56 protein-coding genes (1 of these 56 running past the window's edge) are annotated in these 57,671 nt (G+C 59.8%); 29 read left to right on the top strand and 27 right to left on the bottom strand.

Translation table 11 applies throughout. The features are described 5' to 3' along the window. Nucleotides 1-974, bottom strand: the 5' end (the start) of a protein-coding gene (locus HDE80_RS21620) for a TonB-dependent receptor (protein WP_184674339.1). It extends 1,597 nt beyond the left edge of the window; the window shows 974 of its 2,571 coding nt (coding positions 1-974); the start codon lies at nt 972-974; the stop codon falls past the left edge of the window. A gap of 182 nt (nt 975-1,156) precedes the next feature. On the opposite strand from HDE80_RS21620, the gene HDE80_RS21615 reads away from it, so the two are divergent. Then, a complete protein-coding gene (locus HDE80_RS21615) occupies nt 1,157-2,308 on the top strand; it encodes an ROK family transcriptional regulator (RefSeq protein WP_184674338.1) in 1,152 nt (383 codons plus the stop codon). Nucleotides 2,309-2,355: 47 nt separating this feature from the next. Here the strand turns inward: HDE80_RS21615 and HDE80_RS21610 are convergent, their stop codons facing one another. Together HDE80_RS21610 and HDE80_RS21605 are read right to left on the bottom strand one after the other, a co-directional pair. Beyond that, the gene (locus tag HDE80_RS21610) at nt 2,356-3,348 is read right to left on the bottom strand and encodes a glycoside hydrolase family 68 protein (RefSeq protein ID WP_184674336.1); all 993 of its coding nucleotides are present in this window, start codon (nt 3,346-3,348) and stop codon (nt 2,356-2,358) included. A 127-nt stretch (nt 3,349-3,475) separates the two neighbouring features. Then, a complete protein-coding gene (locus tag HDE80_RS21605) occupies nt 3,476-3,772 on the bottom strand; it encodes a hypothetical protein (RefSeq protein WP_184674358.1) in 297 nt (98 codons plus the stop codon). On the opposite strand from HDE80_RS21605, the gene HDE80_RS21600 reads away from it, so the two are divergent. The 9 genes from HDE80_RS21600 (at nt 3,716) to HDE80_RS21560 (ending at nt 16,186) form a co-directional block, all read left to right on the top strand. After that, nucleotides 3,716-4,426 carry a DUF1868 domain-containing protein gene (locus HDE80_RS21600; RefSeq protein ID WP_184674334.1) on the top strand — a complete coding sequence of 237 codons (711 nt, stop codon included), beginning with the start codon at nt 3,716-3,718 and terminating at the stop codon, nt 4,424-4,426. The two genes, HDE80_RS21605 and HDE80_RS21600, sit on opposite strands and share 57 nt — an antisense overlap. After that, nucleotides 4,423-5,760 carry an extracellular solute-binding protein gene (locus HDE80_RS21595; RefSeq protein ID WP_184674332.1) on the top strand — a complete coding sequence of 446 codons (1,338 nt, stop codon included), beginning with the start codon at nt 4,423-4,425 and terminating at the stop codon, nt 5,758-5,760. The genes HDE80_RS21600 and HDE80_RS21595 overlap by 4 nt, the downstream gene beginning before the upstream one ends. After that, a complete protein-coding gene (locus tag HDE80_RS21590) occupies nt 5,757-6,644 on the top strand; it encodes a sugar ABC transporter permease (protein WP_184674330.1) in 888 nt (295 codons plus the stop codon). The genes HDE80_RS21595 and HDE80_RS21590 overlap by 4 nt, the downstream gene beginning before the upstream one ends. Before the next feature lie 2 nt (nt 6,645-6,646). Continuing rightward, a complete protein-coding gene (locus HDE80_RS21585; protein WP_184674328.1) occupies nt 6,647-7,537 on the top strand; it encodes an ABC transporter permease subunit in 891 nt (296 codons plus the stop codon). Next, the gene (ugpC, locus tag HDE80_RS21580; RefSeq protein ID WP_184674326.1) at nt 7,534-8,640 is read left to right on the top strand and encodes a sn-glycerol-3-phosphate ABC transporter ATP-binding protein UgpC; all 1,107 of its coding nucleotides are present in this window, start codon (nt 7,534-7,536) and stop codon (nt 8,638-8,640) included. The genes HDE80_RS21585 and ugpC overlap by 4 nt, the downstream gene beginning before the upstream one ends. Further along, nucleotides 8,637-9,458, top strand: a complete 822-nt coding sequence (locus HDE80_RS21575) for an inositol monophosphatase family protein (RefSeq protein WP_221437770.1) — start codon at nt 8,637-8,639, stop codon at nt 9,456-9,458. Before ugpC ends, HDE80_RS21575 begins: the two co-directional genes overlap by 4 nt. 44 nt (nt 9,459-9,502) lie before the next feature. After that, nucleotides 9,503-10,621 carry an ROK family transcriptional regulator gene (locus HDE80_RS21570; protein WP_221437769.1) on the top strand — a complete coding sequence of 373 codons (1,119 nt, stop codon included), beginning with the start codon at nt 9,503-9,505 and terminating at the stop codon, nt 10,619-10,621. A 214-nt stretch (nt 10,622-10,835) separates the two neighbouring features. Further along, nucleotides 10,836-13,880, top strand: coding sequence for a pectinesterase family protein (locus tag HDE80_RS21565; RefSeq protein WP_184674320.1), 3,045 nt, complete (start codon nt 10,836-10,838; stop codon nt 13,878-13,880). A 203-nt stretch (nt 13,881-14,083) separates the two neighbouring features. After that, nucleotides 14,084-16,186, top strand: a complete 2,103-nt coding sequence (locus tag HDE80_RS21560; RefSeq protein WP_221437768.1) for a LamG-like jellyroll fold domain-containing protein — start codon at nt 14,084-14,086, stop codon at nt 16,184-16,186. Between the two features lie 905 nt (nt 16,187-17,091). Here the strand turns inward: HDE80_RS21560 and HDE80_RS21555 are convergent. Then, a complete protein-coding gene (locus HDE80_RS21555) occupies nt 17,092-17,427 on the bottom strand; it encodes an MGMT family protein (RefSeq protein WP_184674356.1) in 336 nt (111 codons plus the stop codon). 139 nt (nt 17,428-17,566) lie between these two features. Between HDE80_RS21555 and HDE80_RS21550 the strand changes: the two genes are divergently transcribed. Continuing rightward, nucleotides 17,567-17,971, top strand: coding sequence for a hypothetical protein (locus tag HDE80_RS21550; RefSeq protein WP_184600848.1), 405 nt, complete (start codon nt 17,567-17,569; stop codon nt 17,969-17,971). A gap of 21 nt (nt 17,972-17,992) precedes the next feature. Here the strand turns inward: HDE80_RS21550 and HDE80_RS21545 are convergent, their stop codons facing one another. Both HDE80_RS21545 and HDE80_RS21540 read right to left on the bottom strand, forming a co-directional pair. Beyond that, entirely contained in the window at nt 17,993-19,111 is a 1,119-nt protein-coding gene (locus HDE80_RS21545) for an inorganic phosphate transporter (protein WP_184674316.1), read from the bottom strand. A gap of 96 nt (nt 19,112-19,207) precedes the next feature. Then, nucleotides 19,208-19,837: a pit accessory protein gene (locus tag HDE80_RS21540; RefSeq protein ID WP_184600846.1), complete on the bottom strand. Its 630-nt coding sequence runs from the start codon at nt 19,835-19,837 to the stop codon at nt 19,208-19,210. 134 nt (nt 19,838-19,971) lie between these two features. Here HDE80_RS21540 and HDE80_RS21535 point away from each other — a divergent pair, with 134 nt between their 5' ends. After that, the gene (locus HDE80_RS21535) at nt 19,972-21,297 is read left to right on the top strand and encodes a hemolysin family protein (RefSeq protein ID WP_184674354.1); all 1,326 of its coding nucleotides are present in this window, start codon (nt 19,972-19,974) and stop codon (nt 21,295-21,297) included. A 66-nt stretch (nt 21,298-21,363) separates the two neighbouring features. Here the strand turns inward: HDE80_RS21535 and HDE80_RS21530 are convergent, their stop codons facing one another. Then, the gene (locus HDE80_RS21530) at nt 21,364-22,161 is read right to left on the bottom strand and encodes an RNA methyltransferase (protein WP_184674314.1); all 798 of its coding nucleotides are present in this window, start codon (nt 22,159-22,161) and stop codon (nt 21,364-21,366) included. Between the two features lie 147 nt (nt 22,162-22,308). Here HDE80_RS21530 and HDE80_RS21525 point away from each other — a divergent pair, with 147 nt between their 5' ends. Continuing rightward, the gene (locus HDE80_RS21525; protein ID WP_184600844.1) at nt 22,309-23,112 is read left to right on the top strand and encodes an inositol monophosphatase family protein; all 804 of its coding nucleotides are present in this window, start codon (nt 22,309-22,311) and stop codon (nt 23,110-23,112) included. Nucleotides 23,113-23,254: 142 nt separating this feature from the next. Here the strand turns inward: HDE80_RS21525 and HDE80_RS21520 are convergent, their stop codons facing one another. The 16 genes from HDE80_RS21520 to HDE80_RS21445 all read right to left on the bottom strand — a co-directional run bounded on the left by HDE80_RS21520 (nt 23,255) and on the right by HDE80_RS21445 (nt 39,642). Further along, complete coding sequence (locus HDE80_RS21520; protein ID WP_184674312.1) at nt 23,255-23,992, bottom strand: DUF2968 domain-containing protein; 738 nt, start codon at nt 23,990-23,992, stop codon at nt 23,255-23,257. Between the two features lie 139 nt (nt 23,993-24,131). Next, complete coding sequence (locus HDE80_RS21515) at nt 24,132-25,907, bottom strand: TadG family pilus assembly protein (RefSeq protein ID WP_184674310.1); 1,776 nt, start codon at nt 25,905-25,907, stop codon at nt 24,132-24,134. A gap of 12 nt (nt 25,908-25,919) precedes the next feature. Then, a complete protein-coding gene (locus HDE80_RS21510; RefSeq protein ID WP_184674308.1) occupies nt 25,920-26,429 on the bottom strand; it encodes a DUF3613 domain-containing protein in 510 nt (169 codons plus the stop codon). Then, a complete protein-coding gene (locus HDE80_RS21505) occupies nt 26,426-27,259 on the bottom strand; it encodes a Flp pilus assembly protein TadD (protein ID WP_184674306.1) in 834 nt (277 codons plus the stop codon). Before HDE80_RS21505 ends, HDE80_RS21510 begins: the two co-directional genes overlap by 4 nt. An 86-nt stretch (nt 27,260-27,345) precedes the next feature. Further along, on the bottom strand, nt 27,346-28,305 hold the full coding sequence (locus HDE80_RS21500) for a type II secretion system F family protein (RefSeq protein ID WP_345776490.1): 960 nt from the start codon (nt 28,303-28,305) through the stop codon (nt 27,346-27,348). A gap of 49 nt (nt 28,306-28,354) precedes the next feature. Continuing rightward, complete coding sequence (locus HDE80_RS21495; RefSeq protein WP_184674304.1) at nt 28,355-29,284, bottom strand: type II secretion system F family protein; 930 nt, start codon at nt 29,282-29,284, stop codon at nt 28,355-28,357. Next, nucleotides 29,281-30,576: a CpaF family protein gene (locus HDE80_RS21490; RefSeq protein WP_255484070.1), complete on the bottom strand. Its 1,296-nt coding sequence runs from the start codon at nt 30,574-30,576 to the stop codon at nt 29,281-29,283. The genes HDE80_RS21495 and HDE80_RS21490 overlap by 4 nt, the downstream gene beginning before the upstream one ends. After that, nucleotides 30,576-31,862 carry a fimbrial protein gene (locus tag HDE80_RS21485; protein ID WP_184674302.1) on the bottom strand — a complete coding sequence of 429 codons (1,287 nt, stop codon included), beginning with the start codon at nt 31,860-31,862 and terminating at the stop codon, nt 30,576-30,578. Before HDE80_RS21485 ends, HDE80_RS21490 begins: the two co-directional genes overlap by 1 nt. An 18-nt stretch (nt 31,863-31,880) precedes the next feature. Further along, nucleotides 31,881-33,203, bottom strand: a complete 1,323-nt coding sequence (locus HDE80_RS21480; protein WP_184674350.1) for a type II and III secretion system protein family protein — start codon at nt 33,201-33,203, stop codon at nt 31,881-31,883. 22 nt (nt 33,204-33,225) lie between these two features. Beyond that, nucleotides 33,226-34,290 (bottom strand): Flp pilus assembly protein CpaB, encoded by a 1,065-nt coding sequence (gene cpaB, locus HDE80_RS21475; protein ID WP_184674300.1) that lies wholly within the window; start codon nt 34,288-34,290, stop codon nt 33,226-33,228. A gap of 30 nt (nt 34,291-34,320) precedes the next feature. Further along, nucleotides 34,321-34,833, bottom strand: a complete 513-nt coding sequence (locus tag HDE80_RS21470) for a TadE/TadG family type IV pilus assembly protein (RefSeq protein WP_345776489.1) — start codon at nt 34,831-34,833, stop codon at nt 34,321-34,323. Between the two features lie 5 nt (nt 34,834-34,838). After that, entirely contained in the window at nt 34,839-35,372 is a 534-nt protein-coding gene (locus tag HDE80_RS21465) for a prepilin peptidase (protein WP_184674298.1), read from the bottom strand. 139 nt (nt 35,373-35,511) lie between these two features. Next, a complete protein-coding gene (locus HDE80_RS21460) occupies nt 35,512-35,691 on the bottom strand; it encodes a Flp family type IVb pilin (RefSeq protein WP_184674297.1) in 180 nt (59 codons plus the stop codon). A gap of 850 nt (nt 35,692-36,541) precedes the next feature. After that, nucleotides 36,542-37,249 (bottom strand): DnaA regulatory inactivator Hda, encoded by a 708-nt coding sequence (hda, locus tag HDE80_RS21455; protein ID WP_184674295.1) that lies wholly within the window; start codon nt 37,247-37,249, stop codon nt 36,542-36,544. Continuing rightward, nucleotides 37,246-38,433 carry an AI-2E family transporter gene (locus HDE80_RS21450; RefSeq protein WP_255484076.1) on the bottom strand — a complete coding sequence of 396 codons (1,188 nt, stop codon included), beginning with the start codon at nt 38,431-38,433 and terminating at the stop codon, nt 37,246-37,248. The genes hda and HDE80_RS21450 overlap by 4 nt, the downstream gene beginning before the upstream one ends. Nucleotides 38,434-38,571: 138 nt before the next feature. Next, nucleotides 38,572-39,642 (bottom strand): DUF2066 domain-containing protein, encoded by a 1,071-nt coding sequence (locus HDE80_RS21445; protein WP_255484069.1) that lies wholly within the window; start codon nt 39,640-39,642, stop codon nt 38,572-38,574. Between the two features lie 61 nt (nt 39,643-39,703). Here HDE80_RS21445 and purM point away from each other — a divergent pair, with 61 nt between their 5' ends. Genes purM through HDE80_RS21430 form a run of 3 tightly spaced genes read left to right on the top strand, consistent with a single transcriptional unit; the run spans nt 39,704 to nt 42,194 of the window. Then, entirely contained in the window at nt 39,704-40,747 is a 1,044-nt protein-coding gene (gene purM, locus HDE80_RS21440) for a phosphoribosylformylglycinamidine cyclo-ligase (RefSeq protein WP_184674293.1), read from the top strand. A gap of 22 nt (nt 40,748-40,769) precedes the next feature. Further along, nucleotides 40,770-41,438, top strand: coding sequence for a phosphoribosylglycinamide formyltransferase (purN, locus tag HDE80_RS21435; protein ID WP_184674291.1), 669 nt, complete (start codon nt 40,770-40,772; stop codon nt 41,436-41,438). Nucleotides 41,439-41,480: 42 nt separating this feature from the next. Next, complete coding sequence (locus HDE80_RS21430) at nt 41,481-42,194, top strand: DUF3108 domain-containing protein (RefSeq protein WP_184674290.1); 714 nt, start codon at nt 41,481-41,483, stop codon at nt 42,192-42,194. A gap of 112 nt (nt 42,195-42,306) precedes the next feature. Here HDE80_RS21430 and murA read toward each other — a convergent pair whose 3' ends face one another. Further along, nucleotides 42,307-43,566 carry a UDP-N-acetylglucosamine 1-carboxyvinyltransferase gene (gene murA, locus HDE80_RS21425; RefSeq protein ID WP_184600829.1) on the bottom strand — a complete coding sequence of 420 codons (1,260 nt, stop codon included), beginning with the start codon at nt 43,564-43,566 and terminating at the stop codon, nt 42,307-42,309. 88 nt (nt 43,567-43,654) lie between these two features. After that, nucleotides 43,655-43,909, bottom strand: a complete 255-nt coding sequence (locus tag HDE80_RS21420; RefSeq protein ID WP_184674288.1) for a BolA/IbaG family iron-sulfur metabolism protein — start codon at nt 43,907-43,909, stop codon at nt 43,655-43,657. Nucleotides 43,910-44,151: 242 nt separating this feature from the next. Here HDE80_RS21420 and HDE80_RS21415 point away from each other — a divergent pair, with 242 nt between their 5' ends. The 12 genes from HDE80_RS21415 (at nt 44,152) to ptsP (ending at nt 54,498) form a co-directional block, all read left to right on the top strand. After that, the gene (locus tag HDE80_RS21415; RefSeq protein ID WP_184674286.1) at nt 44,152-45,162 is read left to right on the top strand and encodes a KpsF/GutQ family sugar-phosphate isomerase; all 1,011 of its coding nucleotides are present in this window, start codon (nt 44,152-44,154) and stop codon (nt 45,160-45,162) included. Between the two features lie 109 nt (nt 45,163-45,271). Beyond that, nucleotides 45,272-45,817 (top strand): HAD hydrolase family protein, encoded by a 546-nt coding sequence (locus tag HDE80_RS21410; protein WP_184674284.1) that lies wholly within the window; start codon nt 45,272-45,274, stop codon nt 45,815-45,817. Continuing rightward, nucleotides 45,814-46,431 carry an LPS export ABC transporter periplasmic protein LptC gene (gene lptC, locus HDE80_RS21405; protein WP_184674282.1) on the top strand — a complete coding sequence of 206 codons (618 nt, stop codon included), beginning with the start codon at nt 45,814-45,816 and terminating at the stop codon, nt 46,429-46,431. The genes HDE80_RS21410 and lptC overlap by 4 nt, the downstream gene beginning before the upstream one ends. Before the next feature lie 22 nt (nt 46,432-46,453). Then, complete coding sequence (lptA, locus tag HDE80_RS21400) at nt 46,454-47,107, top strand: lipopolysaccharide transport periplasmic protein LptA (RefSeq protein WP_255484068.1); 654 nt, start codon at nt 46,454-46,456, stop codon at nt 47,105-47,107. A 3-nt stretch (nt 47,108-47,110) separates the two neighbouring features. After that, nucleotides 47,111-47,830 carry an LPS export ABC transporter ATP-binding protein gene (gene lptB / locus HDE80_RS21395; protein ID WP_184600823.1) on the top strand — a complete coding sequence of 240 codons (720 nt, stop codon included), beginning with the start codon at nt 47,111-47,113 and terminating at the stop codon, nt 47,828-47,830. A gap of 100 nt (nt 47,831-47,930) precedes the next feature. Beyond that, nucleotides 47,931-49,403: an RNA polymerase factor sigma-54 gene (locus HDE80_RS21390; RefSeq protein ID WP_184600822.1), complete on the top strand. Its 1,473-nt coding sequence runs from the start codon at nt 47,931-47,933 to the stop codon at nt 49,401-49,403. 150 nt (nt 49,404-49,553) lie between these two features. Beyond that, nucleotides 49,554-49,877, top strand: coding sequence for a ribosome-associated translation inhibitor RaiA (gene raiA, locus HDE80_RS21385; RefSeq protein WP_184600821.1), 324 nt, complete (start codon nt 49,554-49,556; stop codon nt 49,875-49,877). Between the two features lie 185 nt (nt 49,878-50,062). Continuing rightward, nucleotides 50,063-51,013, top strand: a complete 951-nt coding sequence (gene hprK, locus HDE80_RS21380; RefSeq protein ID WP_184600820.1) for an HPr(Ser) kinase/phosphatase — start codon at nt 50,063-50,065, stop codon at nt 51,011-51,013. A 4-nt stretch (nt 51,014-51,017) separates the two neighbouring features. After that, the gene (gene rapZ / locus HDE80_RS21375; RefSeq protein WP_184674278.1) at nt 51,018-51,923 is read left to right on the top strand and encodes an RNase adapter RapZ; all 906 of its coding nucleotides are present in this window, start codon (nt 51,018-51,020) and stop codon (nt 51,921-51,923) included. Nucleotides 51,924-51,960: 37 nt separating this feature from the next. Next, nucleotides 51,961-52,353 (top strand): PTS fructose IIA subunit family protein, encoded by a 393-nt coding sequence (locus HDE80_RS21370; protein ID WP_184600818.1) that lies wholly within the window; start codon nt 51,961-51,963, stop codon nt 52,351-52,353. 8 nt (nt 52,354-52,361) lie between these two features. Beyond that, nucleotides 52,362-52,631: an HPr family phosphocarrier protein gene (locus HDE80_RS21365; protein ID WP_184600817.1), complete on the top strand. Its 270-nt coding sequence runs from the start codon at nt 52,362-52,364 to the stop codon at nt 52,629-52,631. 121 nt (nt 52,632-52,752) lie between these two features. Continuing rightward, nucleotides 52,753-54,498, top strand: coding sequence for a phosphoenolpyruvate--protein phosphotransferase (gene ptsP, locus HDE80_RS21360; RefSeq protein ID WP_184600816.1), 1,746 nt, complete (start codon nt 52,753-52,755; stop codon nt 54,496-54,498). Nucleotides 54,499-54,582: 84 nt separating this feature from the next. Here the strand turns inward: ptsP and HDE80_RS21355 are convergent, their stop codons facing one another. Then, a complete protein-coding gene (locus tag HDE80_RS21355; RefSeq protein ID WP_184600815.1) occupies nt 54,583-55,464 on the bottom strand; it encodes a LysR family transcriptional regulator in 882 nt (293 codons plus the stop codon). 86 nt (nt 55,465-55,550) lie between these two features. On the opposite strand from HDE80_RS21355, the gene HDE80_RS21350 reads away from it, so the two are divergent. Then, the gene (locus HDE80_RS21350) at nt 55,551-56,588 is read left to right on the top strand and encodes a YeiH family protein (protein WP_184674276.1); all 1,038 of its coding nucleotides are present in this window, start codon (nt 55,551-55,553) and stop codon (nt 56,586-56,588) included. A gap of 267 nt (nt 56,589-56,855) precedes the next feature. Here the strand turns inward: HDE80_RS21350 and HDE80_RS21345 are convergent, their stop codons facing one another. Next, a complete protein-coding gene (locus tag HDE80_RS21345) occupies nt 56,856-57,359 on the bottom strand; it encodes a hypothetical protein (RefSeq protein WP_184674274.1) in 504 nt (167 codons plus the stop codon). Nucleotides 57,360-57,671 lie beyond the last annotated feature (312 nt).

Genomic DNA, 57,671 nt, shown 5'->3' with positions numbered 1-57,671 from the left:
GGCGTGGTCTGCAGAAATTCATATTGATCTGCCCTGCTACCCATCGTGCCCGTTAGCGGACTAAACCCCGGGTAGGCGTCGAACTGACCGCGACTCGGATTGAGAATCGGCGTATCGGTGACGAACTGGTTTTTGTCGTTGAGATAGCGAGCAAAGAACATCAATGAGCCGTTATCCCAGTCACGCGTCAGTGTGGCCGTCAACTGACCACCTTTGTCAGCGGTGAATTGCGGATCACGCACGCCATCGGATTGCCGGAAGAATCCACCGGCGCTGCCATACCAATCACTGTCCTTGGCGAGCGGAAATCCCACAAAGCCATCGATGCGTTCCATCCCTTCCGAACCCACGGTGAGACCAACATCGCCACGCGGTACATCGGTGCCTTGCTTCAGGATGAAATTGGCAAACAGGCCCGGCTGGGCGCTGCCGTACAACACGGCCGGGCCGCCTTGGACAAGCTCTGCGCGCTCAACGGTGTCATCCAGGCGAAGCAGCGAGCCTTGCTCCAGATCGCCCAGTCCGGACATGGGGTAGAACGGTACACCCTGAAGCCCGATGGTGACGTATGGCGAACCACCGCTGCCCGGAAAACCGGCCACCTCGATATTGGCACCAGTCTGGCCACCCGATGATTCCACGTGCACGCCAGGCGAAGCTTTGAGCAGATCGTTGGCACTGGTCACATTGGCCTGACTGATCTGGTCTGCGGTGAGTGTCGTGATCGAGTAACTGGCATCGAGTTTCTTGACGCCACTCAGCGCCGCGTTGCCGGTAACGACGACCTGTTCCAGACTCTTGGCATTGCTCTGGTTTGCTGTCGAAGTCGACGGGTTCTTATCCTTCGCCGTATTGCTCGGTGAGTTGGTGTTTTCAGGAGCTGCCTCTTGCGCCCAAGCGGGGCTAAGAGCGCTCAAGATGGCCGCTGCAAACAGGGTTCGTCGAAGCAGCGTACGGGTAGCAAGCCTGGTCATGGTTATCCCCAAAAGTCAGAAGCCAAAGCAACGGTGTGCTATTTAGTTACTTTAACTAGCTTATCTTCGTAATTTTTCGACTTGATGACAGTCATTTCGTGCCAAAATCTTGTCATCTCAGCGCTTCCATGGCAAAAGTAGGAAGATTTAAATACATTATGTAGATAAATATCAGGATGACGATGGACAGTAACCTGGGTTACAACGAACGGCGGATCCTGGACCTGTTGCGCAGCAACGGGCCGATGTCACGTGCGGGCCTGGCACGTATGACCGCCTTGACCACGCCAAGCCTGACCCGCTTGACTCAGGTGCTCTCGGACAATCAGCTGTTGCTGGAGCTGCACAAGGTGCGCGATGGCCAACGTGGCAAACCGGCACAGCTGATCAAGCTCAATCCGGATGGCGCCTTCGCTGTCGGCATCGCGGTGCAATCGGAATACCTGTCGGCCTGCATCACCGATTTCGAAGGCAATCTGCGTGCGAGCGCTGCGCACAATCTCGCAGAAGCCGACCCGACCGTTGTGGCGAATCTTTCGGCAACCATGCTCGATCGGTTGCTTATCGAGGCCAATGTTCCACGCGATCGTGTGCTTGGTGCCGGTATCTGCATGCCAGGCACCACCATGGGTGAATACGGTACGGGCTTGAAGCTTACGGGCATGCATTCCTTTCCGGAGGAGTACAGCGCATGGAAGCAACTCGATATTCCCACCCACTTCCAACAGGCGCTGGGGTTTCCTTGCTGGCTGGAAAACAGTTCCAAAGCCGCCGCTTTGGCCGATATGTATTTTGGTGCAGGCCAGCGGCTGCGCAATTTCGCGGCTATCCACATCGCCTACGGTATCGGTGGCGGACTGATCCTGGAGCGCCGTCCTTATCGAGGTACGTTAGGACGTGCTGCCGAATTTGGCGGGCTATATCCGTATGGAGAACCAAGACCCTCTGGCCGCGACTTATTGCTTTTCCTCGCCGACCGGATGACAAAACCACCACAACTCATGCGTGATCTTGCCCAGTCGCATATCCCCGATGGTTTGATCATGGAATGGATTGAGCGAGTGGGACCTTATCTGCTCGACCTTTCGCGCCAATTGAGCGTCATCCTCGATATCGAGGCGATCGTATTGAATGGCCTGCTGCCAATCTCTGTCTTCACACATATCGCGCGTATGTTGCGTGAGCAGTTGCCGCGTGCGATCCCTGAAGGCTTGAGTGTGCCGGAGATTATCGTGTCGCAAAATGCCAAGTCGGGCCTTGAGCTTGGCGCATCAAGTCTTCCCTTGCACTTCATGACTTCCATTACGTCGTACTCGGAGCCCCAAAAGGGATGATCAAAACGATCATCTGCATCGCGCATTGAAATCAACACGCATACAGATCATTTTTTCACGATGCCATAAGCGCTGGCGTCAACCTGCAAGAATCCATCGCCATCCACGACGACGGGCATGGGATCGGTGAGATCGCCAACGAAACGGCCATCCTGATCGTTTTTGAGAAACGCCATGAATTGCAGCGAGCCGTCTTGAGCACACATCACGCGGCCGGCATACAGCCGTCCCAGCGCATCGCCCACCAAAAAATCGCCCGCTGCGAGACGCCATTCACCGAGCGGATGATCGGCGATCAGGTAATGCGTGCCGATCACGGGCGTCGATGCCGAGTCAGGTGTTTGCGTATCGGCACTTGCGGTTGTTCCTGTGCAGAACAGGCAATACCAGCGCCCTTCCAGCTCGAAGATTTGCGGTACTTCCATATGTCCGAATAGGCCGGATCGAAACAACGGCGGACGCAGCGACCAGTGCTGCAAATCCTTCGATACGGCATGAGCGATAACACCGCGGCCGCTGCCCGGCCCAACGGCTTCGCGAGCGGTGAACACCATATGCCAGCCATCACCGTCCGGATCTTCGAAGACCCAGGGATCGCGGCAAGCCTCCTCATACCAAAGTTCACGGTCCAACGTTTCGTAAAGCGTGCCATCGGCTTCGAGCACGGGATTGTCGTGCAAGCGTTCCCATTGATGCAGATCATCCGAAGCCGCCACACCAATCCGTTGAATCACCCCCTCTTCCGCACGACTGGTACCGGTATAGAACATCAGCCACTTGCCCTGCGGCGAGCGCACGACCGAACCGGTCCACGTGGTGTAGTCATCCCAGGCCGACATCAGCGCGGGACGTAGCGCCGTGCCGACCTCGGTCCAATGCAGCAAATCCTCCGCCACGGCATGACCGATCGACACATGCCAATGGCGTTGATTGGGATCGTCTAGCGACTTGGGCGCCTGCAGGAAAAAAAGGTGTGTCCGTGCGCCCTCCTGGACCATCCAGAAATCCCAAACCCAACGGTCCTCCAGACGGAAAGCCATGTCGTTCGCTCGCAAGAAGTCAGCGCCGGTTGCGCCGAAAAATACTACTCATAAAGTTAGTTAATTGCACGCAAACTGACTTATTTAGATCTCGATAACATGCCTTCGCACGCGGACGATTCCTTACCTACGGCAAATTTTCCCATTTATACAGGTCTTTTTGGAGACAGAACGACGTCAAATTGAGACTATTAGCTTGAGCGAGAGATTGTAAAAAATATGACACACAATGAGTGATAATCTCTGCGGCATCGATTTCTACACCGGCGGCCGCGCGAAACAGCTCGCGCATGATCGGCCGAAGGACGCCTTCTCCATCGGCCGCATTTTGACGTACGCGCCGCATTCGCTTTGAGGTTTTCTGAGAATGCTTGACAAGCTCCATCAGCCGCTTAGCCACCTCAATCTCAAGTTCGATGCGCATGGCAACGTGCTGCGCCATCCAGGCAATACGCTTATTTGCCACGTCCCGTTGTTCACACCGTTATCGGATGGCTTGGTCGAGGTGCGCGATCGGATCAAGGCCGGCCCGTTCGCCGATTGTGTGACCATGCTGCCGCCGGAGAGCTATCACATGACGGTGTTCGAAGGCGTGGTGGATCAGCCTCGATCGAGGGAGCAATGGCCAATCGAGTTGCCGCTGAATACCACTCTGGCCGAATGTACGCGCTTCATGGCGAGGCGATTGCGCGCCTTTGACCTTGGCGGCGAGCCATTTTTTCGCATGCGGATCGCCGAGGCTGCCGAGCAGAGAGGTATCGGCATGGTGACGCTGGTCCCAACTGATGCCGAGGAGGTACGCAAGATTCGTGACTTACGCGATCGCCTGTCGAAGTGCTTGGGTATCCACAGTCCTAACCATGATCATTATGTGTTTCATATAACGCTTTCCTATCTCATCAAACCGATGAGCCTGGAGGCGGTGAAGCAGGCTCTGGATTTCAACAGCACGCTTTATAGCGAGCTAGCAGAACACGTCGGCACCATCACGCTGGGCGCGCCGGAGTTCTGTACGTTCAACGATATGCACTGCTTCGACAATCAGTTTTTGCTGCTGCGTCAGGAGCACCCCGCATGAAGTCCAGCGCTGGCGCACGCATCCTCGCTTGGGTGCTGTCGGCTTTAGTAGCCGCAGCCCCGGCGGCGACGTGTGCTGCAGCGGATTTTGACTTCTGGTATGCGCACGGCGGGATTTACGCGCAAGCCATCGAATCGATGTGCGCGAACTTCAATGCGGCATCACTGCAGGATCATGTTCACTGTTTCCCGCAAGGCACCTACGAACAGACCTTGCGCAAGACGGTGGCTGCCTATCGGGCCGGTCGCCAGCCAGCGCTCGTTGAAATCTACGATATCGGTAGCGCCGACATGCTGCTGAGTGGCGCCGTTTATCCGGTCGACACGCTGATGCAAGCCATGGGTCACCCCATTGATGCATCGGATTACCTCAAGGGTATTCGGCGGTTTTATGCAACAGAGAATGGACGTCTGCTCTCGCAGCCGTTCAGTGCATCGACGCTAGTGCTTTATGCCAATCGGCAAAAATTGACGGCAGTCGGTGTGGACCACCTCCCGCAAACTTGGGAAGCTTTCGAAGCGGCGATGGAAGCACTACACGCGCACGGAAAAAGTTGTCCTGCTGTGTCCGACTACACGCCATGGAAGATGCTTGAACAAATCAATGCCGTGCAGGGAGCGCCCATCGCAAGCGCCAATAACGGTCATGAAGGGCTTCAAGCACGTTATGAGTTTGCCGACGGCGTGCATCGGCGTTTCATGAATGACGTAGCCCGCTGGTACTCACGAGGGCTGCTCGTACCCGCGATCATGACGCGCGCCAACGACCAGACCTTGGCGTTTGCCGACGGCGAATGTGCGATGTCGGTCGATGCGACGGGTGCCTATGCCATCGTGAAAAAAGCGGGACTAGTCGATGCCGAAGTTGGCCTGCTTCCTGTCTACGCAGGTACCAAGCGTTACGGCACCACGATCGGCGGCTCATCGCTGTGGGTACTCAAAGGACAGAGTGCTTCTGTCTATCCGGCTGTAGCCAGGTTCCTCGCTTATTTACATGACCCTCGACAGCAACTCATGTTCGCACGGCGCACGGGTTATCTGCCGCTGACCCACGAAGCAGAAGAAATCCTTACCACCGCACCGGACGCAGAGCCCGATGCGATCCGCGAGGGACTCGCTTCCTTGGAACTACCGAACAACGATTATAACGCCGGCACGCGATTGGGTTTCACGCCCTTGTTCCGACTGATCTGGCAGGACGAAGTGCAGCGTGCACTAGGCGGCAAAGAAACCATGGATACTGCGCTGGAGCATGCCCAGGTACGCGGCAATCGTCTGCTTGAGCGTTTCCAGACGACCTACATAGACGCGCCGCGCGCAGAGGACGGGCCATGAAGTCCAGTGCACGCTTCCATGGCCATTGGATCCCCTTGGCACTGGGTTTACCACAACTCGTGCTGATCGCCCTGTTCTTCTATTGGCCAACGCTCAAAGCGTTCTGGTGGTCTTTGCACCTCGTGTGCCCATTCGGCAACTGCTCGACGTTCGTCGGCCTGGGCAACTACACCCGCGAACTCACGGACAGCAGTTTCTATGCGGCACTACGTACCACAGCCCTCTTCGCCGCGTTTGGCGTCAGCCTGTCCATAGCCGTTGCACTGTTCTTGGCCGCCATGGTGGAGTTACACCGTCGCACCGGCGGATTGTTCCGCTACCTACTTATCTGGCCCTATGCAGTAGCTGGCTCTGTACTAGGCGTCATTCTGAAAGTCGCCGCCAGTCCCAGCATCGGACCACTGGGCTATCTCAATACGTTATGGCCTGGCTTCTGGCAGCCCTATCTCAACGGAACGCAGTCCATGCTGATGGTCGTGTTCGCTTTTGCCTGGACGCAGATACCGTTCAACTTCATCGTTTTCGTGGCGGCGCTGCGAGCAATTCCTGCGGAGTATCTGGCTGCCGCCGCGATCGATGGCGCGGATCCTGTACGCCGCTTTATCGATATCCAATTGCCGATGCTCAAGCCACAACTGTTCTTTGTGGCCACCATCAACCTGATCGAATCCTTCACCAACAGTTTCGCGATCGTCGACACGATGACGCAAGGCGGTCCCGGGCGCGCGACGAACATCTTGGCCTATAAGATTTATACGGATGGCTTCATTGGCCTCGATCTCTCGGGCTCTTCCGCCTTGTCGATGATGCTTATGCTGCTGGTGTTCGCGGCATGCTTCGTCCAGTTCTTTGTTTTCGAACGCCGCGCACGGCAGGAGGGCTGAGCATGGTCGAACGTCACCCGCTATTGAAAACCACCACCTTGATCTTGCTGGTTGTGGGTTTGGTCTTTGCACTGGGACCCATCTATCTCGCGTTGTGTTCGGCTTCGGTAACGAGCCGGCAGATTCTTGTTCATGGATTGGCTTTGCTGCCAGGCAGCCATCTCTGGGAAAACCTGCGTATCGTTATGCGCGATGCACGCATCGGAACTATGCTTTTCAACAGCTGCGTGGTGTCGCTGATCGTCGTAACCGGCAAATTGGCATTGGCCTCTACCAGTGCTTTCGCCGTGGTGTATTTCCGCTCACGCATCCGGCATGTGGTGTTCTGGGGCACATTCGTCACACTGTTGTTGCCGTTGGAAGTGCGCATCGTGCCGACTTACGCGGTGGCATCCGATCTGTTCGAGCCGCTTCGCAGGCTGATCGCTGCCGTTACCGGACTACATCTGTCGGTGTCGATAAATCTGCTCGACAGTTACGCCGGCCTGTCCTTGCCTTTGATGGCCTCAGCTACGGGCACCTTCTTGTTCCGCCAGTTCTACCTCACCGTGCCGACCGAACTTTCGGAGGCTGCGCGGATGGACGGCGCGGGCCCGATTCGCTTCTTCATCGACATCCTGTTACCGCTGTCCAAGGCCAATTTCGCAGCCCTTGGCACCATCGTTTTTCTTGGCACCTGGAAGGATTATATGTGGCCTCTCGTCGCTACCAGCCGACCTGACATGCGCACCATTTCGCTGGGTATTGCCACGTTTCTGCCGACTGAGACCGGCCAGCCTCCGGAATGGAATCTGGTCATGGCGGCGGCGTTGATTGCACTTGCGCCGCCGCTGTTCGTGATGGGGCTGACGCAACGCTGGTTTGTACGCGGCGTGACGGGGATAGGCAAATGAGCGCTGCAGCGATTCGCGTCCAAGGGCTATCGAAGCGCTTTGGCAGCCGTGTGGTCATGAACGACCTCGACATCGATTTTGCGGCGGGACAATTCACCGTTGTGCTGGGGCCTTCCGGTTGCGGCAAATCCACGCTGCTACGGTCGATTGCTGGCCTGGAAGAGGCCGATCGCGGCACGGTGCATATCGGCGGCGCTGACGTCACCCGCACCCCGCCCCAGCACCGTGGTTGCGCGATGGTGTTTCAGAACTACGCGCTGTATCCGCACATGAGCGTGAGCGACAACATCGGCTATGCCCTCAAACTGGCCGGATTGGACCGTAAAGAACGTGAACGCCGAATCGGTGAGGCCGCCGAATTATTGGGGCTTGGCGCGCTTCTGGATCGTCGCCCCGCTCAGCTCTCTGGCGGCCAACGCCAGCGGGTAGCTATCGGCCGTGCCATCGCGCGACGACAGCGTGTGCTGCTGTTTGACGAGCCGTTATCGAACCTCGATGCCAAATTGCGTCAAGAGATGCGCATCGAGCTACGCCGCCTGCATGATGAGATTGGTGCGACGACCATCTTCGTTACCCACGACCAGACCGAGGCGATGACATTGGCCGACCATATCGTGCTGCTGAATAACGGACTCGTCGAACAAGCGGGCACACCGATGGCGCTTTACCACCAGCCACGCACGACCTTTGTCGCTGGTTTCATTGGAACGCCCCCGATGAATCTGCTGACCGCGCGCCATGAAGGCCACGACATAGTCGTCGACGGCGGCGGCTGTTTCCCTGCCGCCATCAAGGCGAATTCATCGGCCGCCGTGATGATCGGTATCCGACCGGAAGCCATCGATCTCGATGATCCACGCGGCATGGCGGCCGTCGTAGAGGCAGCCGAAGACTTGGGGAGTCATCGGGTCATCTATGCTCGTATCGGACAGCAGCGTGTCCTGGTTACCTACAGCGGTACGCGCACTTATGTCCGGGGTGAAACACTCCGCCTGAGCTTTTCATCACAGGCCATCTGCTGTTTCGACGCTATCAGTGGCGAACGCATCGAACCATACAGCACCCGACCCGCTTCTTTTTTGGCAGAAGGATGTCAACCTTGATTGATTTATATGCGCGTCTGCAGGCTGCCATTACCCTTGTCGAGAAAGGCGGCGATATTGCTCGCCGCTATTTTTCCGAACGTGAACAACTGACAACCACGTACAAAGGATTGATGGACTTCGCAAGCGACGCTGACACTACTGTCGAGCGATTTGTGCGCGATGAAATTGACACGCACTTTCCAGGTGAGGCAGTGGTCGGCGAGGAACTGGGCGGTGAACTGTGTGCGCATGCCTGGGTTGTCGATCCGATCGATGGCACCGGTAATTTTCTCCGCGGCTCACCGCTATGGGGCGTCGCAGTGGCCTACATAGCCGACACCATTCCGGTGATCGGAGCGATTCGTTATCCGGCTTTGGACATGACCGTCGCCGCCGGCGCAGGCCTGGGCTTTTTCCTCAATGGCGTGCAGATAGAGCGCAAGGTTCCGTTTCCCGATGTCCGCATCGCCGCCATCGGTACCAATCCAATGTGGGCAACCACACAATCCGCGGCGCTTGAGGCCGAACTCAAACGCCGTCGCTGGTCCGTCACAGGCTATCGCTGCGCCACTATTGGTATGGGGTTTGCGGCACTAGGGCATGTCGATGGTTATTTCGAGGACTACACCAATCTCTGGGACGTTGCGGCAGGCATGGTGTTGTGTCGCGAGGCAGGTCTTATTGTCGATGCGGACTACACCACCCGCCGTCGCGGTGTGCGTATTGCTGTGGGTACCGAGCCGCTAATGCGTGTAGCCGGACCTCTGTGGTCGAAATTGAGCGGCGAATGTTGCGATGGTCACGCCTATATGTCCAAGAGTGAAGCAAATCCATGAACGCGAAAAGGGGGGGAAAGACGGCCTCACTATCAAAGCCTGCCGTGCCGAAAAAAAACGACGGTCTTTTGCTATCTCCTAGCGAGCGATTGATCCTCAATATCGTCCGCCGCCATGGCACGATGGCGCGAGCAGCCATCGCCGCCGAAACCGATATGGTGCAGCAATCGGTGCATCGCCTGGTCGAGCAGTTGATAGCGCGCGGGCTGCTGCGCGCAGGTGCCACCATCCGCAATGGTCGTGGCCAGCCTAGTCCGCGCATCGAGCTGGTGCGTGAAGCGGCATATACCGCCGGCATCTCCATCAACACCGATTCCATCACGCTGTGCCTGGCTGACCTGAGCTGCCACATCCTGGAAGAAGTACATATCCGGACCCCGCCCACGCACCGTAACGCATCGCTGACGGCCATCGGCGACGCACTGGAGCGCATCCTCGCGCGCAATGGCGTATCGCGCGAAAAACTGGTCGGTGTCGGCGTGGCGATCGGTGGATTTTTCGTCGCCGGGCGACGTCAGATGAACGCGCCCGAGCCCTTGCAGGATTGGTCGCTGATCGATCTGGTGCCGATCCTGGAGGAGGCGTTGCATTTGCCAGTTTGGCTCGAAAACAATGCGACCACGGCAGCGATTGGCGAGAGCCTGCTCGGCGCCGGACTGTGGGCGCAGAACTTCGCCTATCTCTCTTTCAACTATGGCTTCGGTGCCGGCATGGTCGTCGGCGGCAAGCCGCTGTTCGGCACGCATGGCAATGCGGGTGAACTCACCTTGTTCACACCGGAGGAAGCCGCGCATCGACCCACGCTGAGTTCGCTGATGACCGAATTGCGCGCCAACGGTATCGCGATCGACTCAGTGGAAGATTTGCGCCAGCGTTTCGATCCGACATGGCCGGGTGTGGAAAGCTGGATTCAACGCACACTGCCGGCGCTGAATCGCACTGTCAACGCCATGACCGGCTTGTTCGATCCGGAAGCCATCGTGTTCGGCGGGCAATTACCGCTGCCGCTGGGGCGCATGTTGATCGAGCGCGTGCGATTCGTCGATATCCATCGCTACGGCGTGGGCCCGGATCGGCCCAAGCTGGTATTGACTGAAACCAATGGCGATACCTCGGCCATCGGCGCCGCTCTTCTACCTCTGAAGGAGCGATTGTTCGAATAAACCAAACCACGTTTTTCCCGCACTAAGCACAAGCACGTACTCGAACTACGTCTGCCATTGGGGCAGACGGGCCGCCCAAGAACACTAAGACAGGGATTTCCGACGTTATTGAACTTCGACGCTTTGCGCCGATGCAGGTTTCTGCATGCTTTTTTTCATCCATGCCTGATAGCAATCCCACCCAAGTACCCCACTACTGACTGGAGTCTTTACCGTGAAGCACTTGTTCAAACGTAAACGCAGTTCGCTATTGATAGCGCAGACTCTAGCCGTTATGGCAGCGAGCCTGGCGATTCCCGCGCATGCCCAGTATTACAACGTGATTGACAGCAATACCCGGACGACCCTCATCGGCCTTCTGCAATTTCGTTTGCCAGGCGGTGCAAACAACCTCTCGGCCTACGACAAAGCTCCGGTGATTGTGGCCGCGCATCGGGGCGTGGTGGACGAGAATCATCCGGAAAATACCGTCGAGTCCGCAGTCAATACCATGAACTACGGCATTGAAAGTCTCGAACTGGACGTTTACGAAAGCAGCGACCATGTGCCCTACCTGATGCACGATAAAACTCTGCAGCGCATGGTCAATCGTCCGGAATACTCGGACATTTATCGCTGGGCACGGGAAGGCGGCGCCGCTGACTTGGAAACGCCCTCATGGTCCGACATTACCACCTCGCGGATGTGTACCGGCGCGGACGGCTACGGCAAGACCGACGCTCATCCCTTCTGTTACGACAGCAGCACGGCTGCCATGTTTCCCGACTCGCTCGAGGACGCTTTCCAGGCACTGTACAACGACAGCTACGAGGGCCTGGTATTCCTTGATCTACGCGAATACCAAAACGTGAGGGATGTGGCGGCACAAGTCGCCCGTGATGTGGCCGCTGGCAATCAATACGGTTTATGGGTGGCCAGGCATGTCGTACTCAAGTTCCAGACGGTGCTGTTCAACGGGCCGGAAGACTTCTATCAAAAGACCGCTAATTACTACCAGACAAGTTATGGCGGCACGCTGACGGAATCGAGCCTTGCCCAGTTGTATGTGATGCCGGTCTATACATCCAATGTAGCGGCGAACCAGGACGGCGGCGGTGCCAACGATTGGGCCATAAACGATTACAGCAACTGGATCAATTGGAATGAGGGCAACAACAACGTGTTGTCGCCAGAAGCCAGCCTCAAAGCCATCGGCAGCAGCCTTAACTATGGTCAAGACGATATGTTTACGATCCTATGGCAGGCTGGTCGGAATATCGGTGCCTACATTCCCGAATCGCTATGCACGGTGGCCCAACCGAGCGCGAGCAACGCCAACCTCAGCGGTAGCGAGGGCACCTATTGGGAGGGCGGCTTCTGCGGTCCTGTCGTACCTCCGATGAACGCCAACGAATGCGGCAATGCCAGTACGACGGAGTTCAACCGCGGGGGTATTGGTTGCACTGACCATCGTCCGTTCACCGAGTTCTGGCACGATTACGCCAACTTCGGTTTCATCATCACTGACCGTGCGGAAGCAGCGGTGCAGTACCTCTCGGGGTTTCCTGGCCAGCGTCCCAGTAACGCAAATACAAGCTGCACAGGCTCCACCACTGGCTCTTGCAACGAGGTCATCCACCTCCAGCAGCCTGCGCTGGTGGTCGCCGCCGACGGCAGTGGCAGCTATACCACCATCAATGCCGCGCTGGCTGCCATGCCTGCCGCTGGCGGCATGATCCAGATCCGTCCCGGTACGTATCACGAAAAGGTCAACATTACCCAACCCAACGTGGAGCTGGTAGGTACAGGCAGCGATGCTTCCCAGGTGGTGATCACCAACGACGACTACTCAGGCAAGGTCGATGCCCTTGGCAATACACTGACCACCAGCACCAGCTACACCGTCAAAGCCAGCGGCGCCAATTTCTACGCCAGTAACCTGACCATCCAGAACACCGCCGACTACGAGTCACCCAATTTCCAGAACAATGGACAGGCCGTAGCCTTGTTCTCGCTGGGCGATCGCGCCGTGTTCCGCGCGGTGCTGCTGCTGGGTGGCCAGGACACGCTCTATCTCGGTAACGACAGCCGCGCCTACTTCAATAACAGCTATATCGAAGGCTACGTCGACTACATCTTCGGTAATGGCAAGGTGGTGTTCGACAACTGCCTGATCAAGACCAAGGTGCATGGCGACCTTAACGGCGAAGCGACCATCACTGCGCAGAACCGTGCGAGCGCGAGCGAAGACAGTGGTTTCGTGTTCACCAACTCGCAACTGCTGTTCGACAGCCCGTACATGACCAATGTCTGGTTGGGTCGTCCATGGGGAGCCTACGCCACCACTTACTTCCTCAATACCAAGATGGGTCCGGAAGTTGTAAAGCAAGGCTGGATCGAATTCATTCCGCTACCGGTTTCGCAAGGCGGTACCAACAACCTGCCCACCTCGACGTATCGCGAGTACGACTCGTATTACCCCGGCGCCAACAGCACCTGGACGACCTTCGATCTCAGCCAACGCGAAAGCACCTCGCCGCAGAGCAATGTGCCGCTCACTTCGTCGCAAGCCGCGGCACTGGCGCCCAACGTCTATCTGGCCGGTAGCGATAGCTGGACACCGACCTCCGTCACTTACGGCGGCAATACCAACCAGACACTGCCCGTTCCCACGCCCGCCGTCGGCGTACCCAACGCCCCGATCATCACGGCCACCACCGGCGGCAACGGCAATATCCAGGTGACCTGGGCCGGTCAGCCCGCCAACCCGGTCGAGCAGGGCTACACGCTCACCGCCACGCAGGACGGCAACACGTTCGGGCCGGTCAGCCTGCCACCCTCCGCTTCCACCAGCTATATCGATGGTCTGGCTAACGGCGTACCGGCGAAAATTACGGTGATGGAGTTCAACGCGCAGGGCAGTAGCGGCCCGTCGATTTCGAGTTCAGTGACACCGGTATCCCACGATCCGAGCGCACCAACCGACGTCCAGGTAACGCCAACTTCCAACTCGGCGACAGTGAATTTCAGCATCAAGGACCAAGGCATCCAGCCCGTATTCGGCGGTACGGTTGCTCATGCTGGCGTCTATGGCGCGCTGTATGCGAGCCAGGCCGATGCCTATGCCGGCAATGCGATCGCCGGTACCAACCAAGGGTTCACCACCAGCAGTTGGACCGTAACCAACTTGCAGCCCAACACTACGTACTGGTTATCGCTACAGGCCTATAACGGCTATTGGAGTCCGATAATGATCACGTCGTTTACCACTAATCAATAAAGCACTAACAGTCACGTAGACGTTCTCCGCATACAACCTGATCCAACTCGGCTCCTATCACTAAATGATAGGAGCCTTCTTTTAATGGTAGTCACTTCTGGATGGAGTCCCTGGTGAAAAAATTGAAATCGCACAAAGCGTGCACACGCGTTGAGCAATTCCCACCCACAGCCTCCGAACACGAACCAGCATTGGACCATGGCTTGATCGACGCCGACTTGTCGCGTCGTGGCTTTCTGTTTGGCTTGGGCTCCCTGGCACTCATGGCCTGCACTGGCCGCACATTCGCTTCGCAGCTCGGGACGATAAGCAGCAACGTTCCCAGCGCATTTGCGCATCCCGGTCTGATGCATACGCAGGCCGATTTTGTTCGGATGGCGCAGAAACACATCAGGTCACCCTGGGTCGGTAGTTGGGATTTGCTAGTCGCCAGCCCCAAGGCAACGCTTTCGTATAGCTCCGCCCCTGTGTCCACAATTTATCGTGGTCGCGATGTGACGCAGAATTTTTCGAGGCTCTATAACGAGTGCGCTGCGATGTACGGTATGGCGTTGCGGTGGAAGATTACGGGCGACGCGACATATGCCGCCAAAGCCACGAGCATGCTCAACGGCTGGGCCTCCACCCTGACCTCGATCCAAGGCAGAGACCGCGCGCTGGTCTCCGGCCCCCAAGGCTTCGAGCTTGCCAATATCGCGGAAATGCTGCGCGACTATAGCGGCTTCACTGACGGCAATTTAGCCTCAGTCAAGAACATGTTACGCACCATCTTCTATCCGATTTCGCATGACTTGCTGAGCAATCACGGTGGTCGCAGCCCACTGCAGATCAATGCCAACTGGTATCTCTTCAACATGGCCGCCATCATGGCCATCGGCATCCTGTGCGACGACCGGGTACTGTTTGACGAAGCTGTTGGCTATTTCAAGACGGGCAATGGCAATGGCTGTGTCATGCGTGCCGCGTACTACATGCATCCAGGTTATCTGTGCCAGTGGCAGGAATCCGGCCGCGACCAACCCCACACCATGGACGGCATAGCGGCTATGGCCGTAGTGTGCGAAATGGCCTGGCATCAGGGCGTGGACCTTTACGGCTACGACAACAACCGTTTCCTGGCCGGGACAGAGTATTCCGCCAAGGCAAACGTTATTGCATCGGGGACCACTTACTACACCGTTCCGTATGTGCCCTACCAGAACGGTGTCTACACCTGGAACACATTCTCAATCCTGAAGCAAGGCGACGCGACGCCATGCTGGGCTCTTATCTACAACCATTACGTCAACCGCAAGGGGCTTGCCGCGCCGTACTCCACCAAGAAGGCACTCGCCATTCAACCTGAAGGGGGCGACTGGGACTTTATTGGTTACGGCACCCTGGCCTACACGCTGGACGCGATTCCCACCGGCGCAGCACCGAGCGGACTTTCTGGTTACATCAGCGCGGGCGCTGTCGTGTTGTCCTGGTGGGGCGGTGTCTATGCCATCGACTACACCGTCAAGCGCTCCGCGCAGGCGGGCGGGCCATATACAACAGTCGCAAGCGGCATCACGGATTTGCTCACCTATACCGATACCCCACCAGCCCCTGGCACCTGGTATTACATCGTCACGGCCAACACCCCTCACGGTGAAAGTGCGCCGTCCAACGAGACAGCCGTGCTGACGGGCACACACTTGCATACGCATCTGCCATTCAACAACACGATTGGCACGAGCGCGGCAGATGCCAGCAGCAACGGCCACGCGGGCACGCTCAATGGCGGCGCTACCTGGGTCGCTGGCAAACAAGGCAACGCGCTTTCGTTGAATGGCAGCAACGGATATGTCGCCCTACCCAACCAGCTCATGGACGATGTCGCGGACTTCACGGTTTCCGTGTGGGTGTTCTGGAACGCCTCCAGAAATTCGGAGCGCGTATTCGATTTTGGCGCGGGCACCGATCGCTACCTGATGCTCACGCCATGCGCGAGCAGTGGCGTGACCTGCTTTTCCATGACCATTACCGGAGTCAGTGGTGAGCGGAGCATCAACGGCAACGCTGCACTGCCAATCGGGACCTGGGTCCATGTCGCGGTGACGCTGTCCGGCAGCGTCGGCACGCTGTACGTGAATGGCCTCGCGGTGGGCTCAAATACCGACATGTTCCTCGCTCCGTTCCGGATTTGGGATTCGAACCAAAACTGGATCGGGCGTTCCCAATACAGCAGTGACCCTTACTTCAACGGCAAGATCGATGACTTCCGCATTTATCACGGCGCCCTCAGCGTGGACGATGTCGCCTCGTTGGCGAATGCGCCATAAGCGCTAGCGCGCCGGGTGACACGTGCTCGGAGTCCCTGTCTCAGACAGGCTGATGAACCGTGACGCGTGCTCGCGCCCTGTCCGGAAATGCCAGATAGGTGCCGCCCCGTGCGCTCTGTGACATGCTCCTCCCCAGCACCGCACTCGCTTGGCTGTAAATTTGCTCCTGTCATTGACGGGCTGGGGATCGCGCCGAAGCGCTTCGATTGAAAGCTGCAGATGGACAAGGGTAAATTACAGAACGCATAGAGCAAGATCTAATGTGGCACTCCCGCGAAGCGATTGGACGTGGTTCTGGCTGAGTAATACACCTCGCGAATTGCCAACTTGTCGCTCGTCCTCATGCCCCTTTGGTTCCAAGTCATCCTAATCAGATGGTGTGTACCCATGAGCTCCTTGCGGTAAGCAGTGAAAGGCGTGTGTAGGCCCGGAAATACGGGACCAGCAGGAAGTGCGTGATCTTCTCCGCTTCACCGGAAGTGAAAGGGTCGCCAACGTGTCGCTACCCGCCTGCTTGTTGGGCGTAACTATATGCAATCCTTTTTCGAGCCAACCGGAGGCGACATATCACTTGCTCGACATGATCGCCAGCGATCCAAGGCCCGCGCTGATCAGCTGTTATGTCTCTTGGGTTCTAACTAAAACATCCGGAAAGACGCTTTCCGGCGGCGCTATTTACCAAAACTTTGTATACATAGACTTGCTTTCGGGCACGCAAGAGAAAAGTGACTCGGCCGCCGGTGGCGAACGAAAGCCCGCGGCAGGCGAGCACGTTACCGAAGTCGTTGCGGTTATCGCCGAAGATCACGGGCGTCCATCACTTCAAGCGACAAAAAAACAGCAATCCCGCGAGCACCCAACCTCTCACCTCAATCCTCTCCCCGCAGGGGAGAGGAGGCTGAAGCCTACGGCATCCCCCACAACTCCCGATCCAAATCCCCATCCAACCCAAACACCGCCAGCGCCACACGCCCGTTCTTCACCTCAACGCCTTCAGCCCGCAATAGCCGGGATTGTTCGCGGAACCCACGGCTCCCCACCGGCATCGCGATATGCCCACTGGCCCGTAGCACCCGGTACCAGGGCAACACCATCCCCTCAGGAACCTCACCCAACAGCCTCCCGACCAGACGCGCCCTGCCCGGCAACCCGGCGCGTGCCGCAATCGCCCCATAGCTCGCAACGCGTCCATAGGGAATCGCTGCGATCGCCGCGTAAACGCGTGCATGCTTTTCGTCGATGATCGAATTCATCAGCCCTGCTCTCAGCCAAGGTGCGCCGCACGACACACTACGCGACAGCACGGACCGCTGCCAACGCGACGTTAACGCATGGTCGTGGCAAAGTAGAGCGCCCAACGCAAGCGAAGGAAGTCGCACCATGCGCCACTTCGAAGCCGTGAGATCACATATCGGCAGCCAGCACGCGCTGCGCCACAACGATCCGTATCTGATCAGTTTCGATCTGGAGCTGTCGGAGGATCGCCATCAGGGCATTTATCTGGCGGAACTCGAAGACGAAGCCGAGCGGCGCTATTTGCGCATATCGACACCGATCGGCCCGCTGGCCGGTACGGATCCGAGCCGCTGCCTGCGCTTCAACTGGCAGCAGCGCACCGGTTTTCTGGCCGTAGCCGACCTGGATGGCGCACCGTACCTGCACCTGTGCGAAAACCGGCCATATGAATTTCTCGACCGCAACGAACTGCAGCGGTTGATTGGCGAACTGGGTACGCTCGGTGATCAGCTGGAGCAGATCATCAACGCGACCGAAAACGCGCTGTAACGCTGCTTGGCCGATTGTCTTCTACAAGAACATCTTCACGGCTTTGACAAAACCGTAGGCGAGCAGCGCGGTCACCGGCAAGGTGAGTATCCATGCCCAGACCATGCGCTCGACCACCGACCAGCGGATCGCACTGAAGCGCTTGGCCGCACCGACACCCATGATCGATGCCGATACGTTGTGCGTGGTCGACACCGGAATGCCGAACATCGATGCGGTGAGGATCACCGCCGCCGAACTGGTTTCGGCGGCGAAACCATTGATCGGATGCAGCTTGACCATCTTGTGACCCAGCGTCTTGATGATGCGCCAGCCACCACCAGCAGTGCCCGCAGCCATGGTCAGCGCGCAGACCACTTTCACCCAGATCGGGATAGCGAAACCGCCCGCGGTGTTCTCGGCAATTTTCAGAAAACCCAGCCATTGCGGCAGCTGATCGAACTGATGTGCCGCGGTGCCGCCGGCCAGTGCCAGCGCGATGATACCCATGCTTTTCTGCGCGTCGTTCATGCCGTGTGCCACGCCCATCGCGGTCGCTGACACGATCTGCGCCTTGCCGAAAAAACTGTTGACGAAGGGCGTGCGGCCGAATCGGTGCAGCCAGTTGTGCCGGTTGGCGAACCAGGCCAGCAGCGCGTACAGCGCGCCCATCAGAACGAACGCGACGATGAAACCAGCCAGTGGCGACAGCACCATTGGAATGATCACCTTGGGAATCACGCCGTGCCCGGTAATCAGGTTGCCCTGTGCCCAGATCACCGAGCCGAAGTCGTTGTCCGACGCGGCCAGTGCGGCGCCGACCAGCGCACCGACCAGCGCATGACTGGAGCTGGACGGCAGGCCAAGCCACCAGGTGATCAAGTTCCAGACGATGGCCGCCAATAGTGCACAGATCACCAGTTGCGGGCCGACGTCGACCACACCGGCATTGATCAACCCCGACGCGATGGTGGCCGCCACGGCGGTACCGAGCATCGCGCCAAGCAGGTTGGTGACGGCCGCCAGCAGCACAGCCTGACCCGGCGAGAGCACCTTGGTGGCAACCACGGTGGCGATGGAATTGGCGGTGTCGTGAAAACCATTGATATAGGTGAAAGCCAGGGCGATCAGCACCTCGGCGACGACCAGGCCGAGACTCATTCCTGATCTCCGGCAATACGTCGCTTGCGACTGAGCGACGAGATCACGATCGAATGGCGCGCTCTTCTAAAGATGCTGAGGATCACCGCGCCGTCCTCAGGAATTCTTGAGCACAATCGAGTAGACGATGTTGCCGACATCGCGGCATTTGTCGATCGCCTTCTCGATCAGCTCGAACAGATCCTTCGCCAGCATCGCACGCATGGCATCACCACCTTCAACGTACAAGGTGCGATAGGGATCGAGCAGCATGCGGTCGCCCTCGGACTCCAGCGCCTGCAGGCGGTCCTGCAGTTTCTTGACCGGGTCGATGCGCAGGCCGCGGCGCAGCTCGCCGATCATCTCCTCGACCACCTGGCTGGAACGCTCCAACACCAGCGCGCGCTGGGCAAAGTTCACACCAACCAGGCGATTGGAAACAATCTCGTAACGCTCGGCAAATTTCTCGATGGTCTTGGGAATCTTGTACAGCGCCGAGTTCAGCGCCTCGATATCCTCGCGGTCCAGCGCGGTGACGAAGGTATTGACCAGGCCTTCGCTGATCTGTCCGGCCAACGCCTTTTCGCGGGCGCGGGTGGCCGTGAAGGCCGCCATGACCGAACCCTGACCGGGCTTGCTGAGCAACTCGTGCAAGGCTTTGGCGCTCTCGCAGACGGTGGCGGCGCTCTGTTCAAGCAGGCCATAGAACTTGTCGCCTTTGCCGAAAATCGTCTGCAGTGAAAACATGCGGGCCATGCCTGAGGAAGCGAGATGACGGGCATGTTACAGGACGCCCGCCGCGCCCCGCAGCACTCCCCACGTGAACTACGGCCCGCATGCCCTTACACTGGAGCCATGTCCCGGAAGGTATTCTCAACGCGATGCTGATTGAAATTGCGCTCGTCTTCGTGCTGGCGCTGTGCAACGGTTTTTTCGCTTTGTCCGAGATGGCGCTGGTCGCCTCGCGCAAAAGCCGCCTCAAGCAGATGGCGAAAACTAGCCGCCGTGCCGCGATGGCGCTGCGTCATGCCGAAGCGCCGGAGCACTTTCTTTCCACCGTGCAGGTTGGCATCACGCTGGTGATGCTGATTACCGGCTCGATCGCCGGCGACGCGCTGGGCGGCCAGATCGGCGAGATCCTGCACGATGGTGGTCACGCGGCATGGCTGGAGCCCTATGCGCGGGTACTGGGCATCGTGCTCGGCTTCGTGCTGATTTCCTTTATCCAGATCGTGATCGGCGAGCTGGTACCGAAGCGGCTGGCGCTGTCGTCGCCGGAAAAATTTTCCGGCTACATGGCTTTTCCGATGCTGGTGCTGTCACGGATCACCGCGCCGTTCGTGTGGCTGCTGAACGTGTCGAGCAACGCGCTGCTGCGGCTGATGCGGATCAACCAGCACGGCCGTGGCGTGGTGTCCGAAGAAGAGATCCGCATGCTGGTGGCCGAGAGCGCCGAACAAGGCGTGCTTGATCCGGACGAACACAACATGGTCAACCGCGTGCTGCGCCTGGGCGATCGCACGGTGGACAGCGTGATGACGCCACGCATGCGCATCGCCTGGCTGGACATCGCCGCACCACGCGAGGAAAACGTCGAGGTACTGCGGCAGACGCCTTATTCACGCTATCCGGTCTATCGCGGCGACGAGAGCGAAGTGGTCGGTGTGGTCGAGGTAAAGCGCCTGCTGCACAGCTTTGCCGATGGTCAGCTGGAGCTGTTCCAGCACCTGTCCAAGCCGCTGTTCGTACCGGCCACCGCGCGCGCGCTCGATTTGCTGGAAGAGTTCCGCGACGCGGAGACGCCGCTGGCCCTGGTGGTGGACGAATACGGCGATATCGAAGGCGTGGTGACGGTCAACGACCTGCTGGCCGCGGTCGTCGGCGTCAGCCAGATCGCCCACGGCAGCGATGCCGAAACCGGACCGATCGTGCAGCGTGCCGACGGCAGCTGGCTGATCGACGGCAGCCTTTCCACTGACGACCTGCGCGAGCTGCTGCATCTGGATCATCTACCCGGTGAAAAAGAGCACGACTTCCGCACCATTGCCGGCATGGTGATGACCGCGCTGGGCCGCATCCCGCAGACCGGCGAAGTGTTCGAATGGCGCGGCATCCGTTTTGAGGTCGTCGACCTCGACGGTGCACGCATCGATAAGTTGCTGGTGACGCGGATTGCCGAGTATGAAGCGGACGAGAAGACCGGCTAGCGCGGCTGGCGAATGCCTGGCACTGCCTGCGTGCGGCTATCCCTACAATCGATCCTTTCAGGCCCGCTATGACTGATCCGCGCTGTTTCCCGCATCGCAGTCATCGACACCTTTAATTCCAGCGAGTCGCGCCATGCGCTGCGTATCCGCCAGGATGCCGTGCAGCAGCCGCAACTCGCGCTCGTCCATCTGAATCCGCTGATAGATCTTGCGCAGGCGCAGCATCACCGTGGTCGGTGCGCGGCCTTTGTGGAAATCGATGTCGTCCAGCGTCTGCAGCAGGTGCGTGTAGAACTGCTCCATCTGCGCCGCATCGGCCGGCGGCTCGTCCTGCACGGGCTCGAACGTCGGCACGTCGCCCAGCATCGCCACGCGCAGTTCGTACGCCATCACCTGCACCGCCTGCGCCAGATTGAGCGAACTGAAATCATCCACACTGGGAATGCGCACCATCGCGTGGCAGCGCGCCAACTCATCGTTCTCCAGACCGGTGCGCTCGTTGCCGAACACCAGCGCCACGTCTTCCCCGCGCGCGGCGGCGGCCAGCGCCTGGGTAGCCGCTTCGCGTGGCGAAATTTCCGGCAGATTCACGCCGCGACGGCGGGCGGACAAGCCCAGCACGAGCCGGCTGCCGGTCAAACTTTCCACCAGCCCATCGTGGATACCGGCGTTGCCGAGCACATCATCGGCGCCGGCAGCCAGCGCATTGGCCTCTGCGTCGGGAAAGCGTGCTGGGGACACCAGCTCCAGCCGCGTAAAGCCCATCGTGCGGATCGCCCGCGCCGCACTGCCGATATTGCCCGGATGCGAGGTGCGCACCAATACATAGCGGATACGGGCGGTGAGGTTGTTGGGTGCAGACATGGCGGGGTTGCCGGTGTGTGGATCAGCGAGCAAGGATAACGGATGCGGCGCCCACCGAAGCCACGCAAATCACCCCGGAAGGCCCGAACGCCGCGCCTCTGCTAGACTTGTGCATCGCGATTCCGCTCTTTTGCAAAGTCCAAGGCCATGCCAAGACCCCACGTCACGATCGCGGCGCGCGCCGCGCGTTCTGCAGGCAACATCATCCTGCGCTACATGAACCGCATCGACGGCCTCAACATCGTCGAGAAGCAGCAGCTGGATTTCGTCTCCGAAGTCGACAAGCTGGCCGAGGCGGAAATCATCAAGGAACTTCGCCGCGCTTACCCAGATCATTCGATCCTGGCCGAGGAAAGCGGCGCCACCGGCAAGGGCCCGCTGCAGTGGGTCATTGATCCGCTGGACGGCACGCATAACTACCTGCGCGGCATCCCGCACTTCAGCGTATCCATCGCGCTGCTGGAAAAGGGCGTGCCGATTCATGCGGTGGTGTTCGACCCGCTACGCGACGAGCTGTACACCGCCAGCAAGGGCGACGGCGCCTACATCAACGATCGCCGCATGCGCGTGTCCAAGCGCGAAAATCTTGGCGGCGCAATGATCGGCACGGGTTTCCCGTTTCGTCAGCGCGAACACCTCACCGCGCAGCTGGACATTACCCGCGCGATCCTCGGCCAGGCCGAAGACATCCGCCGCTCCGGCTCCGCTGCGCTCGATCTGGCTTATGTCGCTGCCGGCCGTTACGACGGCTATTTCGAGATTGGCCTGAAGCCGTGGGATTTGGCGGCCGGCGTGCTGCTGGTCCACGAAGCCGGTGGCCGCTACTGCGACTTTGCTGGCCGCGATGGCATCCCCGCCAGCGGCAATATCGTCGCCGGCAATCTCAATGTGGCCAAGGCCATGGTCGATGCGATCGGGCAACAGGCGACGCCGGCGCTGCTGAAGGCTTGAGGCTCATACCCGACACTTCAGCACATTGGCGTTGAAGTGTTCGACCTTGCTCGATCCGAAAAGATTGCACGGAATCGCCACAGCACTTCGCTGCGAATACACCTGGAGAGCAGCGCCGCTGAAAAGCACGCCACTCAAATAATCAGGGGGACGAACCCGAAGACGCCGGCGCACTGCTGGCTGGCGTACCAGTGGAAGCCGGTGCGCTTGCCGACGGCGCCGGAGGTAGCGCCAGGTCGGGGTTGTTCTGCTGCGCTTCCAGCGCGTGGATCTGCTGCTTGACCGAATCGAGCTGAGTGCTGGTCGTGCTCAGGTCTTTGCTCAGCGAAACCGCCTGCTGCTGGGCCTGCTGCAGTTGCACCGCCACCTGTTGGGACTCGTGTTGCTGCTGCGCCGCATCCTGTTGCAGGTTCTGCAATCGCTGCTGGTTCAACGCCATCATATGTTCGGCGTATTTGTTGCCGGCCTGGAGGCGCAGTGCATCGATATCCACCTGAGCCAGCTGCTCGGTCTGTGCGACGAAGGTGCGATAGATGCTGTCGGCATTCTTCATCGAATCGGTGCTGATCACCCGCCAGAACACCTTGTCGTGGAACAGCGCGACGAAGTAGGTGAGTTTTTCAGGCTGAAACAACTCGCTGGCACCGTATGTACCGTTGTAGGTGGTGCGCATCTCGGTCAGCTGATGCGTGTCGACCAGATGCTGCAGGTAAGCCACCGAACCACCAGACGCCTCCGCCTTACCGGCGGCTGCAACCTGGCCTGCCGGTGATGGCGACCCACCGTCTGTCGCGGCAAACGCCGAAAAGCCCACAAAAGTCAGCCCGAGCATCAACCCCCGGACGCATCGTTTGGCCGCGTTGCTAGTCATTGCATTCATCCCCTGCGTTCCCGGCGATTGTACTTTGGATGGCTCTGGAATAACGGCCACCAGAAGATGTGCCGAACATTTCCTTATCCCGTGGAGTCTAAAGCCGCCGTATCGAGGGTCAAGTGGCTACTTCAGCACCATAGGTTTCTCAGTACACCAGCTGGGGAGTGGTATTGCAGTTAACCGACAGCAGGCTCACCTGGGCAGTGCCGATATTAATCCCTAGCGCCTGCAGAAGCGGACCAACCAACAGGCTATCCAGGGACGACAAAACCGGTGCCAGCGCAGTCGACAAGGTGGCGAGCAACGACGCGACCGGCGCCAAATTGATCGGAAGACCCAAAAGGTTGATGGTGACATTCAGCGACGTTGAGCCGAGCAGGCTGCCGATGAGGTTTCCAAGCACGGCCGACGACGTACCCGCCGTTTGGGTCATGCCCGACTGTTGCGAAACCGGAATTGTCGGGTCGACGCTGAACGTAAGTGCCGTGGCCGGATTGGCTGCCAATTGCACGTTGGCGGACGCAGATATCGTGGCCAGGTTAAGAACGTTGACGAGTTGAGCAAGGCTTCCACTTGAGATCAGTGAGGACCAGGACTGGCTCGTATTGTTGAACGCGGCCGACGGCAGCTTGCCAAGAAACGCATTCAATACTCCCGGAGCTGCTGTGATCGTCACACTGTCTGAGTTTGCTCCACCACTGCCCGGCACATTGCATTCGATGGCGGTTATGGTGCCGTCGGTAGGCGCTACCTCGAGGTAGAGCGGCAGATCCAGCAACTGCTGGCCGTTAATAGGTGTACTCAGCGCTGTTACGTCCAGGTCGAGTCGAATTTCCGCGGTGTGTGCAACGGTGCCCACGCCGCCGACGCCAATCTGAGGCGGTTCAACGATACTCAAGGCCAGACTGATCGTCGCCACGCCCGGTATGCTGATGCTCGTTGCCGGCAGCGCAACAGCGTTGGCGCCATCGGCTGCCAGCACGACGGCACTGAGGATATCGAGCGCGTTGACGTCGACATTGAGGGCGACATTGGGATCCTCAGTAGTTGCGTCGACGTTGAGGATCTGGCCCAGGTTGATGGGAATATTTCCGAGCTGCAGCTCAATGGCAGCGACCTGTTGATTGACAAAGGCAAGGTCAATCGTTGAGGCGCTACTACTCTGCGACAGTGCATTCACGTATGCGGTGAGAAGATCAGTGACCGTCACCTGGGTCGTCAAAACACTGTTGACGGTACCAATGTCGACAGGCAGTGCTTTGACCAGTCCCAGCAGGGAAATGTTGGCATTGGCAATGCCGTTGTAGCTCAGCAATTGCAATCCCAACGACGAGCCGAGGGCCGTACCCAGTAGTGTGCCCAGAGGGCTGCTCGGGTCGATGTTGAGCAGGCTGGAACCCACCGAGAATGCCGCGATGGGTTGACCCTGACTTGCCGCAATGGCGGTGGCATTGATACCGTCAAAACGGGCGAATCCGAAGAACGGGGTCACCGGCAGCGTTGCCTCCACCCGCACGGCATTCAAGGGCAGTGAGGAAGTCACGCTCACAAAGTGCTGAGCGCCCGCCTGGGTTGGATCCCAATGACCGCAGGTAATCACCAAGGTATCGCTAAAACCGTTATCGATCCTTGCATTGCCCAGTGCCGCGCTGTTGCTGCTGTTGTCGGTAGAGCAGGCCGTCAACTGTTGCGCGCCCGCCAGCGCAGCAAGATCCACCACTTTCTGCGTCTCGCGTTTGGCCCAATACAGGTAGCCGATTTCAACCAGCCCCAGCATGGCGACCAGACCCACCAGCATCAGCATCATGGTGACCGCCATCGAGCCACGCTGGCGTGCACGGGGCATGCGCACGAACAGGTTTGTGCATCCACGCACGCAAGACGGCAATGCTGGGCCGGTGACCTGTCCGATCGCGCTCATGACAGCCTACCTCTACTGGCCATAACCGCTGCTATTGCCGCCGCTATTGCTGCTATTTCCGACGGTGGTTTTGTAGAACTCCGGAATATCGTGATTGAAACTCTTCAGGTAGCGGCTGTAGCTGGCACTGGCTTCCACACCAAGCATAGGTAACGGCTTTCCCGCCTGACTGCCATCAACCTGCATCTGAAGAAGGTTCCGGGTGGTTTCACCCACCGACGTACCAGGTGAGCGGTGTTGCCCGACAGGGGAAGGCGCGGCAGCAGCTGGCGCCACATAAACGGATGCCACCGCTGGCGGAGCCGCCGCGTAGCCGCTGTTCAACGGCACGGTGACTGCGGTTGATGTCTGTGCTGCAGCCGGCACCGCGGTTGCTTGCGCCTGTGCAGCAGCAGCGGTGCCGCCGTCACCCAACATCTGTCCGGTCACCGGCACCTGCTGCGCCGCAGCACCTGCCGGAAGCAGGGCAAGAACCAGAGGCAGAATCACGGAAGATGCCGCCGTCGCGAAATGAATCTTCATGGATGGACCTCACTGGTCTTGGACGATGCACCGAAACGTTCAAGCATGGATTCAGGAACGCCACCACTCTGGGAAACCGGTGGCTGAGTCATTTGCGAATCGTCGGATGATGCCGTCGCACCTGGCGTCGATTGGGACGGCAGCAAGGCCATCGCGGTGGGGCGCTCGACCTGTTGTGCGAGCTGCAACTGCACCGCCAGCGTATGTATCTGCTGCCGGGCGGCTGTTGGCAGGTTGGCCCGCTGCATGGCTGCGTCGGCTTGCGCATAGTCGTTGTTGAGCAACATCCACAGCACCAGATTGGAAATCGCCCTGACGTTGGCCGGCGCCAGTTCAGCCGCCTTGGCCAGGGGCTCATGCGCGGCGGTTATCTGGCCAGCGCGCAATCGCTGATAGCCCAGATCACCCAGATAATCGACGTTGACAGGGTCCATCTGCACGGCTTTTGAGAGCGCCTGTTCGGCCTGCATGTTCTGCTTCTGCGCCGCTGCGATCAGGCCGAGGCCATGCCATGCGGCGCCCGCCTGATCGGTATGCAGAAGGTCTGCATAGAGTTTTTTCGCCGCATCGATCTGTCCGGTTTCACGCAGTGCGTCAGCCTGCAGGCGACTCAATTCTGGCGGGCTGCCGTAGCGCTGACGGAAAGCTTCGATATTCGCCAGAGAAGCGTAATAGGCACCCTGCTGCTGCATCTGGCGGATCAAATCCAGATACATCGGCTTGCTGTTCTTGTCGCTCTGCTGTGACGGCTCGGATACAAGCTCGGGCTGAACGTGGTTGAGGTATCCGCCATGATTGGCGCATGCGCTCAGCAACAGCGAGCTACCCAACAACGTAATCGAGCATGCCCTGATAAAGGGCCGGCGGAGAAGAGTGCGGGCAAACGTTGAACGTCGAGATGGCGATAGGGTCATGATCAATGTCCTTTCAGCTTGGCCATGGTGCTGATCAGCGAGACGATGGCAGGACCGGCAAGCACCGCCATCAGCGCGGGTAGCAGGGTCAGCATCATCACCAGAGTCATTTTTACCGAGAGCTTGCCGGTCTTTTCTTTCATGCGCAGCTTGCGCTGCTCGCGTAGCCGCTCGGCGAATTCACGTAACGGCTCCTGCACCGCACCGCCGTGCAGATGAACCTGCAAGATCATCTGCACCAGGCTTTTCAGATCCTGGTTGTCGAACGATTCGGCCAGACGCCGCAAGGATTGATCCCGCGGACGACCATGCATGTAGGAAATGTTGGCCTCATGAATCTCCCGCCCCAATACCGGTATCACAATATGGAAGCACTCGGCGATCGTCTGCAGGCTTTGGTCCATGCTGAAACCGATACCTTGCAGCAGTCGCAACAAGTCGACCAATAGCGGCAGTTCGCCCTCGACCCGCTTGCGCAAACGGGCGGCCCACGAACTCAGAAAAATTTTTGGCAACAGCACACCAGCCGCCAGTGCAGCCAGCAACTCGGCGAAGGCCCTCGCACCGGTAGGCCGCAGCAGCGCCATCACCATGATCGGCAGCAGCAACGCCATCACCAACCGCAGACCGAGAAAAAGCGCGCGACCCGAGGTGGTGTTGTGGTTGGTCTGATCCAGCAATAGCAGGTCTTCCTTTGCCAGCAGAGCCTTGCCAAGACGTCCATCTTCAAAGTGAGCCCCGATCGACTCCAACCAATGCCGACAAGCACGCCAAAGGTTTGCCGCACCGCCAGTAACCGGCCTGCCATCCGGGCCCTGACGAAGCACGCGCGCCAGGGCTTCATTGATTACCTGCTCGCGCTGATCACTCTGCCGTACCTGATACAACAGGCTCCAGGCCAGCAGCACCAGACCGAGTGCCAGGACGAGTGCCGCTAATGCAAGAAGCAGTCCGGCGATCACGGGGCACACTCCCCTGAAGTAATGGCGAACGACGTGATGGCGAACGACGTCATAGCGACTTCGCCAGGCGATACAGCAAAAAGCCACCGAACAACTCCATCACCAAGGCAATCAACAGAATTTTCTGGCCCAGCGCCTCGGTAAACATCGGATGGAAAAAAGTCGGGTTGAGCAGCGACATGATGATGGCCACAACCACCGGCAGAAAACCCAGTACCCAGGCCGACAATCGTGTCTCCGCGGTGATTGCGCGCAGCTCGTGCTGAGCCTGATCGAGATCACGCATGAAATCGCTCATGCGCTGCAGGATGTGATCGGCGCGACCGCCCATGCGCACCGCAGTACCCAGCACTACATGCAGTAACTCGAATGCTTCAAGCCGATAGGGTTGCGAGGCCATCTGCAGCGCCTGGTCGAGCTCCATGCCGCTACGAACCGACACCATGGTCCGATCAAGCAGCTGGCGCAGCGGCATCGACACCGTTGTCGATGCCGCCAGGAAGGCCATCGGCAAACTGTTGCCGATGGCGGCCTGGCGCACCACGGAGTCCAGAAAGTCGGGCGTCTGGCGAATCAGCTGCTGGCGCTGCTTCTCGATCCGCGCGCGCAGCCACAGCCATACCAGTACCGCATACGCGACCAACAACACCGGCAGCGCCCAGGGCGTGCCGATACGCCATGCACCGAGCTCCGCCAACACCAGGCCCAACACAGCCAACTGAATCGGCAGTCGCCATCCCGTCGGCAGACCCGCGCGCAGGCATAGCGTGTCAGTGACAAGACCGCCGGAACTGCGCGGCGTTTCCTTCCCTCTACCCAGTAACGGCGGTGGCATGCCGTGCGCCTGACTGGCCAGACTCCTGTCGATGTATTCCAGGCTGCGACGCCGCTGCTGTCGCGCCGGGCTGCCCCACCACAACTCGATGGCACCGGCCATCAAAAACGCGACCACGCTGAACAGGGCAAGGGCGAGAATCATCCTATCGCCTCCAGCGAGGCACGCTGCAGAAATTCGCGAAACGGCTCCAGCTTGCGCGTATGCGGATGAAAGCCCAGCGCCGGCCAACGGTTACGTTCACTGCCGTTGACGTCGATAAACGTTTCGTGCCGGAACATTTCCTGCGTGGTGATGATCTTGTCAGTCAGCCCGGTTATTTCCGTCACTGAGGAGATGACCCGATGACCATTACTCAGCCGGGCGATCTGGATAACGAAATCAATCGCGCTGGCGACCTGCCGCCGCAGGCTGTCCTCGGTGCCTTTGAAGCCCGCAAAGCCAGCCAGCATCTCCAGCCGGCTCAAAGCATCACGAGGCGAATTGGCGTGGATGGTGGACATGGAGCCATCGTGTCCGGTGTTCATCGCCTGCAGCATTTCCAGCACTTCCGCGCCGCGCACCTCACCCACGACGATCCGATCGGGACGCATCCGCAGGCTGTTGCGCAAAAGATCGCGCGTGCTCACGGCGCCACTACCATCAAAACCGCCGACGCGGCTTTCCAACCTCACCACATGCGGATGGTTGAGCGACAGCTCGGCGGTATCCTCGATGGTAATGACTCGCTCATTCAGCGGAATGTAGCTGGCCAGTGCGTTCAGCAACGAGGTCTTGCCCGAACTGGTGCCCCCCGAGATCAGAATATTGCAGCGACTCTCGACGGCGGCCTGCAGCAGCGCGCGCATGCAATGATCGAACGCGCCGTTGGCCATCAGCTCATCTGGCGTGAATGGATCCTGGCGGAATTTTCGAATCGATACGCTTGGACCGCTGACCGCCAGCGGTTCGATAATCGCGTTGAGGCGTCCGCCATTCGCCATCCGTGCATCGACCATCGGATTGGCTTCGTCCAGCCGCCGCCCCAGCGGTGCGAGGATACGACGCACGGTGCGCAGCACATGGCGGTTATCACTGAAACGGACTGGCTCACGTTTCAGTACGCCACGTCGCGACACGTAGACGTCCTGATAGCCATTGACCAGAATGTCCTCCACTTCCGGGTCAGAAAGCAGGTCATCCAGCGGGCCATATCCGGTCAACTCCTTGAGCAGTGCCGTAGCCACCTTCTGCACTTCGCTCTCGTTAATCGGAATGCGCCACTCCTGCACAAAGGTGGCGGTTTCGATACCGACGTACGTGACCGCGGTGCTATGAGACCACGACGCGATATCGAGGCGCTGATCCTCAATACGGTTCAACAGAAATTCGTGTGCCGCCGACACTGTGTCGTGAAACTGCTGGGTGTGCTCGAAGGGGATCAGATCTATGTCCATCATCCCCTCCTCACCCTGTCGAGCAGCTGTTTCCACCAGGAGCGCACGATCACCGGACTCTCTTCGACGTGCAGATTCCGGCGCAACTTTTCCAGCAGCAATTTCAGGGCGCGCAGATAAGGGTCGCGCGGTGCCACCTGGTGCAGCAACAGGCCTTGATTCGCGCTGGCACGCAGTGCCCTGAAGCGATCCGGCAGCAGGCCCGCCAGTCGCAGATTGAAACGTTTGGCAATCTTCCCGGCGCTGACACCGTCATCTGGGTCATGCCGGTTGATCACCAGAAATAACCGTCCATCACGGAATCCAAGCTCATCCAGCTGCCGCAGGCAGGCGTCAAGCGACACCATCGAACCGATGCTCTGGTCGGCAATCAACCAGATTTCATCGGCTTCGCGTAACAGCGGCAGCGGCACTTCCGAGACTGGCAGGCCACCAAGGTCGGTCAGCAGCAGATCGAAATGATGGCGCAGACGATCCAGCAACACGGGCAAATCGGCCGTGTCTGCAGGCTTTCCCAAGGTTCCGGGTGCCTGCGACAACACGGTCAGCCGACTGTCGTGATTGGTAAATGCCGTACGAATCAAAGTGGCGTCGATCCGCCGTGCGCCCAGCAATGCGTTTTCATAATGAAATTCATTCGGCACGCTGAGGTAAAGCGTGGCGTCGCCCGCTGGCCGCCCAAGGTCCAGCAAGATCACCTGCGCCTCTTTTGGCCCCTCATCCGCACCCGTCGAGGTTTTGCCGGGGCTGACCAGTGCGCCCAAATGTGCCGCCAGAGTGCTGGTGCCGACACCGGGCCTGACCCCGAGCAACAGCACGAGCCGGCCATGCGAATGCGGCACCGGCGTCAAAGCAGCGGGCGCAGGCCGCGCATCGCCATGCACGCGCATCAGCAGTTCGCTGATGTCTTCGTCCTTCGCATCGATGTCGAGGAATTCACTCACGCCCGCACGCAGGGCCGCCAGCACACCACCCGCTTTATCAGCGCCAATCGAACCGACTCCCACCAGTGAAATACCTGGCGCCCCCATCATCAGTCGGCGCGCCAGCATGGAGGAGCGCTCGGCTTCCGTTGGCGAATAATCCAGCAGGATGAGTGGCAATCCGGCCAGATAGATCGGCTCCCGCGTGCCACTGATGTCGCGCGTGTCGACCCAATGCACGACCGCAACGTGCTTCAACCGGGCAGTAAGACGCTGCGCCTGCCTTTCATCAGAAGAATAGAATTGCAGATCCACCTTGGGTTCCGGCTTGGTGATCGAATACAGCGTAGGTCGTGTGTGCATGATCGATACTCCCCCGCCTCAACGCGAGAACCCCGGCAGCTGATCCGAACCGGCCGGATTGAGTAGGAACGATCCCCATACGGGCAGATTCGGATTTGCTTCGCGTTCGCCCGGCAAGGGCAAGGTGGTGCCGCGGGCAAACGGCTTGATCAGATGCGGCGTAACGATGATCACCAGCTCCTTGTCCTCGCGGCTGTAAGTGAGATCGCGGAAAAACACGCCGATGATCGGAAGATCGCCAAGCAGCGGAATCTTGTTGACCTTGCTCATGATCGACTGGCTCACCAGTCCACCAATGACGAAGGTTTCGCCGTCACCCAGCTCCACCGTGGTATCGGCACGGCGAGTGGTAAGTGCGGGCACCGAGACGCCGCTGAGGATGATGGCATTGGAGTAATCCAGGTCGCTCGCCTCTGGCGCCACCTTCAGCGCAATGCGATCACTGGAGAGCACCGTCGGTGTCACGGTCAGCCCGATGCCGAACGACTTGTAGGTGATCGTGGTGGTGCCCAGCCCCTGAGGCACCGGAATCGGCAACTCGCCACCGGCCAGAAAACTCGCACTCTGACCAGAAAGCGCCACCAGGCTTGGCTCGGCCAGTACGCGTGCCAGCCCATCGCTCTTGAGCAGATTGAGGCTGGCATTCCATTTCCCGGTTGTCGAGGCCGCTACCAGATTGAAGGCCGAGGAGAGCGTGCTGCTGGTACTGGTGGTGTTGGCGGAAGCGGTCGGACTGGTGACGCCGTAGCTGAAACCGCCATTGGCGTTGGTGAAATTCAGCCCGAGCTGGTTCAACGCCGTCTTGTCGAACTCCACCACTTTCACATCGACCTGCACCACGCCGCCGCTGGCCACGGTAGACGTATCGACAATCGTGCCCTTGCTTCCGACCGCTGCCGATGCGGCCTCGTGCGCCTGCTCATGGTCGAGCATCGTCGGGGCACTGCCCTGCAGAAGCGCGCCATCGTCCTGTACCGACAGATCCGTTCCGACGCCATCTTGCAGTTGCGCCTGCAGCGCACTATGCACGCTCACCACCAGCCGCTCGGGAGAAGCGGCTCCGCGGCGCCAAAGAAGCAAGGTGGTCTGCCCGGGCTTCTTGCCGACCAGCAATGCCTCGGACCGGCTCTTCAGCATGATCAGATCGGCCACGGCCGGATCGGCAATGGCCACTCGTTCAAGATCACTCGGCAACCGCAGTGGACGTTGTTCATGTGCCTGCAGATCGAGACTTGCCGCAGACGCTGCCATGGTCAGTGCAGGCAGCGTCATCAGCAGCGCGACGAAACAAGCGCATGCGATGACTTGCCGACGGGATGCAGAGGCATAGCGCGAAAACATGGTCATGGAGAGATCCATCGCATCATGGGTAGGTCCGGGCGGGGCGCGCGCTTTCGTCTGATGAGCCGCGAATGATCTGGATGCCTTGGTAAGTCCGGGCACGATCGGAGCGGACCGGTTTCCCAGCCCCCTGATCGTGACCCGCCAGACCCGTGCCATCGATGCCGGCATAGGCCTGGTTTTCCGGTTGCAGCAGTTGCTGCTTCTGGTCCGCGCTCAGATCGGCGCGCGCCAGGAGCACCGGCCGCGGCTGGCCAAACAGCGCATCGTCGGGCTGGCCCTCGTCATTCGGCGGCCGCACACCCAGAGACAATTTGCCGTTTTGCACGGCCAGCAGCAGCTGATTCGCATCGTCAACCGGCACGGCGAGCACCGCGGTATGCGGTACCGACTGGGTCGTCGGCTGGCTCTGCGGGTTGTTCGACACCTGCCGGGAATCACCGTCGGTGACCGGCTTGGCCTTGCCGCCATCAGCGACTACCGCTGGCGATTTTTTTTCGGGCGATGACGGCAAATCGTCACTGCCATAAGCCAGCACCCGCAGGCGCGACAGCAGAAGGCGTGTCTGCGAAGCATCCCGCGTATCCGCATGCGAAGCCGGGTTAGAGATCGTCGCCTGCGGAGCCTTCAGGCTCACGAAGACATCGACATAGTCGCCGGGCAACACGCGGTTACCCGCGCCGGCCTGCTCATCCACCGGCACGGCCACCGCCCGCTCACCCGGCTTCAGCGCCATCGCCACACCACGGGCGAGTACGTTCGCGGTCACCGGCGTGCCCGCCGGAATATCGATCAGTGGCACGCCTCCGGCCACGGCATCCACGTCGCCATAACCAGCCGCCGGACGCTGAGCCCAGTTGACCACTTGCAGCGACGATGCGGCGAGTGGCATACCTGCCGGTAGCGCTGTAGCCGCCACCACCACAGGGACCGTCGCTGACTCCGACGACAAGTTCACGGCGTGTGCCGTCGCCACTTCGTCGGCGACAGGCCTCACGGCACGCCGGCCGATACTGAAAGCCATAATCGCCAGCACGATGGCGACCGCCACCAGTAACAAAGCCGCTATGTGGGTGAATTTCGGCATCGGTAAGTCTCCGGATCGCAGGTGCAACCCTTAGAGTTGAACAATGGCGGTGCTGCTGATGGGGCCCAGCACCCATCCGTAAACGGTCTGGGTACCCGGAATAAAGGGGTATGTCTTGTAATCGAAGGAGGTCACCACCTGCACGCAGCTCAGGCTGGCATTTGCAGGACAGGCGATGGTCGTAACGACAATCGGGCCATCGGTGCAATCAGGCGCCGTGACACCGGAAAAAGTGAGCAGCCACTGCATGGACTGTGCGGCGACCTGACACGCTGTTACTTCACGATTCGCACTGTATTGCAGCGCCGCCCGAGCGCCATTGTCGGCAGCCAGCGTGAGGGATTGCTTGGCCGCAAAAATCAGCACGCCGGACATCATCAACAGCAGCAATGGCAGCAACCCGAATAGAAAGATCAAGGCGAATTCGATGGCGACCACGCCCCGCTGCCTGGATCGCCCGATGCCAGCCATCACCCATTTCGCTCCGGCGGGATTAGCGCTTGAGGTAGGTGTGGCAGATACCGGAGAGATCGCGATCTTCATCAGCGTCACCAGTGCGTCAAGGTCGTAAATTTCATCGTGATAAGTGCTCCGATAGCCATATAAGCGGCATAAGGCAAACCCTTGCGCCCCTTTCTGGCGATCAGCACGCGCTGCCATAAATGCCACTCGATGACCTGCGCCTGCAGAGCAGCCAATCCCGAACCGGAATAGCGCATCAGAAAGCGGAACACCAAGATAATGACGGCATGTACTCCCCCAAGCAGGCTGGCGATAATCCATATCGGCAGTAGTGCCTTGCCACCCAGTAAAAAACCGAGCGTGGCAAAAAACTTTACGTCACCCGCACCCATCCAACGCATGACATAAAAGGGCAGCAATATCAGAAGACCGATCAACAGTCCGATTACGGCTAAAACCAGTGGCGCTGCCACTTGTTGCATCCATGCCCACATCAGCCACCCGGCACCGAAGAGCAATGCTGCCAGCAACCACGCGTTGCGCACACGACGCTCGTATAAATCATCAGCAATGATCAATAGGCACAGCACAATAACCACAACTTGCAAGAAGTTAGGCATCCAGCGTCCCTGATGGCGACATCAAATCACTGTACGTAACCGGTGCGTCTCGTAATCAACTTAATCAAGTAGTACGCATCGAACCTGGCATCAGCTAGAAGCCAATCATCAAGACAACCCGATCATCAATGTAAATTAACTACTTGGCGGCATTGGCTACAGCTGTCTCCATGGCAGTAAATAGATTCGTATAGAGCGTAGTCAGTAAGGGAGAGAAAGTAGCAGCCAAAGCTGCTGCCACCAAGGCGGCCAAAATTCCGTACTCCAGCGCCGTTATGCCGTCTTCTTCGCGAAGAAATTTGTTGATTGAGGCATTCATGTCGATTCCTCCGGAGCCCAAGTCTCCTTCAGTTATTACAGTTGTGAACGGATAACTTTTTTGTCGCCGTTCGGTAAACCTGCGGCGATTACCGCAGGGTGGCTCACCCCGGACTTTTCATCTGGTGATTTATCGAATCACTTACTCAGTCGCAGGAATTATTCGCATTCAACGCCAATGAATTTAAGCGAAAGATCAAGCACCATAATTTAAAATCAAGAACGAAAGACACTATTTACAGATCACATTTAAAAAATCTATTAATCCACCACATAATGAATAATGCATCGTGCGTGCCTGACATAGCCTTCCTTGCCTTCACACACCTTTTTCTGTGAACTGCGTTGGCTTTTCTCCTACCTGCACGCCTCTCGAGTTTTACTTTCTGCTAATTTCCTGAATGGCGATGCACAAAATCGGCATGTTTTCACACCGTTTGCAGTGCTCTTTTTGGGCAACACTGGCCGCGCTGGAGCCTGCTAGTGACATAACCCGTTTTGTAACCACGCTCCAAACAACCCTCGTCGCCTTCTACCGCTACGAAAGCCATTCGAGGTCGGCGTGAGAAACATCGGAAATGGCGATTGGTGTTCGCTAATGCGTGGAGCCGGCAGCCACGGCACCGGCTATCGACCTGGCACCGACCGCTGCGTCGTCGCCAGCAATCTCATGGCTGCCAAGACGATGATCATGAAACCGGCAACGGGTGTCGCCGATCTATACTGGAGTCGCTGAAAAATAAAAGCGCCCGTAGGCGCCCTTGTTCTTTTGTGTTGCTCGATGCTGAGTTAAATCAAGAGTACCGCGCCTATACGGCTGGATTGCTCACCGCTCCGGCATGTGTTTTCAGTCACGATGCCGAGTCCCCAGCCCCTCGTAAAAAACCACGCAAGAACGGCACTGTAATTTTGCGCTGCGCCGCCAGCGATGCCCGATCGAGTTTGTCCAGCAGTTCAAGCAAGGCACCCAGATCGCGCGCATACCGGGCGAACAGCCAATCGAGCACGCTCTCATCGAGTTCGATGCCGCGCGAAGTTGCCTGGGCTTTCAGCACCGAACGGCGCTCTTCGTCGTCGAGAGGTTTGATGGCGAACTGGGTACAGGCACCGAGGCGCGAGCGCAGATCCGGCAGTACCAGACCCAGTTGTGCCGTCGTTGCGCCGGCAGCGAAGAGCAGCGCACTACCTTCGGCCTTCGCCTGATTGTAGAGATCGAAAAGAGCATGTTCCGCATCGCGATTGCCGGCGATGGCACCCAGATCATCCAGCGCCAACAGACCGCTGCCGGCAACGCCTCGCAGTGCCGCCGCCCTATCGTCCAAGGTCGCCAACGGCAGATATTGCACAGCTCGTCCTGCTGCATTTGCTGCCTGACACGCGGCCATCAATAGATGGCTGCGACCACTGCCCGGAGAACCGTGCAGATAAACCCACGGCGCACCTGCATCATCGGCCAACGCCTGCACCGCTGCGAACGCAGCAGCATTTGCGCCAGGATGGAAATGTTCGAAGCGCTGGCGGCGTGGCCAGCGCAGCGCAAGCGGCAGTTGCTGCGTCATGGCTGCTCGGTGCGAGCCTGACCGGGTTTCAACGGCACGGTGGTGTCCGTTTCCACCGTACTGCCATCGGCGTTGTGCACGACGATATCAACCTCGGCGATGACCGGATCCTCGTCACCTTCGTCGGTGTACAGCTCGCTCTGGCGGTAACGTTCGACGAGGTAGCGCAGCAGCACCATGATCACCGACGCCGCCGGCAGCGCCAGCAGCACGCCAAGAAAACCAAACAACTCGCCGCCGGCCAGCACAGCAAAGATCACCGCTACCGGATGCAGGCCGATCTTGTCGCCGACCAGCTTCGGCACCAGCACGTAACCTTCCAGCAACTGGCCGACCACAAACACGCCACAGACGAGCAGCAGATGTGTCACGTCGCCGTACTGCACCAGCACTGCAATCACCGCGCCGCCGAAGCCAACGATAAAGCCGAGGTAAGGCACGAAGCTCAGCAGACCGGCCATGATGCCGATCAGCAGACCCACCGACAGGCCGACCAGCGACAACGCACCGCCATAGAAGACGCCCAGCGCCAGCATCACCAACAACTGGCCACGCACGAAAGCCCCCAGCACCTTGTCCGACTCCCGCGCGAGATACGCGATCGTCGGCTCGATCGAGCGAGGCAGCATGCGATCGATCGCGGCCACCATGCGGTCCCAGTCACGCAACAGGTAGAACGCCACTACCGGAATCAGCACCAGGTTGGTCAGCCACAGAACGATGCCGAGGCCCGAACGCGACACCTTGCCCAGCACCTCCGTCGCGATACTGCCGATCGAGCCGATATGCGCCTTGATATCGGCCATCAACTGATCGCTCTGGAACATCTTCGGATCCAGATGCAGCTTGGCCTGTATCCATGGCCACGCGGTGTTCTGTCCCCAGTCGGCATAGCGCGGCAAATTGGCGATCAGGTTTTCGATCTGGCGGGACACCAGTGGAATCAGCAACAGCAGCACCACGACAAAAAGTATGACCAGTACCAGAAACACGATAGTCGCCGCCAAGGCCCGACTCAGACCCAGCCGCTCCAATCGGTCAGCGAGCGGATCCCCCAGATAGGCCAGCATGCCGGCTACGGCAAAAGGCATCAATACCGGTGCGAGCAACCAGAGCAGGTAGATGAGGACGGCGGCGATGGCCAACATCTGCCAACGACGGGAGGTGTCATGCGTCACGGGCATATTCATGGCTGATACCTCATTGCAGATACCTCGGACCGAATCGACGGACGCCGATGGGATTTATGAAATCGAAGCGTTCAAGAACCGTCGTGAGCAGACCGTGTAGCCCATCCACAAGCCAAGGCGCTTGTCGCGCGTTCAGTGCAACCAGCTCAACGTTGCATCGGCGCCATCGTGCGCGTCCTTGTCCAGCAGCAGGCGACCGCCGGCCGCGAGGTTGGCGGCAAGCGCGCTCAGCGGGACCGAAGCCTTGACGTCCAGCAGCACGCCGTCGTTCTGCGCACCGATGGTGCTGACATCACTGATCGACGGATCAGCCCGCAGCGCGGACAGCAAGTCGGCGTAATCCATCGCGGATTTCAGCCCGCCCACCCATACCTTGCCTTCGCTGACGCCAGCGCCGATGACGTTGAGCTGCTTGCCGATGCGATCGACCATGCCGTTGCCGGCATCGCTCAGCAGCGAGTCTTCGGTCGTGCCCTTGTTGGTCCATTTTTGCGCCTGGCCACCGGAAATCAGCGTCCATGAGGCGCTGCCGTTGTGCAGGCTGCCGACCAGCACCAGACCGGTGTGGTATTGCTGATCGATCGCCGCCAGTGTGGCTGCATCGGCAGCAGCAGCCTGGGTCGCATCCGGCGGATTGGCCGCATCGGGATACGTCACATTGGTGCCACGTGCGCTGGCCGTCGCAGCCAGACTGCCCAACGAGGATTGATCGAACAGCTTGCCGTCCGCCCCCTGCACCAGCAGCAGTACCGGCGGCTTGACCCCTGCGCTGGCGACACCCAACGTCGATATCAACCGGCGCACGGTGCCCGGCTCGAAATCCACCTCCAGACTCAGGCCAGTGGCGGCTCGCTGGTACTGGTATTTGCGCACCAGCGAAGCTGCATTTTTCATCGCGTCGCCGTAACCGGCGTTGCTGCGCAAATCCTGACCGCCAGCTACTCGCGTCAGCACCTGCCCCAGCGCGGTGACGAAGGCCGCGTCACGCTGAGCATCGCTGACATCGTTAACCGGAACGATGACCGAATACGGCGAGCCCTGAGCCTGCACGCGCCATGGCGAGAGCACGGCGAGACCAAACAGCAGGGCGACGAATGACAGGCGTGACAGGCGCATATGGATATCTTCAAACAGGGAAATCCCCGGGGAAGTCTGCCCAATCGCGCCGCCAGCGTCCATCGGCGCCACACCGGATCGCAGCATGCCGGCCAGCATTGCCGCACTACTGCTAAACTGACGAGCTTAATCCACGCCGGTTTCCGCCATGTCTGACGCCCTCACCTACCGCGCCGCCGGCGTTGATATCGACGCCGGCAATGCCGTGGTCGAACGCATCAAGCCGCTGGTCAAGCGTACCTTCCGCCCTGAAGTGATGGGCGGGCTGGGCGGCTTTGGCGGGCTTTTCGACCTCTCCGGCAAGTACAAGGAACCGGTGCTGGTGTCAGGTACCGACGGCGTCGGCACCAAGCTGAAACTGGCGCAGATCCTCGGCCGCCACGACACCATCGGCATCGACCTGGTCGGCATGTGCGTCAACGACGTGCTGGTACAAGGCGCCGAGCCGCTGTTTTTCCTCGACTACTTTGCTACCGGCAAGCTCGATGTGGAAACCACCGTGGCCGTCGTCGGCGGCATCGCCAAAGGCTGCGAGCTGGCCGGATGCGCGCTGATCGGCGGTGAAACGGCCGAAATGCCCGACATGTACCCGCCGGGTGAATACGACCTTGCCGGCTTCACCGTTGGTGCGGTCGAGAAATCGCAGATGCTCAGCGGCGAAGGCATCGTCGCCGGCGACGTGATCCTTGGCGTCGCCTCGTCCGGCCCACACTCGAATGGCTATTCGCTGATCCGCAAGATCCTCGAGCGTGCCGGTTGCACGCCAGATAACGGCAGACTCGACCTGGACGTAAGCGGCGTGAAGCTGGCCGATGCGCTGATGGCACCGACGACGATCTACGTCAAAGCCATCCTGGATTTGTTGAAGGGTGGAACGGTCCACGGCATGGCCCACATCACCGGTGGCGGCCTGAAGGAAAATATCATCCGCGTCGTGCCCGATGATCTCGGCATTGCGCTGGATGCCAGCACCATCGTGCTGCCGCCGGTGTTCGACTGGCTGATGCGCGAGGGCAACGTGGCGCGCGAAGAAATGTGGCGCACGTTCAACTGCGGCATCGGCTTCACGGTGATCCTGCCGCGCGACGCGGTGACCGCGGCAAGCGCGCTGCTGCAGAAGCACGGCCTGGCCAGCTCGTTGATTGGCGAAGTCGTGCCGGCGCAGGGCGACGAGCGCGTGCGGATCGGCTAACCCTCGCTACGTTGTGTCCGCTTTGAATAATCCCTTACGCATCGCTGTGCTGGCCTCCGGACGCGGCAGTAATCTCGCTGCGCTGTTGGTGGCGCGCGACTGCGGCGACTTGCCGGTCGAGTTCGTCCTGGTCGCGAGCGACAAAGCCGCCGCTGGCGCCTTGCAGCTGGCCGAAGCTGCCGGCGTTCCGACACTGGTACTTGATCCAGGCCATTACCCGGACCGCCGCGCCTTCGACATCGACCTGTTTGCTCGTCTCGCCGCCAGCGGTGCCGAACTACTCGTGCTGGCCGGCTTTATGCGAATTATTGACAGCGATGCGCTGACGCCTTGGATCGGCCGGATGATCAATATCCATCCCTCGCTGCTGCCGAAATATCGCGGCTTGCATACGCATCGTCGCGCGCTCGAGGCCGGCGATAGTGAACACGGGGCAAGTGTTCATTACGTCACCGCCGAGCTGGATGGCGGGCCGGTCATTGCGCAGGTACGCCTCGCCGTGGAGTCCGGCGAGGACGAACATCGGTTGGCGCAGCGGCTGCTGCCGCTGGAACATGGGCTGCTTACCGCCGTGGTCGCAGGCATCGCGGGCGGACGGATTGCTCTCTACACGGATCGTGTGCAATTCAACGGTGAAGCACTCGCCCAGCCGCTGCAACTGATCGATGGCCGGCTGGTAAAAAATCACTGATCTGCATGGCGCGTTCAGGATCGCTGCGCAAAACTGGCAGGCATGAAAAAACTCACCCGCGTCCCCGCTCTCGCCGCCGGTCTTGCACTGGCCCTAGCTACCGGTACCGCGCTTGCCGCTGCACCACAGCCGTTTACCGCGCACTATCAAGTACTCAGCGATGGCCAGCCGCTCGGCGACGCGACCATCAAACTCAGTGCTATCGGCAACGGCGAGTACTCCTATAGCAGCAGCAGCAACGGCACCGGCGGCATGGCCGCCATCATTGCTGCCAGCTCGAAGGAAACCACGCGTTTCCGCTGGCAGAACGACATGCCTGCGACGCTGAGCTACGACTACAAGATGCAGAGCTCGTTCAAGAGCAAGCAGCGCCACATGAGCGTCGACCCGGCATCCGGCAAGGTCACAGTCGACGAAGGCAAAGGCCCCGGCAGCTACGCTGGCGTACCGGGCATGGCCGACCGCAACAGCCTGCCGCTGGCGATCGGTCTGGCACTGGCCAGCGGCAAGCAGGCAGTGACCGTGCCCGTAGGCGTGCGCCAGGGCGTGGAGCAGCAGCAATACAAGGTCACCGGCTCCGAATCGGTGCAGGTACCGGCAGGCAAGTTCAACGCCGAAAAGGTGGCGCGCAGTGATGACGGCAGCAACCGCTTCGATGCCTGGTACGTGCCACAGAAGTATCCAGTGCCGGTAAAGATCACCCAGGCCGACGGCGGTGATCTCACGCTGCAGCTGGTCAGCTTCAGCCGACCGTAAAGCCGGCTGTTCGTAAAGCCGGTTGTTCGTAAAGCTCGTTAGTTCATGTCAAAAAGAAAGGCCGCTTGTGCGGCCTTTCTGTTGCGTTGAATTGCCCGTATTGGGTACGTGATCAGTTTGGCAGACGACGAATCTTGGCACCCAGCACGCCCAGCTTCTCTTCGATATTTTCGTAGCCGCGATCGATGTGGTACACGCGATCAACCACGGTATCGCCCTTGGCCACGAGACCGGCTAGCACTAGACACGCCGAAGCGCGCAGGTCAGTGGCCATGATTGGCGCGCCGCTCATCTCGCTCACGCCCTTGACCACGGCGGTATTGCCCTCGAGATGGATATCGGCGCCCAACCGCTGCAGTTCGTGCGCATGCATGAAGCGGTTCTCGAACACCGTTTCGGTGATCACGCCGGTGCCTTCGGCCACACAATTGAGCGCAGTGAATTGCGCCTGCATGTCGGTCGGAAACGCGGGGTAAGGAGCCGTACTGATATTGACTGCCTTCGGACGGCGACCCTGCATATCCAGCTCGATCCAGTCCGGCCCGGTGGAAATATGTGCTCCTGCGTCTTCCAGCTTGGACAGCACGGCATCCAGCGTATCGGCACGGGCATGACGTGTACGCACCTTGCCGCCGGTCATGGCGGCGCCGACCAGGAACGTGCCAGTCTCGATGCGATCGGGCAGCACTTCGTATTCGGCGCCGTGCAGACGCTCCACACCATGGATCACCATGGTGGAGGTGCCCGCGCCTTCGATCTGCGCGCCCATGGCGATCAGGCAATTGGCCAGATCCACCACCTCAGGTTCCTGTGCGGCGTTCTCGATCACCGTGGTGCCCTGCGCCAGCGTGGCCGCCATCATGATGTTTTCGGTACCGGTGACGGTAACCATATCCATCAGAATGCGCGTGCCTTTCAGACGTTTCGCGCGTGCCTTGATATAGCCGTTCTCGACGGTGATCTCCGCACCCAGTGCCTGCAGACCGCGAATGTGCTGATCGACCGGACGGGAACCGATGGCGCAACCGCCCGGCAGCGACACTTCGGCCTGGCCGAAGCGCGCGACCAGCGGACCCAGCACCAGGATCGAGGCGCGCATCGTGCGCACCAGGTCGTACGGCGCTATGCAAGTGCTGGTGGTGCGCGGGTCGACATGCATCTTCATGCGGTCGTCCAGCACGAGCTGCACGCCCATCTGACCCAGCAGTTCGATAAACGTAGTGACGTCATGCAAATGCGGCACGTTGCCGATGCTGACCGGCTCATCAGCCAGCAGGCAGCCCGCGAGAATCGGCAACACGGCGTTCTTCGCGCCGGAAATGCCCACCTCGCCATTGAGCGGCGTGCCGCCACTGATCAAAATCTTGGCCATCATGTTCCTAAGTTTGTGCGCTCCTCCATGAGCGCAAAGAACAAACCGGCATCCATGCCGGACTCTTCAATTCAATGCAAAAACATCATTAGCGCACCGAAGAAGGTGCAAGCGCCGCAGCTTCCTCGGGGGTAAGGGTTTTTAGTGCCAGCGCGTGGATCGCACCACCCATCAAGTCGCCCAGGGTGGCGTAGACCAGACGATGCCGTGCCAGCGGCAGCTTGCCGGCAAACTGGCTGGACACCACGGTCGCCTCGAAATGCACACCGTCTGCCCCGCTGACGTCAACCTGCGCGCCGGCCAAGCCGTTTTCGATCATTGCCTGGATGCTGGCTGGGTCCATGAATGGGGATTTCCTCGGAAAAGGGCGGATGAACTGGCGTCAGCCGATGTGTCGATTTTGCCGGCGTTGGAATCCAATGCGCCGACTTATGACGTTAAAATGCGAATGTGCCATGGTAATGGAAATACGCTGGCGCAGAAATGACGGCTGCAGCAATCGGCTTGGCCCAATGGAGTTCGGTGTCATCATTCCAGGGGGTTAGAACCGCAGGTCGCAGATATTCCCTTTCCACCCGAGCCCTCATGAACGCACGCATCGCCCCGCCTGTCGCCATCGCAATGGATCCGGACCTCATCGTGCGCAGCGCACGGTCGGTCATCGGCCTCGAAGCGTCGGCTATCCAGGCGCTAGAACCACGGATCGGGCCGGAATTTGTCGAAGCCTGCCGCATTATCCTGGCCTGCAAGGGCCGCGTCGTGGTCAGCGGCATGGGCAAGTCAGGGCATGTGGCACGCAAAATCGCTGCCACGCTTGCATCCACCGGCACGCCGGCCTTTTTCGTGCACCCGGGTGAGGCCAGCCATGGCGATCTGGGCATGATCCTGCCCGAGGACGTTGTGCTGGCGCTGTCCTATTCGGGCGAAACCGACGAACTGCTGTTCATCCTACCGATGATCAAGCGCCAGGGCATCCCGCTGATCGTGATCACGGGCAAGTCCAAGTCATCGCTGGCCACCGAAGCCGATGTCGTCCTGGATGGCAGCATAACCAGCGAGGCATGCCCACTTGGCCTGGCGCCGACTACCAGCACCACGGTGGCTCTTGTCATGGGCGATGCGCTGGCTATCGCCTTGCTCGAGGCACGGGGTTTTACCTCGGACGACTTCGCCCGTTCGCATCCGGCCGGCAGCCTTGGCCGGCGTCTGCTGCTACACATCAGCGACGTGATGCACAGCGGTGCCGACGTGCCCCGCGTACCGCCCGATGCAAGCATCACCACCGCGCTGGTGGAAATGACCCGCAAACACCTGGGCATGACCGCGGTGGTGGATGCCGAGCAACGTCTGTTAGGCGTATTTACAGACGGTGACCTGCGCCGCGCGCTCGATGATGTCGACATCGATCTGCGCAGCGCCAAGGTGGGTGAGTTGATGACCCGGGCCCCAAAGACCATTGGCGCCGGCAAGCTGGCAGCCGAAGCCGCGCAACTGATGGAAAAGCTCAAGATCAACGCTCTGCTGGTCGTCGATGATGAACAACATGTGGTGGGCGCGCTCAATATTCATGATCTGCTCCGTGCCCGCGTGGTGTGATGCCATCGATAGGGACGAGTAACGAGGGCGGTAAATCCGGCTCCGCCTTACTCCTTTCCTCGCCCTTCGCTACTAATCCCTTGCCCCCTTATTCCATGCAGTCGCCACCGTGAATTCAAACTATCTCGCCGACATCCCCGCCGACATCCTCGCCCGCGCCGCCAAGATCCGCGTTGCGGTATTCGATGTGGACGGCACGCTGACTGACGGCCGCCTCTGGTACGGCGAAGATGGCCGGGAAACCAAGGTGTTCCACGTGCATGACGGGCTCGGCCTGAAACGGCTGCAGCAAAACGGCGTGGTGGTGGCGATCATCAGTGCCCGAATCAGCCACCCGGTGGCGTTGCGCGCCGAAGAACTTGGCATCGCTCACGTCTATCAGGCGCAGGACAACAAGGCCAGCTGTCTGCTCGAGTTGCTGGACGCACTCAACCTCTCGACGGAACAGGCTGCCTTCATTGGCGACGACCTGCCGGATCTGCCGCCCATGCAGCTTGCCGGGCTCGCTGTGGCCGTGGCCAATGCACATCCCGTGGTGGCTGAGCAGGCGCATTGGCAGACCAGCAAGAGCGGCGGCTTCGGCGCAGCCCGTGAAGCATGCGATCTGATCCTGCACGCCCAGGGCAAAGACGCCGCCGCGGTGCCCGCGCAGTGAGCGTAAACCGTTACCTGCGCGACCGCGGCCTGCTTGCCGCCACTCTTGCGATAGCGCTGCTGGCCGGCCTCGGCCAGCTGCTACTGTGGTGGATCGGGCCTTCCGTGGCACCCAATGACTTTGTGGGTCCGCCGCGCTCGGGCTACACGCTGATCAACAGTCACGTCACCGAATACGATGTGCTCGGCAAGCAGAGCATGCGTCTGCAATCACCGCACATCGAACGGCGCGAGGACGACGAATCGCTCTACCTCAATACGCCGACCTTCCAACTGCCTCCCAAGGTACCTGGGTTACCCGACTGGGACGGCAACTCGCTTTATGGCTGGGTCAACAAGGAAGGCACCCTGATCAAGCTGCAAGGACCCGTTTACGTGCATCGCCCGGCATACACTGATCCTAAGGGTGTGGCGCAAGCGGAAACGATCATGCACACGTCGGAAGTGACGGCATGGCCGAAAGAGCAACGCATGGAAACCGCCGAAGCGGCAAATATCGTGCAGGGTCAACGTACAATAAGCGGAGTCGGCATGCGTGCCAACCTCAACGACAACCATCTGGAGCTGCTCGATGAAAGCCACGGCACATTCCCGCCGCGCAAGCCCAAGTCCTAGGCGCATAGTCGCCGGGCTGCGGTTGCTCGCACTTCTTTCGATTGCGCTGCTGCCGCTGCATGCGATCGCCAAGAAAGCGGATCGCCAGCAGATCATGAACTACACCTCGAACTCCAGCAACGCGTACAACGTGCCGAACTCGGTCACGACGCTTACGGGTGCTGTGAGGATCACTCAGGGCACCTTGCTGCTCACGGGTGACCTGGCCAAGATATATCTGGATGGAGATTCGCAGATGTCGCACGTCGTTGTCACCGGCAAACCTGCGCACATCCAGGAGCTGGACGAGAACAACAACATGGTGACCGGCGATGCTCTCCAGATCGACTACGACAATGTGAGCCAGATCGCCGTACTGACCACTCAGGGTGTCATGCATCAACAATGTCGCGGCGAGTTCCATGGCGACAAGCTGACCTACAACACCATTACCGAACTGGTCGTGGGCGAGTCCGGTAGCAATGGCCAGGTACATGGCGTCATCCTGCCCAAGGCCTTGCCAGGCGTCGTACCAGCCATCTGCGCCCAATCCCCTACGGCGCAACCGGTGCCGGATGGCGAGGCTGTTGCAGGCAAACTGCCGATCATCAAGCCCGCCGCCAAGCCCGCAGCACCCGCTGAGGCGCCAAAAGCACCGGCACCCGCCAGCACCGCCCCCTCACCGAAGCAGCCATAACTGATGCTTTCTGCCGAAGGTCTGCAAAAGAGTTTCAAGGCACGCAAGGTCGTGCGCGATTTCGCTTTCTCGATCCGTGAGGGCGAAGTGGTCGGCCTGCTCGGCCCCAATGGGGCTGGCAAGACCACCTGCTTTTACATGGTGGTCGGATTGATCGAGGCCGACGCTGGCAGCATCAAGCTGGACAAGCAGGACATCACCGGCCTGCCGATGCACTCGCGTGCCAAGCTGGGCATTGGCTATCTGCCGCAGGAGGCGTCGGTATTCCGTCGACTCAGTGTGTCGGACAACATCCTCGCCGTGCTGGAACTGCGCGATGGCCTGAGCCAGCAGCAGCGTGCCAGCGAGCTGGAAAGCCTGCTCGACGAACTGAAGATCGGCCACATCGCCGATCAAAAAGGCATCAGTCTGTCCGGTGGCGAGCGCCGACGGGTGGAAATTGCCCGCGCACTGGCCGCGCAGCCGCGCTACATGCTGCTGGACGAGCCGTTCGCCGGCGTCGATCCGATTTCGGTTGGTGAAATCCAGCGCATCGTGCGGCATCTTAAGGAACGCGGCATCGGCGTACTGATCACCGATCACAACGTACGTGAGACGCTGGGCATCTGCGATCGGGCCTATATCCTGAACGACGGCGAGGTGCTGTCGCGCGGCACGCCGGCGCATATCCTGGCCGACGAGAAGGTCCGCGAGGTGTATCTGGGGCGCGAATTCCGCCTTTGATGCCGCGGTCACAGTTCGCGCTTTCACGGATCGCACACGCCTATGGCTGCATCGGCAGCCAAGCGTTAGGATGTCAGCGAGTTCCTTCGATCGGGCTGGCATGAAACCTGCTCTTCAGTTTCGTCTCCATCAACAGCTGACCCTGACGCCGCAACTGCAGCAGGCGATCCGCCTTTTGCAGCTGTCGCAGCTGGAGCTGGAAGCGGAGCTGCGTCAGATCGCCGAGAGCAACCCACTGCTCGAGTTCGCCGAAGAAAGCGATGACGTCGAGCCGGCCGATGGCGAAGAAGCTGACACCGACTATACCGAGCGCACCAGCGCCGCTGCCGGCACCGAAAACGACAACAGTAACGACGACACCAGCGAATGGGCTGATGGCGGAGGCACCGCCGAATCGCCGATTGATTTTTCCAGCAGCAGCCTGGGCAGCAAGAACAGCAGTACCGCCACGCGCGGTGACGGCGATTTCGAACCGCAGAACGCCGCACCGGAAACGCTGCAGCAGCATCTGCTGTGGCAGCTCAACATGGCGTCGTTCAATCCACGCCAACATGTGATTGCCACCGTGTTGATCGATGCGATGAATGCCGACGGCTATCTCACGGAAGGCCTTGAAATCCTGCTGACGGCTTTGCCTGATGGCTTCAAAGCCAGTGTTGAAGAATTGGACACCGTACGTCGGCGGCTGCAAGGCTTCGACCCCGCTGGCGTGGGCAGTTTGGACCTGCGTGACTGCTTGCGCGTGCAACTGGAGCAGTTTGCCCCTGACACACCACATCGCGAGCTGGCCCTGCGCATCGTCGATACCGAACTGGAACTGCTGGCGCGCAACGACAGTGCGCGCCTGGCACGTCGCCTGCGCGTCACCGAGGACGATGTGATCTCCGCTGCCGTACTGATCCGCAGCCTTGACCCTCGTCCTGGCGCCGCTCTCGACGCCACGCCGGTGGAATATGTTGCACCTGATGCTTACGCCTTGCGTGACGGTACCCGCTGGCGTGTCAGCCTCAACGCCGATTGCCAGCCCAAGCTGGGGCTGAACCAGCACTATTGCGGCCTGATCGCCCGTGCCCGCGGCGAAGACGCCAGCTGGATGCGTGGCCAGCTGCAGGAGGCACGCTGGCTGATCAAGAGCCTGGAATCACGCGCCGAAACCTTGCTCAAGGTGGCTGAGGTGATCGTGCGCCGGCAAAGCGCCTTTCTCGACTACGGACCGGAGGCCATGCATCCGCTGGTGCTGCGCGAAGTGGCCGAAGAAGTCGGCATGCACGAATCGACCATTTCGCGCGTAACCACGCGCAAATATCTGCATACACCGCGCGGCACGTTCGAGCTGAAATATTTTTTCTCCAGCGGCGTATCGACCGAAGACGGCGGCAGCGCATCGGCCACTGCGATCCAGGCCATGCTGCGCAAGCTGATCGATGCCGAAGACACCCGCAAACCCCTATCCGACCAGGCTATTGCCGAGGAACTTCATCGCAAAGGTATCCAGGTTGCCCGCCGTACCGTCGCCAAATATCGCGAAGGTCTGCGCATCCCCAGTTCCAGCGAACGCCAGCGTGTCAACTGAGCGGTTACGCATGTCACACGGGAACTTGTCCATGCCCAAAGCGTCCCTATACCTGTAGAGAGTGATACATCGATATGTCGACTGCCGCATGACAGCTTCATATCGCACCCGCCGCGAAACGCGGCAATGCACCAACAGAGGAGGCGCCCCATGCAATTCCAACTCAGCGGTCAGCATATTGAAGTCACTCAGGCCTTACGGGACCACGTTACTGCCAAGCTCGACAAACTCACGCGACTTGACGACAGGCTGATCAGTCTCTCGGTCGTCCTTTCCGTCGACAAGCTGCAACAGTTTGTTGAAGGTACCTTGGCAGCTACCGGCGCCACCCTGCATGCTGAAGCCGCTGAAACCGATATGTACGTATCCATCGATGTCATGTTCGACAAACTTCTCTGCCAGCTACGCAAGCACCGCGAGAAAATCTCCGATAAACATCAGCGCGAGGCGCGCCAAGAGCGCCTGTACGGATAAATAACGCCTGATCCTACGGCCCACCCTGCCATTGATCGACGATTGATGGCGCGGTGGGCCGATCCGTCTCAAAGGCGCCGGTCAACGGCGCCAGCGTAGAAAGCGCTTCCACGCCCAAGCTGGCACAATGGTCACGTTGCCGCACAAGCCCACCGGGCTGATATTGCGGCACAAAGGACCAGCACTTGGATCGGATCAGCGCGCGACAACTTTACGATGGCGTTCACGAACGCATGGGCCTGCGCTGGATTTCCGGCATGCGGGGTGAGGCGCGCGCGCTCGATCCCGGCGCTGCACAATCCCGTCGCCCGTCGCTGATCGGCTATCTCAACGTCATTTATCCGAACAAGATCCAGATCGTCGGTACCGAGGAGCTGAATTTTCTCGACGGGCTGGATTCGCGCCAGCGTTGGGAAGTCATCCACAAGGTCGCGGCCTATCAGCCGGTGGCGCTGATCGTCAGCAAGGATCAGACCATTCCTTCTGACCTTCGCGAAGTCGCCGAAGAAACCAACACGCCGCTATGGATCAGCCCCAAACGTGGGCACGAGCTGCTGACCTACCTGCAATATCACCTGGCGCGGCTGCTGGCGGCCAAAACCACCTTGCACGGCGTGTTTCTGGAAGTGTTTTCGATCGGCGTGCTGATCACCGGCGAGGCAGGCTCAGGCAAGAGCGAGCTGGCGCTGGAGCTGATCAGCCGCGGCCATCGGCTGGTTGCCGACGATGCCACCGAATTCACCCTCATTGCACCGGACGTGATCGACGGCAACTGCCCCGAGCTGCTGCAGGATCTGCTCGAAGTGCGCGGACTGGGTGTACTCAATATCCGTGAAATGTTTGGCCACATGTCGGTCAAGCCATCCAAATACCTGCGCCTCGTCATCCATCTGAAGCCTATGCGCGATGGTGAGGAAACCGATGCGCTGACCCGGCTCACCGGCGATATCGGCCATCGTGAAATCTTCGACGTGGCCGTACCGATGATCACCATTCCGGTTGCCTCGGGACGCAACCTTTCCGTGCTGGTGGAGGCTGCCGTGCGCAGTCATGCGCTGAAGAGCAAGGGCATCGACCCGGCACAAACCTTTATCGATCGCCAGGCGCATCAACTGAACCGGCTACCGCCGTGGTAATGCCATGACTGACGACAGCAAGCCCCTGATAACGCCACTCGTCGACGCGCGCGAGATCCACCTCATCGTGCTTACCGGCCTGTCCGGCGGCGGCAAGACGGTGGCGTTGCGCGCGCTGGAAGATCTCGAGTTCTACTGCGTAGACAACCTGCCTTCGGCCCTGCTACCCGAGCTGGTCAATGCCGTGATCCAGGGTAACGGTGGCATGCACCGGCGCATTGCCGTTGGCGTGGACGTGCGCAATCGCGGCACGGATTTCGCACAAATGCCGAAGGTGCTTTCCGATCTGGCGGCGGCCGGCGTACAGGTTCAGCTGGTTTTTCTCGACTGCCGTGACGAGGTCCTGATCAAGCGCTATTCGGAAAGCCGTCGGCGCCATCCGCTAGCCATGCGTGGCGTGTCGCTGGCTGATGCGATCGCTGAAGAGCGCCGGCTGCTGCGCCCGCTGATGGCGATCGCCGAAAAGGTGATCGACTCCAGCGAGCTCAACGTTCACCAGCTGCGCCGCCTTATCGCGACCGGTTACGCGCGGGCTATCGAAGGGCTGACCCTGATGTTCCAGTCGTTCGCTTTCCGTCGCGGGCTGCCGCTGGATGCGGACTTTGTGTTCGACGCACGCTGCCTGCCGAACCCGCACTGGCATCCGCATCTGCGGCCGCTGTCGGGCAAGGATGCGCCGGTGCGTGATTTTCTCGATATCGAACCGCTGGTCGGCGAATACTTTACCGACACCGCGCGCTGGCTGGATGCATGGCTGCCGCGCTTTGAGCAAGATGATCGCAGCTACATGACCATCGCCATCGGTTGCACCGGCGGCCGGCATCGCTCGGTCTATCTGGTCGAAAAACTTGCCACCCATTTCCGTGCACAACGCGACGGCGTACTCACCTTTCATCGCGAACTCGAGTGACAACCATGCCTCGCCACACCACCATAGAGTCACGGGCATGAATGTCAGCGTGCTGTTGATGACCCACGAAGCCGTCGGCAATGCGTTGATTGCTGCCGCGCATCACGTGATGCCCAAGCTGCCATTGCAAGTTGCTGCGGTAGAGATCCCGCCGCAAGCTGACCCGGACGTGATGCGCACGCTTACCGCGCGTCATGCTCGCGAACTCGATCACGGCGATGGTGTCCTAGTGCTGGCCGATTTGTATGGAGCCACACCGTGCAACATCGGCCTATCGCTCGGTGCGCTCGGCGTACGTTTGCGCTGCGTTTCCGGACTCAATCTGCCTATGCTTTTACGTGTACTCAATTACGCCGACAAACCGCTGGACGAACTAGCCGAAATTGCGGCCAGCGGTGGCCGCGGAGGAATCTTCATCGATCATGCCTGACCCTATTTATGCTTGAACAAGAGATTGTCGTTTCCAACAAGCTCGGCCTGCATGCCCGCGCATCGGCCAAGCTGGTGCAGCTCGTTCAGGGATTCAAAGCTACTGTATGGCTGGTCAGCCGTGGCCGCGAGGTCAATGCCCAGAGCATCATGGGCGTGATGATGCTGGCCGCCGGCATCGGCACGCCGTTGACCATTCGCGCGGATGGCGCGGATGAGCAGGCAGCGGTAACCGCGATCGCGGATTTATTTGCGCGCAAGTTCGACGAAGGAGCTTAAGGATGAAGCTGGGCATGGAAAACAGGAATCAGGAAACGCAGCGAAAGCTGTGCCAGCACTTGCCTGCTTTTTCCATCTCTCGTTCTCTATTCCACCTTCCCCGCACCGTCGGAGCCATCGCATGAGGCATGTGCTCAGCGGCACGATCGCCGCTCACGGCATGGCCTTGGGGCGCGCGCGTCTCGTGCAGCCCAGCCGCTACAGTGTCGACACCCGCCCGCTGGCCGAGGATGAAGTCGAAGAGCAGATCGAGCTGATGCATCGCGCGCTCGACACCGCCCGGCAGGAGCTGCGTGAACTGCGTGGCAAGCTGCATGGCGCGCTGGCGCGCGAAGTCAACGAATTTATCGACGCGCACAGCCTGCTGCTGGACGATGGCGAGCTGCTGCGCGGGCTGGACGACATGGTGCGCATCGGCCACTACCGCCCTGGCGCCGCGCTGAAAAAACAACGGGATCGTTTGTCCGCCGTGTTCGAGGCGATGGACGATCCCTATCTGCGCAGCCGCAAGGAAGACATCGAGCAGGTGATCAACCGGGTGATCTCCGCACTGCAACGGCAGACCAGCCCCGAAGAACGCAAGCTGGCCGCGCGTGTGGGCGAAATCCTGATCGCCGACAGCATCGCGCCAGGCGATATGGCGCAGCTGGCCGGCAACGGCTTGCTCGGCGTCGTCGGCAGTTCCGGTAGCCCGTATTCGCACAGCGCAATTCTTGCCCGCAGCCTCGGCCTGCCGATGCTGGTGGGCACCCGCGATGCGCTGTCGAACATCCACGACGACGATCTGATTTTGCTGGATGCCGAACGCGGCGAAGCGGTGGTCCATCCGAATGCGCAGGACCTGTCGCGCTATCGTGCCTGGCAGCGCGATGCCGCGATCGAGGGCCGGCGCCTGGCCATGCTCGCCAACGCGCCCACACGTACCCGCGACGGCATCGAAATCTGCCTGCTCGCGAATGCCGAAAGTGCCAACGACGTCGCTGCCGCGCGCGCGCGCGGTGCGGATGGCGTGGGGCTCTATCGCACTGAATTCCTGTTCCTGCGGCACAAGGGCTTGCCATCGGAAGACGAGCAGTTCATCGCTTATCGTGACCTGGTCATGGGCATGGGCGGGCTGCCGGTGACCATTCGCACACTCGACCTCGGCGCCGACAAGGCCGACGCCGCTGGGCTGGTGGTGCGCGGCGAGGAAAATCCGGCGCTCGGCGTACGCGGTGTGCGCCTGTCGCTGCGCTATCCGGCGGTGTTCACCACACAGATCCGCGCGATCCTTCGCGCCGCCTGCTACGGCCCGGTCCGCGTACTGGTGCCGATGGTCACGCAACCGGACGAATTGATCGCGGTGCGCACTCTGTTCCGGCTGGCGCGACAGGATCTGAAACGCGAAAACGTCGACCTGCCGGAGAAACTGCCGCTGGGCGCGATGATCGAAGTACCGGCCGCGGCAATCAACGTGCGCGCGCTGCTGGAATATTCCGATTTTCTCGCCATCGGCACCAACGATCTCGCGCAGTACGTACTGGCCGCCGATCGCGGCAACGACGCGCTGGAAAACATCTACAACCCACTGCAGCCTGCGCTGCTGCGACTCTTGTCGCACGTCATCAGCGCCGGCCGTCGCGCGAAAAAACCAGTAAGCCTGTGCGGCGAAATCGCCGGCGATGTGAACTTCACTGCGCTGCTGCTGGTGCTGGGCTTGTGCGAATTCAGCATGCATCCGACGCAGATTCTGCTGGTGCGCGACCGACTCGCCACGCTCGACCACGCCCATTTACGTCGCCAGGCCTCGCGACTGCTTCGTGCCCACACGCATGAGCAGGCCGAGACACTAATGAACGAAATTCTCGGTGCCTGCATCGCGTCATGACGCGTCGCGTCGCTGTTGGCATTACGCGCCCCATGCGGCCTCGACAAGTCAGCACGACAAGTTCCCGCGCCAGGAAGCCAAACTCTACTGATCGGCGCTTTCCAGGAACGCATCCAGCAGCATACCGCGGTATTTCTGCCGATGCAGCAGCAGGGAAAGCTTGCGCCGCAGATCGAGGAACGGCGTTTTCAACGCCTTCAATCGCCCTGCGGCCAGTGCATCGGTCACCGCCACGGCGGGGAGAAACGCAATGCCCAACCCGGCCACCACGCTCTGCTTGATCGCCTCGATCTGGTCGAGCTCCAACACGGTTTCGCCGGGCGGCAGTTGCGCCATCACGCGCTCGCTGATCGTGCGCGTGGCCGAACCCGGTTCGCGCATCACCCAGCGCGCGCCGAGAAAATCCGCCGGCTTCAAATTGCGCTTGCGCGCCAGCGGATGATCCGGCGGCGCACACACCACCAGCAAGTCATCACGCCACGGCCGCACTTCCAATAACGGATGCGTCACCGGCCCTTCGACACAGCCGATATCGAGGCTGTGATCGAGTACGCCGGCCGCGATGGTTTCGGTGTTGGCCACACGCAGGCGTATCACGACATGCGCGTGGCTGCGCACGAAGGCACCGAGCAATTCACCGACACGGTAATTACCAACGGTGTTGCTGGCGCCGATGCGCAGCTCGCCCGTCAGCGTCGCCGCACCTTCGCTACCGCGACGGCCAAACTCCGCGTGACGCTCCAGCAGCTCCTGTGCGAGCGGCAGAAGTTCTCGACCACGCGCATTCAGGCGAAGGCGACCACGCTCGCGCGCAAACAGCGGCGCATCCAGCTGCCGCTCCATTTCCGCCAACGCCATGCTCGCGGCCGGCTGGGTCAGGTGCAAGCGCTCGGCCGCCGCACGCACGCTGCCGTGCAAGGCGATCTGCACAAACACATCGAGCTGGCGTGGACTGATATTTATCATCAGTGAATCTTATTGCTTCTATCAGATATTCCAAATTTTATTGATGGAAAATGACGCGGACAATGGCGCACCTACGGAGCCGAACCATGAACGCCCACGTCATCCACGCGCAACCCACGCAACACCGGTCGCTTGTCTCCGGCCTTGCCTTGGCTGTCGGCATTGCACTGGTGGCGCGCTGGCTGGGCCATCTGCTGCCGCTTGTCGGCGGCCCAGTCATCGGCATTGTACTGGGCATTATCGTCGGCAACCTCGCATCGCCCGGCGAACGCTTCCGGCCAGGCATAGCTTTCGCCGGCAAGTACGTGCTGCAGTGGTCGATCATCGCCCTGGGTTTCGGCCTGAGCCTGAGCCAGGTCGCCAGGACCGGGCTGCAGTCGCTATCGGTCACCGTCGTGACGATGACTGTGGCTTTTCTCTCGGCGTGGCTGCTCGGCCGCTGGCTCGGCGTACACGACAAGCTGAAGATCTTGATCGGCGTGGGTACGGCGATCTGTGGCGGCTCGGCGATTGCCGCCATCACGCCGATCATTCGCCCCGAAGATCACGACACCGCCTTCGCGATATCGACCATCTTCCTGTTCAATCTCGTCGCCGTGCTGCTGTTCCCGTTGCTTGGTCACTTGATGCACCTGTCAGACCTCGGCTTCGGTCTCTGGGCCGGTACCGCGATCAACGACACCTCGTCCGTGGTCGCTGCCGGTTACAGTTACAGCAAGACCGCCGGTGACTTCGCCACCATCGTCAAACTGACCCGCGCCACGCTGATCATCCCCGTCTGCCTGGTGCTGGCCTTCGCCGTTGCCGCTCGCGAAAAGCGCAAGGCCGCGAAAGACGGCAGCGCGGGCAACTTCAGCCTCGCCAAAATCTTCCCCTGGTTCATCCTTTGGTTTCTGGCAGCCTCGGCCGTACGCACCGCCGGTCTGATTCCCGTTGTTATCCAGCCGGCCATTCACGTGGCAGCGGAATTTCTGATCATCGTCGCGCTCACCGCCATTGGGCTATCCGCCAATCTGCGCCGCATGGCTGCCAGCGGCGTGCGGCCCATCTTGCTCGGTTTAGGTGTTTGGGTCGCTGTGGCGGTCAGCAGCCTGCTGGTTCAGCGGGTGATCGGGCAGCTTTGAAAACCTAGTCACGCCACTTAATTTTCACGACGCCGAACAAATCCAAATGGCTGCTACGGGTCGATAGTGTTGAAAAACTCGCTTCGAAAACTCGAGATCGTTTAAAGCGAGAAAATCCGACCGCGACAATCGCTTCCTGTCGGCCTGAATGTGTAAATTTGTACAGAATCGAATTGTCGTTGCCGTCGCGATTCAAAATTTGGACGTCTATTTGTTAAGTTGGAGTTTTTCAACAGAATCGGTCGAAAGCAGTTATTTCCATATGCGTCAATTTGCACAATGGATGCTCGGCTTCCAGCTCCACGCTCCGTCCTTTAGCTTGAGGGTGATTACCCTCTTGAGCTTCCCGGCCGCGCAGACCTGATTCGCCTGAAGCTGTCCTTGGCCAGTCCAACGAGGCAATTCATAGTTTGATTCAATGGCTTCATAAGGCTTCATATCTGGCTTTCCCCTTGGCTGTTGTGGGATCTTTGTTCCCGCGTACCCGGACCACAACTTTCTTCCCGTCATATCGGAAACAGTCCAAAGCTCTCCATCCATGCCATCTTCCTGTTCAACGGCAAGGAATTTCGTTCCATCGGGCGACGGGTACACAGTATGGCCGGCGTCCAGCAAGCGGCCGTTCTCATCCAGTAGTAGCTTGCCGGAAAACAGGCCGTCCTTTGACATGCCGATCAAATACGCGTTGAGAGCCTGGACGAAAGTGCAGTAGCGCCAATGAAGCCCGCTCAATTCTTCGTCATATGGTGGCGCGTCAACGAAGCGTTTCACGCCGCCTTTGTAATTGACAACAAGTGTGTGTTCGCTGGGAAGCCGCCTTACCTTCCCTGGCGCCCCGTGCATGAGACTTATCTCATCACGATTAACATCGCAGCTCTCGGCCTGCGCCTTTGCGCATAGTGGCGTCAGACCAATGAGCAAGGCTGACAGACCAGCTAGAACGTATCGCATTCTTCTCTTACCCCTGTTTTCCGAGACGTCTGCTTTAGGTCGAGGCTGTGTAAAAACGCAAAACCCCGAGCTATGCGCAAATATATGTTTCTTTGCCGCACCTTGTCAGCGATGCGAGGAAAGTAAGGAGCC

It is taken from the genome of Rhodanobacter sp. A1T4 (genome assembly GCF_014207185.1).
Classification (GTDB): Bacteria; Pseudomonadota; Gammaproteobacteria; order Xanthomonadales; family Rhodanobacteraceae; genus Rhodanobacter.
The sequence above is the reverse complement of the archived record's forward strand: the minus strand, read 5'-3'. Positions and strand labels throughout refer to the sequence as shown.

Bases quoted from the DNA above. Each gene is read 5' to 3' on its own strand.
- HDE80_RS21490 (WP_255484070.1), bottom strand. From the start codon at position 30,576: ATGGACATAGATCTGATCCCCTTCGAGCACACCCAGCAGTTTCACGAC.
- HDE80_RS21350 (WP_184674276.1), top strand. From the start codon at position 55,551: ATGAACGCCCACGTCATCCACGCGCAACCCACGCAACACCGGTCGCTT.
- murA (WP_184600829.1), bottom strand. From the start codon at position 43,566: ATGGCCAAGATTTTGATCAGTGGCGGCACGCCGCTCAATGGCGAGGTG.
- HDE80_RS21590 (WP_184674330.1), top strand. From the start codon at position 5,757: ATGAAGTCCAGTGCACGCTTCCATGGCCATTGGATCCCCTTGGCACTG.
- HDE80_RS21390 (WP_184600822.1), top strand. From the start codon at position 47,931: ATGAAACCTGCTCTTCAGTTTCGTCTCCATCAACAGCTGACCCTGACG.
- HDE80_RS21595 (WP_184674332.1), top strand. From the start codon at position 4,423: ATGAAGTCCAGCGCTGGCGCACGCATCCTCGCTTGGGTGCTGTCGGCT.
- rapZ (WP_184674278.1), top strand. From the start codon at position 51,018: ATGACTGACGACAGCAAGCCCCTGATAACGCCACTCGTCGACGCGCGC.
- HDE80_RS21585 (WP_184674328.1), top strand. From the start codon at position 6,647: ATGGTCGAACGTCACCCGCTATTGAAAACCACCACCTTGATCTTGCTG.
- hda (WP_184674295.1), bottom strand. From the start codon at position 37,249: ATGACGCAGCAACTGCCGCTTGCGCTGCGCTGGCCACGCCGCCAGCGC.
- lptB (WP_184600823.1), top strand. From the start codon at position 47,111: ATGCTTTCTGCCGAAGGTCTGCAAAAGAGTTTCAAGGCACGCAAGGTC.
- HDE80_RS21540 (WP_184600846.1), bottom strand. From the start codon at position 19,837: ATGTTTTCACTGCAGACGATTTTCGGCAAAGGCGACAAGTTCTATGGC.
- HDE80_RS21545 (WP_184674316.1), bottom strand. From the start codon at position 19,111: ATGAGTCTCGGCCTGGTCGTCGCCGAGGTGCTGATCGCCCTGGCTTTC.
- HDE80_RS21415 (WP_184674286.1), top strand. From the start codon at position 44,152: ATGAACGCACGCATCGCCCCGCCTGTCGCCATCGCAATGGATCCGGAC.
- HDE80_RS21450 (WP_255484076.1), bottom strand. From the start codon at position 38,433: ATGCCCGTGACGCATGACACCTCCCGTCGTTGGCAGATGTTGGCCATC.
- HDE80_RS21485 (WP_184674302.1), bottom strand. From the start codon at position 31,862: ATGCACACACGACCTACGCTGTATTCGATCACCAAGCCGGAACCCAAG.
- HDE80_RS21495 (WP_184674304.1), bottom strand. From the start codon at position 29,284: ATGATTCTCGCCCTTGCCCTGTTCAGCGTGGTCGCGTTTTTGATGGCC.
- HDE80_RS21605 (WP_184674358.1), bottom strand. From the start codon at position 3,772: ATGCGCATCGAACTTGAGATTGAGGTGGCTAAGCGGCTGATGGAGCTT.
- HDE80_RS21460 (WP_184674297.1), bottom strand. From the start codon at position 35,691: ATGAATGCCTCAATCAACAAATTTCTTCGCGAAGAAGACGGCATAACG.
- HDE80_RS21610 (WP_184674336.1), bottom strand. From the start codon at position 3,348: ATGGCTTTCCGTCTGGAGGACCGTTGGGTTTGGGATTTCTGGATGGTC.
- HDE80_RS21530 (WP_184674314.1), bottom strand. From the start codon at position 22,161: ATGTCTGCACCCAACAACCTCACCGCCCGTATCCGCTATGTATTGGTG.
- HDE80_RS21515 (WP_184674310.1), bottom strand. From the start codon at position 25,907: ATGAGCGCGATCGGACAGGTCACCGGCCCAGCATTGCCGTCTTGCGTG.
- HDE80_RS21525 (WP_184600844.1), top strand. From the start codon at position 22,309: ATGCCAAGACCCCACGTCACGATCGCGGCGCGCGCCGCGCGTTCTGCA.
- HDE80_RS21445 (WP_255484069.1), bottom strand. From the start codon at position 39,642: ATGCTGCGATCCGGTGTGGCGCCGATGGACGCTGGCGGCGCGATTGGG.
- HDE80_RS21465 (WP_184674298.1), bottom strand. From the start codon at position 35,372: ATGCCTAACTTCTTGCAAGTTGTGGTTATTGTGCTGTGCCTATTGATC.
- cpaB (WP_184674300.1), bottom strand. From the start codon at position 34,290: ATGCCGAAATTCACCCACATAGCGGCTTTGTTACTGGTGGCGGTCGCC.
- purM (WP_184674293.1), top strand. From the start codon at position 39,704: ATGTCTGACGCCCTCACCTACCGCGCCGCCGGCGTTGATATCGACGCC.
- HDE80_RS21520 (WP_184674312.1), bottom strand. From the start codon at position 23,992: ATGAATGCAATGACTAGCAACGCGGCCAAACGATGCGTCCGGGGGTTG.
- HDE80_RS21420 (WP_184674288.1), bottom strand. From the start codon at position 43,909: ATGGACCCAGCCAGCATCCAGGCAATGATCGAAAACGGCTTGGCCGGC.
- raiA (WP_184600821.1), top strand. From the start codon at position 49,554: ATGCAATTCCAACTCAGCGGTCAGCATATTGAAGTCACTCAGGCCTTA.
- HDE80_RS21615 (WP_184674338.1), top strand. From the start codon at position 1,157: ATGGACAGTAACCTGGGTTACAACGAACGGCGGATCCTGGACCTGTTG.
- HDE80_RS21510 (WP_184674308.1), bottom strand. From the start codon at position 26,429: ATGAAGATTCATTTCGCGACGGCGGCATCTTCCGTGATTCTGCCTCTG.
- HDE80_RS21355 (WP_184600815.1), bottom strand. From the start codon at position 55,464: ATGATAAATATCAGTCCACGCCAGCTCGATGTGTTTGTGCAGATCGCC.
- ugpC (WP_184674326.1), top strand. From the start codon at position 7,534: ATGAGCGCTGCAGCGATTCGCGTCCAAGGGCTATCGAAGCGCTTTGGC.
- HDE80_RS21370 (WP_184600818.1), top strand. From the start codon at position 51,961: ATGAATGTCAGCGTGCTGTTGATGACCCACGAAGCCGTCGGCAATGCG.
- HDE80_RS21600 (WP_184674334.1), top strand. From the start codon at position 3,716: ATGCTTGACAAGCTCCATCAGCCGCTTAGCCACCTCAATCTCAAGTTC.
- ptsP (WP_184600816.1), top strand. From the start codon at position 52,753: ATGAGGCATGTGCTCAGCGGCACGATCGCCGCTCACGGCATGGCCTTG.
- HDE80_RS21470 (WP_345776489.1), bottom strand. From the start codon at position 34,833: ATGAAGATCGCGATCTCTCCGGTATCTGCCACACCTACCTCAAGCGCT.
- HDE80_RS21480 (WP_184674350.1), bottom strand. From the start codon at position 33,203: ATGTTTTCGCGCTATGCCTCTGCATCCCGTCGGCAAGTCATCGCATGC.
- HDE80_RS21550 (WP_184600848.1), top strand. From the start codon at position 17,567: ATGCGCCACTTCGAAGCCGTGAGATCACATATCGGCAGCCAGCACGCG.
- HDE80_RS21430 (WP_184674290.1), top strand. From the start codon at position 41,481: ATGAAAAAACTCACCCGCGTCCCCGCTCTCGCCGCCGGTCTTGCACTG.
- HDE80_RS21365 (WP_184600817.1), top strand. From the start codon at position 52,362: ATGCTTGAACAAGAGATTGTCGTTTCCAACAAGCTCGGCCTGCATGCC.
- HDE80_RS21535 (WP_184674354.1), top strand. From the start codon at position 19,972: ATGCTGATTGAAATTGCGCTCGTCTTCGTGCTGGCGCTGTGCAACGGT.